This window comes from Streptomyces parvulus (genome assembly GCF_014648855.1).
GTDB classification, from domain to species: domain Bacteria; phylum Actinomycetota; class Actinomycetes; order Streptomycetales; family Streptomycetaceae; genus Streptomyces; species Streptomyces parvulus.
Genome location: NZ_BMRX01000008.1, coordinates 144,071 through 201,741, shown reverse-complemented (window position 1 = coordinate 201,741; position 57,671 = coordinate 144,071). Strand labels below are relative to the sequence as shown.

Annotated in this window: 49 protein-coding genes, 1 tRNA gene and 1 pseudogene (1 of these 51 cut by a window edge); 31 read left to right on the top strand and 20 right to left on the bottom strand. The window is 73.2% G+C overall.

From position 1 onward, the window contains the following. Positions 1–1,693: the 3' portion of a PTS fructose transporter subunit IIABC gene (locus tag IE108_RS17125; RefSeq protein ID WP_064728371.1), read on the top strand. It extends 413 nt beyond the left edge of the window; the window shows 1,693 of its 2,106 coding nt (coding positions 414–2,106); its start codon lies beyond the left edge, outside the window; it ends in the stop codon at positions 1,691–1,693. Between the two features lie 92 nt (positions 1,694–1,785). Here IE108_RS17125 and IE108_RS17120 read toward each other — a convergent pair whose 3' ends face one another. The 3 genes from IE108_RS17120 to IE108_RS17110 form a co-directional block, all read right to left on the bottom strand. Further along, positions 1,786–2,535, bottom strand: a complete 750-nt coding sequence (locus IE108_RS17120; protein WP_064728370.1) for a DUF6227 family protein — start codon at positions 2,533–2,535, stop codon at positions 1,786–1,788. Between the two features lie 216 nt (positions 2,536–2,751). Then, entirely contained in the window at positions 2,752–3,786 is a 1,035-nt protein-coding gene (locus tag IE108_RS17115) for a P1 family peptidase (protein ID WP_064728368.1), read from the bottom strand. A gap of 62 nt (positions 3,787–3,848) precedes the next feature. Beyond that, a complete protein-coding gene (locus IE108_RS17110; protein ID WP_064728366.1) occupies positions 3,849–5,081 on the bottom strand; it encodes a low temperature requirement protein A in 1,233 nt (410 codons plus the stop codon). Positions 5,082–5,143: 62 nt separating this feature from the next. On the opposite strand from IE108_RS17110, the gene IE108_RS17105 reads away from it, so the two are divergent. Continuing rightward, positions 5,144–5,320 (top strand): hypothetical protein, encoded by a 177-nt coding sequence (locus IE108_RS17105; RefSeq protein WP_107420187.1) that lies wholly within the window; start codon positions 5,144–5,146, stop codon positions 5,318–5,320. A 52-nt stretch (positions 5,321–5,372) separates the two neighbouring features. On the opposite strand, the gene mscL is transcribed toward IE108_RS17105, so the two are convergent. From mscL to IE108_RS17075, 6 genes are all read right to left on the bottom strand, one after another. Further along, positions 5,373–5,843: a large conductance mechanosensitive channel protein MscL gene (gene mscL, locus IE108_RS17100; RefSeq protein WP_064728365.1), complete on the bottom strand. Its 471-nt coding sequence runs from the start codon at positions 5,841–5,843 to the stop codon at positions 5,373–5,375. 111 nt (positions 5,844–5,954) lie between these two features. Continuing rightward, positions 5,955–6,440, bottom strand: a complete 486-nt coding sequence (locus IE108_RS17095) for a hypothetical protein (RefSeq protein WP_064731803.1) — start codon at positions 6,438–6,440, stop codon at positions 5,955–5,957. A 334-nt stretch (positions 6,441–6,774) separates the two neighbouring features. Beyond that, positions 6,775–7,617, bottom strand: coding sequence for an S-methyl-5'-thioadenosine phosphorylase (locus tag IE108_RS17090; protein ID WP_064728364.1), 843 nt, complete (start codon positions 7,615–7,617; stop codon positions 6,775–6,777). Between the two features lie 94 nt (positions 7,618–7,711). Continuing rightward, entirely contained in the window at positions 7,712–8,047 is a 336-nt protein-coding gene (locus IE108_RS17085; RefSeq protein ID WP_079163539.1) for an FmdB family zinc ribbon protein, read from the bottom strand. A 67-nt stretch (positions 8,048–8,114) separates the two neighbouring features. Then, positions 8,115–9,431: an MFS transporter gene (locus tag IE108_RS17080; RefSeq protein ID WP_064728363.1), complete on the bottom strand. Its 1,317-nt coding sequence runs from the start codon at positions 9,429–9,431 to the stop codon at positions 8,115–8,117. Positions 9,432–9,679: 248 nt separating this feature from the next. After that, on the bottom strand, positions 9,680–11,212 hold the full coding sequence (locus tag IE108_RS17075; RefSeq protein ID WP_064728362.1) for a potassium/proton antiporter: 1,533 nt from the start codon (positions 11,210–11,212) through the stop codon (positions 9,680–9,682). Positions 11,213–11,489: 277 nt separating this feature from the next. Between IE108_RS17075 and IE108_RS17070 the strand changes: the two genes are divergently transcribed. Continuing rightward, positions 11,490–14,306: a penicillin acylase family protein gene (locus tag IE108_RS17070; RefSeq protein ID WP_064728361.1), complete on the top strand. Its 2,817-nt coding sequence runs from the start codon at positions 11,490–11,492 to the stop codon at positions 14,304–14,306. Positions 14,307–14,371: 65 nt separating this feature from the next. Here the strand turns inward: IE108_RS17070 and IE108_RS17065 are convergent, their stop codons facing one another. After that, a complete protein-coding gene (locus IE108_RS17065; RefSeq protein WP_064728360.1) occupies positions 14,372–14,986 on the bottom strand; it encodes a 5-formyltetrahydrofolate cyclo-ligase in 615 nt (204 codons plus the stop codon). Positions 14,987–15,079: 93 nt separating this feature from the next. Between IE108_RS17065 and galU the strand changes: the two genes are divergently transcribed. The 7 genes from galU to IE108_RS17030 all read left to right on the top strand — a co-directional run bounded on the left by galU (position 15,080) and on the right by IE108_RS17030 (position 20,685). Beyond that, complete coding sequence (gene galU / locus IE108_RS17060) at positions 15,080–15,982, top strand: UTP--glucose-1-phosphate uridylyltransferase GalU (RefSeq protein ID WP_064728359.1); 903 nt, start codon at positions 15,080–15,082, stop codon at positions 15,980–15,982. A gap of 5 nt (positions 15,983–15,987) precedes the next feature. Next, positions 15,988–17,334: a molybdotransferase-like divisome protein Glp gene (glp, locus tag IE108_RS17055; RefSeq protein ID WP_064728358.1), complete on the top strand. Its 1,347-nt coding sequence runs from the start codon at positions 15,988–15,990 to the stop codon at positions 17,332–17,334. A gap of 86 nt (positions 17,335–17,420) precedes the next feature. Next, the gene (gene moaC / locus IE108_RS17050) at positions 17,421–17,933 is read left to right on the top strand and encodes a cyclic pyranopterin monophosphate synthase MoaC (protein ID WP_064728357.1); all 513 of its coding nucleotides are present in this window, start codon (positions 17,421–17,423) and stop codon (positions 17,931–17,933) included. Continuing rightward, positions 17,930–18,469: a MogA/MoaB family molybdenum cofactor biosynthesis protein gene (locus IE108_RS17045; protein ID WP_064728356.1), complete on the top strand. Its 540-nt coding sequence runs from the start codon at positions 17,930–17,932 to the stop codon at positions 18,467–18,469. The genes moaC and IE108_RS17045 overlap by 4 nt, the downstream gene beginning before the upstream one ends. Next, positions 18,466–19,101: a GNAT family N-acetyltransferase gene (locus IE108_RS17040; protein WP_189397697.1), complete on the top strand. Its 636-nt coding sequence runs from the start codon at positions 18,466–18,468 to the stop codon at positions 19,099–19,101. Before IE108_RS17045 ends, IE108_RS17040 begins: the two co-directional genes overlap by 4 nt. A gap of 205 nt (positions 19,102–19,306) precedes the next feature. Further along, a complete protein-coding gene (gene sepX, locus IE108_RS17035) occupies positions 19,307–20,527 on the top strand; it encodes a divisome protein SepX/GlpR (protein WP_064728354.1) in 1,221 nt (406 codons plus the stop codon). Between the two features lie 84 nt (positions 20,528–20,611). Beyond that, positions 20,612–20,685: transfer RNA gene (locus IE108_RS17030), tRNA-Ala, on the top strand. A gap of 63 nt (positions 20,686–20,748) precedes the next feature. On the opposite strand, the gene IE108_RS17025 is transcribed toward IE108_RS17030, so the two are convergent. Continuing rightward, a complete protein-coding gene (locus IE108_RS17025; RefSeq protein WP_064728353.1) occupies positions 20,749–21,234 on the bottom strand; it encodes a GNAT family N-acetyltransferase in 486 nt (161 codons plus the stop codon). Positions 21,235–21,303: 69 nt separating this feature from the next. Between IE108_RS17025 and IE108_RS17020 the strand changes: the two genes are divergently transcribed. After that, entirely contained in the window at positions 21,304–22,107 is an 804-nt protein-coding gene (locus IE108_RS17020; protein ID WP_064728352.1) for an exodeoxyribonuclease III, read from the top strand. 10 nt (positions 22,108–22,117) lie between these two features. On the opposite strand, the gene IE108_RS17015 is transcribed toward IE108_RS17020, so the two are convergent. Then, positions 22,118–22,765 (bottom strand): MerR family transcriptional regulator, encoded by a 648-nt coding sequence (locus IE108_RS17015; protein ID WP_064728351.1) that lies wholly within the window; start codon positions 22,763–22,765, stop codon positions 22,118–22,120. 142 nt (positions 22,766–22,907) lie between these two features. Between IE108_RS17015 and IE108_RS17010 the strand changes: the two genes are divergently transcribed. The 4 genes from IE108_RS17010 to IE108_RS16995 all read left to right on the top strand — a co-directional run bounded on the left by IE108_RS17010 (position 22,908) and on the right by IE108_RS16995 (position 26,548). Continuing rightward, positions 22,908–24,443, top strand: a complete 1,536-nt coding sequence (locus IE108_RS17010) for a flavin-containing monooxygenase (protein WP_064728350.1) — start codon at positions 22,908–22,910, stop codon at positions 24,441–24,443. Continuing rightward, complete coding sequence (locus IE108_RS17005; protein ID WP_064728349.1) at positions 24,440–25,384, top strand: alpha/beta fold hydrolase; 945 nt, start codon at positions 24,440–24,442, stop codon at positions 25,382–25,384. Before IE108_RS17010 ends, IE108_RS17005 begins: the two co-directional genes overlap by 4 nt. Further along, a complete protein-coding gene (locus tag IE108_RS17000; protein ID WP_064728348.1) occupies positions 25,381–26,274 on the top strand; it encodes an SDR family oxidoreductase in 894 nt (297 codons plus the stop codon). The genes IE108_RS17005 and IE108_RS17000 overlap by 4 nt, the downstream gene beginning before the upstream one ends. Positions 26,275–26,362: 88 nt before the next feature. Continuing rightward, entirely contained in the window at positions 26,363–26,548 is a 186-nt protein-coding gene (locus tag IE108_RS16995) for a hypothetical protein (protein WP_064728347.1), read from the top strand. Positions 26,549–26,639: 91 nt separating this feature from the next. Here the strand turns inward: IE108_RS16995 and IE108_RS16990 are convergent, their stop codons facing one another. Continuing rightward, the gene (locus IE108_RS16990) at positions 26,640–29,996 is read right to left on the bottom strand and encodes a S41 family peptidase (protein WP_064728346.1); all 3,357 of its coding nucleotides are present in this window, start codon (positions 29,994–29,996) and stop codon (positions 26,640–26,642) included. A 158-nt stretch (positions 29,997–30,154) separates the two neighbouring features. Between IE108_RS16990 and IE108_RS16985 the strand changes: the two genes are divergently transcribed. The 5 genes and pseudogenes from IE108_RS16985 to IE108_RS16965 all read left to right on the top strand — a co-directional run bounded on the left by IE108_RS16985 (position 30,155) and on the right by IE108_RS16965 (position 35,021). Further along, positions 30,155–30,766 (top strand): TetR/AcrR family transcriptional regulator, encoded by a 612-nt coding sequence (locus IE108_RS16985; RefSeq protein ID WP_064731802.1) that lies wholly within the window; start codon positions 30,155–30,157, stop codon positions 30,764–30,766. A gap of 109 nt (positions 30,767–30,875) precedes the next feature. Beyond that, positions 30,876–33,125 carry an MMPL family transporter gene (locus IE108_RS16980; RefSeq protein WP_064728345.1) on the top strand — a complete coding sequence of 750 codons (2,250 nt, stop codon included), beginning with the start codon at positions 30,876–30,878 and terminating at the stop codon, positions 33,123–33,125. Positions 33,126–33,311: 186 nt separating this feature from the next. After that, the gene (locus IE108_RS16975) at positions 33,312–33,815 is read left to right on the top strand and encodes a YbaK/EbsC family protein (RefSeq protein ID WP_064728344.1); all 504 of its coding nucleotides are present in this window, start codon (positions 33,312–33,314) and stop codon (positions 33,813–33,815) included. Then, positions 33,812–34,657 carry an EamA family transporter gene (locus IE108_RS16970; RefSeq protein ID WP_064728343.1) on the top strand — a complete coding sequence of 282 codons (846 nt, stop codon included), beginning with the start codon at positions 33,812–33,814 and terminating at the stop codon, positions 34,655–34,657. The genes IE108_RS16975 and IE108_RS16970 overlap by 4 nt, the downstream gene beginning before the upstream one ends. A gap of 89 nt (positions 34,658–34,746) precedes the next feature. After that, positions 34,747–35,021: pseudogene (locus IE108_RS16965) on the top strand (DUF1876 domain-containing protein). Here the strand turns inward: IE108_RS16965 and IE108_RS16960 are convergent. From IE108_RS16960 to IE108_RS16945, 4 genes are all read right to left on the bottom strand, one after another. Then, the gene (locus IE108_RS16960) at positions 35,001–36,236 is read right to left on the bottom strand and encodes a serine hydrolase domain-containing protein (RefSeq protein WP_064731801.1); all 1,236 of its coding nucleotides are present in this window, start codon (positions 36,234–36,236) and stop codon (positions 35,001–35,003) included. The pseudogene IE108_RS16965 and the gene IE108_RS16960 overlap by 21 nt on opposite strands. A gap of 82 nt (positions 36,237–36,318) precedes the next feature. Further along, on the bottom strand, positions 36,319–37,077 hold the full coding sequence (locus IE108_RS16955; RefSeq protein ID WP_064728342.1) for an energy-coupling factor ABC transporter ATP-binding protein: 759 nt from the start codon (positions 37,075–37,077) through the stop codon (positions 36,319–36,321). Continuing rightward, the gene (gene cbiQ, locus IE108_RS16950) at positions 37,065–37,826 is read right to left on the bottom strand and encodes a cobalt ECF transporter T component CbiQ (protein ID WP_064728341.1); all 762 of its coding nucleotides are present in this window, start codon (positions 37,824–37,826) and stop codon (positions 37,065–37,067) included. Before cbiQ ends, IE108_RS16955 begins: the two co-directional genes overlap by 13 nt. Position 37,827: 1 nt before the next feature. Then, on the bottom strand, positions 37,828–38,901 hold the full coding sequence (locus IE108_RS16945; RefSeq protein WP_064728340.1) for an energy-coupling factor ABC transporter permease: 1,074 nt from the start codon (positions 38,899–38,901) through the stop codon (positions 37,828–37,830). 164 nt (positions 38,902–39,065) lie between these two features. On the opposite strand from IE108_RS16945, the gene IE108_RS16940 reads away from it, so the two are divergent. After that, complete coding sequence (locus tag IE108_RS16940; protein ID WP_064728339.1) at positions 39,066–39,443, top strand: SsgA family sporulation/cell division regulator; 378 nt, start codon at positions 39,066–39,068, stop codon at positions 39,441–39,443. Positions 39,444–39,480: 37 nt separating this feature from the next. Here IE108_RS16940 and IE108_RS16935 read toward each other — a convergent pair whose 3' ends face one another. The 3 genes from IE108_RS16935 to IE108_RS16925 form a co-directional block, all read right to left on the bottom strand. Then, a complete protein-coding gene (locus IE108_RS16935; RefSeq protein ID WP_229851890.1) occupies positions 39,481–41,154 on the bottom strand; it encodes a penicillin-binding transpeptidase domain-containing protein in 1,674 nt (557 codons plus the stop codon). Between the two features lie 108 nt (positions 41,155–41,262). Continuing rightward, complete coding sequence (locus IE108_RS16930; RefSeq protein WP_064728337.1) at positions 41,263–42,894, bottom strand: penicillin-binding transpeptidase domain-containing protein; 1,632 nt, start codon at positions 42,892–42,894, stop codon at positions 41,263–41,265. A gap of 158 nt (positions 42,895–43,052) precedes the next feature. Next, entirely contained in the window at positions 43,053–44,798 is a 1,746-nt protein-coding gene (locus tag IE108_RS16925; protein ID WP_064728336.1) for a dolichyl-phosphate-mannose--protein mannosyltransferase, read from the bottom strand. A 104-nt stretch (positions 44,799–44,902) separates the two neighbouring features. On the opposite strand from IE108_RS16925, the gene rsmI reads away from it, so the two are divergent. The 10 genes from rsmI to IE108_RS16875 all read left to right on the top strand — a co-directional run bounded on the left by rsmI (position 44,903) and on the right by IE108_RS16875 (position 57,312). Next, positions 44,903–45,751 carry a 16S rRNA (cytidine(1402)-2'-O)-methyltransferase gene (gene rsmI / locus IE108_RS16920; protein WP_064728335.1) on the top strand — a complete coding sequence of 283 codons (849 nt, stop codon included), beginning with the start codon at positions 44,903–44,905 and terminating at the stop codon, positions 45,749–45,751. Between the two features lie 151 nt (positions 45,752–45,902). Next, on the top strand, positions 45,903–46,340 hold the full coding sequence (locus IE108_RS16915) for a hypothetical protein (protein WP_064728334.1): 438 nt from the start codon (positions 45,903–45,905) through the stop codon (positions 46,338–46,340). A gap of 41 nt (positions 46,341–46,381) precedes the next feature. Further along, a complete protein-coding gene (locus tag IE108_RS16910) occupies positions 46,382–47,320 on the top strand; it encodes a TatD family hydrolase (RefSeq protein ID WP_064728333.1) in 939 nt (312 codons plus the stop codon). A 101-nt stretch (positions 47,321–47,421) separates the two neighbouring features. Then, a complete protein-coding gene (locus tag IE108_RS16905; RefSeq protein ID WP_064728332.1) occupies positions 47,422–48,687 on the top strand; it encodes a resuscitation-promoting factor in 1,266 nt (421 codons plus the stop codon). A gap of 60 nt (positions 48,688–48,747) precedes the next feature. Beyond that, a complete protein-coding gene (gene rsmA / locus IE108_RS16900; RefSeq protein ID WP_064728331.1) occupies positions 48,748–49,608 on the top strand; it encodes a 16S rRNA (adenine(1518)-N(6)/adenine(1519)-N(6))-dimethyltransferase RsmA in 861 nt (286 codons plus the stop codon). Positions 49,609–49,615: 7 nt separating this feature from the next. Beyond that, positions 49,616–50,512 carry a 4-(cytidine 5'-diphospho)-2-C-methyl-D-erythritol kinase gene (locus tag IE108_RS16895; RefSeq protein WP_064728330.1) on the top strand — a complete coding sequence of 299 codons (897 nt, stop codon included), beginning with the start codon at positions 49,616–49,618 and terminating at the stop codon, positions 50,510–50,512. Positions 50,513–50,573: 61 nt separating this feature from the next. Then, entirely contained in the window at positions 50,574–52,391 is a 1,818-nt protein-coding gene (locus IE108_RS16890) for an ABC-F family ATP-binding cassette domain-containing protein (RefSeq protein ID WP_064728329.1), read from the top strand. A gap of 276 nt (positions 52,392–52,667) precedes the next feature. Beyond that, entirely contained in the window at positions 52,668–54,464 is a 1,797-nt protein-coding gene (locus IE108_RS16885; RefSeq protein WP_064728328.1) for an outer membrane protein assembly factor BamB family protein, read from the top strand. A 79-nt stretch (positions 54,465–54,543) separates the two neighbouring features. Beyond that, entirely contained in the window at positions 54,544–56,421 is a 1,878-nt protein-coding gene (locus tag IE108_RS16880) for an outer membrane protein assembly factor BamB family protein (protein ID WP_189397683.1), read from the top strand. Between the two features lie 216 nt (positions 56,422–56,637). Then, positions 56,638–57,312: a helix-turn-helix transcriptional regulator gene (locus tag IE108_RS16875; RefSeq protein ID WP_064728326.1), complete on the top strand. Its 675-nt coding sequence runs from the start codon at positions 56,638–56,640 to the stop codon at positions 57,310–57,312. Positions 57,313–57,671: the final 359 nt, after the last annotated feature.

The following is a 57,671-nucleotide window of genomic DNA, read 5'->3' as shown; positions in this document are numbered from 1 at the left end:
GGCGGCAGCGCTGATCCGCGGCGAGGAGCCGGCGGCGGGCGACGAGGACTCCGCGGAGCGGGCGTCCGCGGACGGCGAGGATTCCGTGGCGGCCCCGGCGGCGGCCTCCGCCGTGGCCGCCACGGCCCCCGCCACCGGCGAGCCGCAGCCGTCGGCGGCCCCCGAACCCCCCTTCCGGATCGTCGCCGTCACCTCCTGCCCCACCGGCATCGCGCACACCTACATGGCCGCCGAGTCACTGGAGAACGCGGCCCGGGAGGCAGGCGTCGAGATCGTCGTCGAGACCCAGGGCTCGGCCGGGTTCGAGCGGCTGGACCCAGAGGTGATCGCGGCCGCGGACGGCGTGATCCTCGCCCACGACGTGCCGGTGCGCGAGAAGGACCGCTTCGCCGGCAAGCCCACCGTCGACACCGGCGTGAAGGCGGCGGTCAACCGGCCCGGCGAGCTGATCGGCGAGGTCCGCGCCAAGGCGGCCCGCGGCGAGGCGACGGCGGGCGGTGCGGCCGGTTCCGCCGGCACGGCCGCCGCGACGCCCGTCGAGCGCGGTGGCGAGCCCGGCGAGGGATACGGGACCAAGCTCCGCAAGTGGCTGATGTCCGGCGTCAGTTACATGGTGCCGTTCGTCGCGGCAGGCGGTCTGCTGATCGCCCTGGGCTTCGCGATCGGCGGCTACGAGATCGACAAGGCGCCGTCCGTCACGGACCACTTCGCGTGGGCCCAGGCGGACAGCTGGGCGGCCCTGTTCTTCCAGATCGGCGGCGTGGCCTTCGCCTTCCTCGTCCCGGTGCTGGCCGGCTACATCGCCTACGGCATGGCCGACCGCCCGGGCCTGGTCCCCGGCTTCGTCGGCGGCTCGATCGCGCTGACCGTCAACGCCGGCTTCCTCGGCGGTCTGGCGGCCGGCCTGATCTCGGGCGCGGTGGTGCTCGCCGTCCAACGAGTGCGCATACCCAAGGCGTTGCGCGGCATCATGCCGGTGGTGGTGATCCCGCTGATCTCGGCGGCGGTCGTCGGATTCCTGATGTTCGTGGTGATCGGCAAACCCATCGCCTCGGCGCAGGAGGCGATGACGGACTGGCTCGACGGCCTCTCCGGCGCCAACGCGGTCCTGCTCGGCGCCCTCGTCGGCCTGATGATGTGCTTCGACCTCGGCGGCCCGGTCAACAAGGTCGCCTACACCTTCGCCACCGCCGGCATCGCGGTCTCGGACCCGAGCGACTCGGCGATGAAGATCATGGCGGCGGTGATGGCGGCCGGCATGGTCCCGCCGCTGGCGATGGCCCTGGCCACCACCGTGCGCGCCCGGCTCTTCAACGCCGCCGAGCGCGAGAACGGCAAGGCCGCCTGGGTGCTCGGCGCCTCCTTCATCTCCGAGGGCGCGATCCCGTTCGCCGCCGCCGACCCGCTGCGGGTGATCCCGTCCTCCATGGTGGGCGGCGCGGTCACCGGCGCCCTGTCGATGGCCTTCGACGCCACCCTGCGCGCCCCGCACGGCGGCATCTTCGTGGTCCCGCTGATCGGCAACCCGCTGCTCTACCTCGTCGCCGTCGCGGCCGGCGTCTGCGTCACCACCGCCCTGGTGATCGTCCTCAAGGGGCTGCGCAAGCAGGCGCGGGATTCGGTGACTCGGGATCCGGGCGACGCCGATCCGTCGACGCGGACACCGGGGGCGAAGCAACCGGTCTCCGCGTAGGACCCGTACGGCAGGAGAGCACACGGCGGGACGCTCCCGCCGCCGGCCGCGCGTGATCCGGCCTTACCGGGCCCGTGGCCCGTGGCCCGCGCTCAGGAGGAGACCTGTGCGGCCCGCCGTTCCATCGCGCGGCGGGCCGCGTCCTCAGCGTCGTACACCTCGCACATGTGCCGCCCGTCGGGCGTGGCCGTGTGCTCGACCTCCCAGACGGAGACCTCCGCCCCGTCCCGGAGCAGGAACGCGTGTTCGTAGAGCGAGAAACCGACCCGCGCGCGCCCGGTGCGGCCGGGGCCGCCGAAGGCCTGGATGATCTGGTGCGCGGTCGCCGTCGCCAGCAGCGCGGCCAGCTCGGCTCCCGGCCGGTCCGCGTTCTCCGCGCGGCGCAGCAGCCGGCGGGCGTGGTCCGCCGAGGCGTCGGAGACGTAGGTGTGGCGCGGGGCCGGGGCGGGGGAGAGGTGCACCTGCACCGGCAGCGCGAAGTCCGGCGTCTCCGGTGGCAGGGCCAGCCGGGAGGTCGAGGTCCGCAACTCCTCCTCGTCCAGGTACACCTCGTGCTGCGGCTCGCCGCCCGGGACGGTGTTGTGCACCAGCTCCCAGAGCGTGAGCGCCGAACCGTCGGCGAGCAGCCAGGTGTGCCGGTACGTCTCGCGGTGCAGGCCCGCACTGTGGTGCGCGGAGTGCAGCGAACCGTCGTGCGCCAGCGCGCAGTCCAGCCGGCGTATGGTGTCGTCGGGCAGTTCGAACGAGTTCAGGGCGCGACCCAGCAGCCGCATGAGGTGCTCCTCCGGAGACTCGGGCGACTCGGGTGGTTCGTACGGTGCCGTCTCGTACGGAACGCTCAAGGTTTCTCCCGGCGTTGCTGCATGTCACCTTGTGGGTGCATACCGTAGCCCCTCGGTCGGACATCATGTCCGGGAACCGAGAAAACGTACGCACGAAAAACCCCCGGGCGGCGCGAAAAGTTCCCGCCGCTCCCCACGTTCCGTCAAAATCCGCTGCTCAAGAGCCGGTCGAACGACATCCACCACAACTTCTCCTGTCTGTCCGGCCGTTTGCCGTCAACCGCCGTACAGCTCCTCGTACGACGGCCACGCCCCGCCCGGCCCCTCCGTGGACTCGGCCGCCCGCACCGCGCGGACGATGGCCCGCGTCACCACGTCCGCGCCCGCCGCCAGCACCTCGTTCAGCGCCAGCGGATCCCCCTCGGCGAGCGGACGCGCGCCCGTCGCCAGGGCGAACACCGTGTCCCCGTCGCTGAGCAGGTGCACGGGCCGGACGGCGCGCGCGATGCCGTCGTGCGAGGTGCCGGCCAGCTTCTGCGCCTGCGCCTTCGACAGGGCCGCGTCGGTGGCGACCACGGCGAGCGTCGTGTTCAACGGCGGCGGCGCGTTCCTCGCCGCGACCTCCGCCAGCCGCAGCCGCGCCGCCTCGTGGACCTCCGCCGCCGGATACGCCACCCGCCCGCCGCCGGACAACTCCCCGTACAGCGCCCCCGTCTCCGGGTCCGTCACCGAGCCCGCCGCGTTGGCCACCACCAGCGCCGCCACCGTGACGCCCGAGCCCAGCAGGGTGCTCGCGGTGCCGATCCCGCCCTTCAGCGTGCCGACCACCGCCCCCGTACCCGCCCCGACACATCCCTGCGCCACCCCGGCACCGGGGGAGTCCGCGCCCGCCCACGCCGCCTCCACGGCCGCCCGCCCGGTGCCGGCGTCCGGCCTGGCCCGGAAGTCACCGCCGCGCCCCAGGTCGAAGACGCAGGCCGCGGGCACCACCGGCACCACGTGGGAGGGGTCCGGCCCCACCCGCACCCCGCGCCCCCGCTCCTCCAGCCAGGCCATCACCCCCGACGCCGCGTCGAGCCCGTACGCGCTGCCGCCGGTCAGCACCACCGCCTGCACCCGCTGCACCAGGTTCCTCGGGTCGAGCGCGTCGGTCTCCTTGGTGCCGGGGCCCCCGCCGCGCACGTCCACGGCCGCCACCGCCCCGTCCTCCGGCGCGAGCACCACCGTCGTCCCCGTGAGCCATCCGCCGCCGCGCCGCGTCGCGTGCCCCACCAGCAGCCCGGCGACGTCCGTCAATGCGTCAACTGTCATGCCGCCAGTCTCGTCCACGCCTCCCCAGTCCGGCCCAGCCCAGCACGGCCCGGACCGGCCGGTCAGGCCGCGGTGGGTGCCGCGCCCCGCGGGTGCCCGGTGCGGCGGGCGGTCAGCGCCACCCCGGCCGCCACGGACAGCGCCAGAACGACTCCGGCGACCAGCACCGCCATGTCGCCGAGGAAGGTGCAGCAGATCACCAGCAGCGCCGCCGTCGGCAGCACCAGCTGCTCGGCGATGCCCACCTTGAAGTGCCGTGCGTGCAGCGCCCACACCGTGAGCAGGAACAGCGCCGTCGGCAGGGTCACCGCCGCGGACGCCGCGAGCGTCGAGATGTGCGCCGCGCCCACGGCCTGCTCCACCGCGACCTCCAGCCCCGCGCCGATCGCCGCCGCCGAGGCGAACACCAGGTAGTGGCCGTACCCCCAGACGAACGACTGCCTGCTGGTCCGCAGATGGCTGTGGACGGGCACCACGAAGTAGATCCACCACGCGGCGAAGACGATGAGCAGCCCGCCCGCCGCGATCGGCAGCACCTCGCCCAGCGCGTCGTTCTCCTCGATGCCGGACTTCACCGCCACCGTGGCCGCCGCGATGGTCTCGCCGAGGACGATGATCGTGAGCAGCCCGTACCGCTCGGAGATATGGTGCGGATGCCAGGACGACATGTGCCGGCGTTCGGCGAACAGCGGCACGCACAGCTCCAGCACCACCATCGCCAGATACAGCCATCCCCGGCCGCCCTCCGGCAGGACCAGCAGCCCCAGCCAGCCGATCTGGCAGACCAGCACGCCCCCGGCGTATCTCAGCGCCATGGCCCGCTCCGCCGCGCCGGACGTCCGCGCCGCCCTGAGCCACTGCACCGACATGGCCACCCGCATGATCACGTAGCCGATCACGACGGCCGCGTAGTCGTGGTCCTCGAACGCCCGGGAGATGCCCGCCGCCAGCACCAGCACGCCGGCCATCTGCACCAGGGTGACGATCCGGTAGAGCACGTCGTCGTTGTCGTAGGCCGAGGCGAACCACGTGAAGTTCATCCACGCCCACCAGATGGCGAAGAAGATCATCGCGTAGTCGAGCACGCCCTGGCCCGCATGGTCCTCGGCGACCGAGTGCACCAGCTGCACGCCCGCCTGGGCGATGGCGACGACGAAGCACAGGTCGAAGAGGAGCTCCAGCGGTGTGGCGGCGCGGTGCCGCTCGTGCCGGCCTCTGGCCTTCAGGGGGCGGACCGGCGGACGGGCGCCGGGCGGGCCCGAGGCCTCGCCCGCGGGATGGGGGCTTGACGTCATGGCTCCCAGCACAGCAGAGAGGACGCCGGTCTGCTTGCGGAGAGGGGCCGTACCCTGGACCCATGAGTACCGCCCCCGAACCCGAGCCGCGCGCGCCCAGGCCGGCGCTGGTCTTCGACGACCCGCTGGACCAGCAGACCTCGGACGACACGGACCACGGCTGGGGCGAGCGCCCCCAGGGCGACGGCGCGGCCGACCTGAAGCGCTTCCTCGACGAGAAGCCCCCGCACCACCTGTGATCCCCGAGGCCCCCGCGCCACGCGTGATCCCCGAGGCCCCCGGCAGCCTCGGCTAGGGCCTGTCGGGCCCGGCACCGCGCTGGGCGACCAGCTCGTCCCGGATCTCCTTGAGCACCTCCAGCTCGGTGACCTCGATGATCTCCACGGCGCTCTCCTTCGCCTTCCGGCGGGCCTCCATCCGGGCCAGGTACTTCGCCATGGGCAGGACCATGAGGAAGTAGACGACGGCAGCGGTGATCAGGAACGTGAGGGTGGCGCCCAGCACCGAGCCCCACAGGATGCGCACGCCCGTCGCGGTGTCGCCGGTCCCGGTGCACGGGCCTTTCAGGCAGGAGCTGTAGCTGTCCAGGCTCTGCGTGCCGAACGCCCCGATCAGCGGATTGATGACCCCCTTCACCACCGAGTTCACGATGTTGGTGAAGGCGGCGCCGATGACGACCGCCACCGCCAGGTCGATGACGTTCCCGCGCATCAGGAAGGCCTTGAAGCCCTGCCAGACGCTCGGCTCGCTCTTCTCGCTCACGGTGGACGTTCTCCTCGCTTGAACAGATGTAGGAATGGAGCGCTCCGCAACCTACGTCAGCGTTGGGCCGTCCTGTCCAATCAGGTCCCACGAACGAGCGACTTGACGGCCTCACCACAGGGTCACCGCCAACCGCCCCGTGGTACCCGCGCCGACCAGCCGGTGGGCGGTGCCGCGCGGCACCGAGACCACGACCAGCGCCCCGTCCGCCGCCCCCTCCCCGGGGTCCGGCACCTCCGTCACCCGCACCCCGCGCGCGACCACGGAGGCCCGCCCGGAGCCCCCGGTCGCGACCACGTCGACGCGGTCACCGGGGCCCAGCAGCCGTACCGACTCCGCGTCGGCGATCCGCACCGGCGCCGCCACGAGCCGCGGGCCGGCCCGCTCGCGGACGGGCTCGGCCGCCGGATGTCCGCGAGCGCGGCCGAAATCCGCAGGGCCGGTGTCCGCCCGGCCGTCCCCCTGTCGTGGTCCGGCGGCCACCAGCGCGGCCGCGGTGACGGCCAGCCCGGCGGCCACCGCGCGGCGCCGGTGGCGCACGAGACGGTGCGGCCGGAGCCGTCCGCCGCGGACCCGCACCGGTGCGAAGTGCGGCACCTCGCCGGTGGGCGGGGCGTCGGCGCCGAGCGGGAACGGGCCGGGGGAGGGAAGGACGGAACGGGACACGGTGACCACCACCTGCGACGAGGGACCGGCTTGCGCTCCCACGATGAGGCCTTCCGCCGGGCCGCGCCGAGGCCCGTGGACGACCGGCCGCTTGTGGACAACTCCGCCACCCGAACCGGGCGTTCCGCCCCCAGCGCAGGCCCGCTGAACACTCCTCCGCCGAGCACTCGTCCGCTGAAACTCGTCCGCCCGTCGGGAAACGCCCCGCTGCCCCCCGCACACGCGGCCCGTCCGGCGGGACCGCCTTCGCCCCCGGTCGCAGCCCCTACGGCAGCGCGATCCCCGGATCCATCCCGCCCAGCGCCGCCCCGCACGGGCAGTCCCGCCCCTCCGTCGCCGGCAGCGCGGCCACCGCGTCGAACAGCACGCCCCGCAGGCGGTCCACGTTGGCCGCGAACACCCGCAGCACCTCCTCGTGCGAGACGCCCTCGCCGCTCTCGGCGCCGGCGTCGAGGTCGGTGACCAGGGTCAGCGAGGTGTAGCAGAGCTCCAGTTCACGGGCGAGGGCCGCCTCCGGGTGGCCCGTCATGCCCACCACCGACCAGCCCTGCGCCCGGTGCCACAGGGACTCCGCCCGGGTGCCGAAGCGCGGCCCCTCGACCACGACCAGGGTGCCGCCGTCCACGGGCTCCCAGTCCCGCCCCCGCGCCGCCTTCAGCGCGGCGGTCCGCCCGGTGGGGCAGTACGGGTCGGCCAGCGACACGTGCACCACGTTGGGCACCGTGCCGTCGGCGAGCGGCAGTCCGTCGAAGTACGTCGACGGGCGCGAGTTGGTCCGGTCGACGAACTGGTCCGGCACCAGCAGCGTGCCCGGACCGTACTCGGGGCGCAGGCCGCCGACCGCGCACGGGCCGAGGACCTGGCGCACGCCGGCCGAGCGCAGCGCCCACAGGTTGGCCCGGTAGTTGATCCGGTGCGGCGGCAGATGGTGGCCGCGACCGTGCCGGGGGAGGAAGGCGACCCGCCGGCCGGCCACCTCGCCGACGAAGAGCGAGTCGCTGGGCGGCCCGTACGGGGTGTCCACCTCGACCTCGGTCACGTCGTCGAGGAACGAGTAGAAACCGGAGCCGCCGATCACGCCGATCTCGGCATTCACCTTGTTCGCCATGCCCGCACCCTAACCGGCCGGTGAAACGCCGAGGACCCCGTCGTCGGACGACGACAGGGTCTCGTAAGAACCTTGCGGAGGGCTCGCGGGAGTCCTAGGCGGCGGTGGTGCTGGAGGAGGAGCTGCCGGAGCCCGAGGACGAACCCGAGCCGGAGGACGACGACCCGGAGGACGACGAACCCGAGTCCGAGGACGACGAGGCGGAGGACGAGGCACCGGACTTCGACGACGCCGGCGAGCTGCTCGACGAGCTGCCGCGGCTGTCGTTGCGGTAGAAGCCGGAACCCTTGAAGACGATGCCGACCGCCGAGAACACCTTCTTCAGGCGGCCCTGGCAGTTCGGGCACTCGGTCAGGGCGTCGTCGGTGAACTTCTGCACCGCCTCGAGGCCCTCGCCGCACTCGGTGCACTGGTACTGGTACGTCGGCACTGTCTTCCTCCTGGCACTCTCACTCGATGAGTGCTAACGACGGTCCATAGTGACGTATTCCTCGGGATCAGTCCACTGCGACGGGCTCGCGGTGACCGACGCCACGTGCGACCGTACGCCCGCGGGGCCGCGCCGCCAGCCGGGAACGCAGCGCCACCAGCACCGCGAGGGCGAGCACCGTGCCGCCCATCGGCACCAGGAATCCGGCGCCGTCCCAGAACCGGTCCTCCAGCTGTCCGGCGACCGTCACCGCCAGGGCCTGGCCGAGCGCGACGGCGCCGGTCAGCCAGGTGAAGGCCTCGGTGCGGGCGCCGGCCGGGACCAGCCCCTCGACCAGGGTGTACCCGGTGACGATGGCGGGCGCGACGCACATGCCGACCAGCAGACCGAGACCGGCCAGCGTCGGCACCGACTGCGCCGCCCACAGTCCGGAGGCAGTCAGCGCGAGGGCGGCGTAGCCGATCAGGAGGCGGCGCTGCGGGGCGGCCTTCCAGGCGATGGCGCCGCAGGCGAGGCCGGCGAGCATGTTGCCGGCGGCGAAGACGCCGTAGAGGACGCCGTTCAGTCCGGGCTCGCCGATCGACTCGGTGAACGCGGCCAGCGACACCTGCATGCCGCCGAAGACGGACCCGATGCCCAGGAAGGCGACGATCAGGACGCGGACCCCGGGGACGCGCAGCGCGGAAACGTGCTCCCCGCGCGCGTGCGCCCCGTCGGCCCCGCCGACCTCGGGCTGCGTGCGCTTCTGCGCGGCGAACAGCAGACCGCCCACCAGGGTGAGCGCGGCCTCGGTGACCAGGCCCGCGGCCGGGTCGATGCCGGTGCACAGCGCGGTCGCCAGCAGCGGGCCGAGGACGAAGGTCAGCTCGTCGGTGACGGACTCGAAGGCGGCGGCCGTGCTCATCAGGGGGGAGCCCTTGAGCCGGACGCCCCAGCGGGCCCGCACCATGGGCCCGACCTGCGGCACCGAGGCGCCGGCGGGGACGGCCGCCGCGAACAGCGCCCACAGCGGGGCGTCCGCGAGGGCGAGGGCGGTCAGCGCCAGGCCGGACGCCGCGTGGACGATCACGCCGGGCAGCAGCACGGCGCGCTGCCCGTAGCGGTCGGCGAGCCGTCCGCCGTAGGGGGCGAACACGGCCATGGAGACGCCGGTGACGGCCGCCGCGGCGCCCGCGACGCCGTAGGAGCCGGTGGTGTGCTGCACGAGCAGCACGATGGAGATCGTCAGCATGGCGAACGGCTGACGCGCCGCGAAACCGGGGAGCAGGAACGTCCAGGCGCCGCGGGTGCGCAGCAGCTGTCCGTATCCGGGGCGGGCGGAGGAGGACGCGGTGTGCGGCGCCGCCTCCGGCGACTTCTTCGACGGGGTGACCGTGGATGCCACGGCCCGTGCCTTTCTGCCGCCTGGTAGCGCGGTCCGCCTCGCGGCTGTCGCCGTGCGGGAGCGCCGAGAGCTGTCCTCTTGCGCGGACTGCGGTAGATGCCGGGGCCCGTACGGATGAGGGGGCGTGCCGGCCGCCATACGGTCGCGCCAGCTCTGCTTCAGACAGAGTTGGTTCGATCAGGTGCCGCACTCATCGTACAGGGACCAAGAGGGGCGCAACCGTGTGAAAGCGAGCACCCCTCACCAGGTCACCCGTGACGTCCGTCCCCTTCCCCGGTGCCCAGCCAGCCGGCCAGCTTGCCGCCGTGCCCGACGGCGCGCAGCCGGGCCTCGGCCGCGTCGCGCACGGGATCCGTGGCGACCACGAGAAGCTCGTCCCCGCGCCGCAGCCCCGTCGTGGGCAGCGGCACGAACGACGTCCCGTCGCGCACCACCAGGGTGACCGCGGAGCCGGGCGGCAGCCGCAGCTCGCTGACCTCGACGCCGTGCATCTTCGAGCCCTCGGGGATCGTCACGGACAGCAGATGCCCGCGCAGCCGCTCCAGGGGCGCCGACTCGATGCCGAGGTCGGCGGCCTCGTCGCCCTTGCCCAGCCGCAGCTTGCGGGCGAGCCACGGCAGCGTCGGCCCCTGGACGAGGGTGTAGACGACGACCAGGACGAAGACGATGTTGAAGATCCGGCGGCTGCCGTCGACGCCCTCCACCATGGGGATCGTCGCCAGGATGATGGGCACCGCGCCGCGCAGCCCGGCCCAGGACATCAGGGCCTGCTCCTGCCAGGGCACCCGGAAGGGCACCAGGCACAGCACGACGCTCAGCGGACGCGCCACCATGGTGAGCACGAGCCCGATCACCAGGGCGGGCAGGATGTCGTCGCCCAGCTCGTGCGGGGTGACCAGCAGGCCGAGCAGCACGAACATGCCGATCTGGGCGAGCCAGCCGAGCCCGTCGGCGAAGCCCCGGGTGGCCGGCCAGTGCGGCAGCCGGGCGTTGCCCATCACCATCGAGGCGAGGTAGACGGCGAGGAATCCGCTGCCGTGCGCCATGGCGCCCGCGGCGTAGGCCGCGACGGCGATGGAGAGGACGGCGATGGGGTAGAGGCCCGAGGCGGGCAGCGCCACGTGCCGCAGTCCCCACGACCCGAGCCAGCCCACCGCGAGACCGATGGCGGCGCCGATGGCCAGCTCCAGGGCGATCTCGCCGAGCAGCACGTACCAGTGCTCGATCGGGCCGGCCGTGGAGAAGGCGACCACCAGGATGACCACCGGGGCGTCGTTGAAGCCCGACTCGGCCTCCAGGGTGCCCACTATGCGCGAGGGCAGCGGGATCCTGCGCAGCACGGAGAAGACGGCGGCCGCGTCCGTGGAGGACACCACCGCACCGACGATCAGCGCCTGCCGCCACTCCAGCCCGGTCAAGTAGTGCGCGCCCGCCGCCGTCACGCCGACGCTGACCGCGACCCCGCCCAGCGCCAGTGCGGAGGCGGCCGGAAGGGCCGGTTTCGCCTCCTTCCACTTCGTGCCGAGCCCGCCCTCGGCCAGGATCACGACCAGGGCGGCGTACCCGATGACCTGGACCAGTTCGGCGTTGTCGAACTGGATGTCGCCGATGCCGTCCTGGCCCATGGCGACGCCGATCGCCAGGTACACGAGCAGGCTGGGGAGCCCGCTGCGCGAGGAGATCCGGACCGCCGCCACGGCGATGAGCAGGACGAGCGAGCAGACGAGCAGGAGCTGGTTGAGGTGGTGGACAGTCAGCGGCCGTTCCCTTCCCTGGCGCACAGCACGGAATCACAACGCGGGCGTATGCGCCCGCTCGGCACGCGAGGCGCACTCCCCATGGCACACGAAGCCGCCGTGCTCTGCGGACAACTACTTCGTTACCTTACCTAACTCTTGACGCTTTCTTGACGCTCGGCTTGGCAAGATCGAACGCCCGTGCGCCGCGGTACCCGACTCCGCGTCAAGGGCGAGCCGGGCCTGCGCCTACAGTTGCTCCAGCGCTCAGTACGAAGCACAGCCCGCCCCTGCCGCTCGTGTTAGGACAGCAAGGACAGCGATGCCCCCCAACACCACCGCCTCCACGGGTCAGCAGCCCGGCACGTCCGGCAGGAAGAAGGGGCGCAAGGGCCGCCTGCTCGTCCTCGTGCTGGTCCTGGCCCTCATAGGCGGCCTCGCCTTCGGGGCGTACTGGTCCATCAGCACCGTCCGCGCGTCCTTTCCGCAGACCAAGGGCTCGCTCACGCTGGACGGCCTGTCGGGCCCGGTCGACGTCAAGCGCGACGGCTACGGCATTCCGCAGGTCTACGCGTCCAGCGACGAGGACCTGTTCATGGCGCAGGGCTACGTCCAGGCGCAGGACCGGTTCTACGAGATGGACGTGCGCCGGCACATGACCGGCGGGCGCCTGTCGGAGATGTTCGGCAAGAGCCAGGTCGACAACGACGAGTTCCTGCGCACCCTGGGCTGGCACCGGGTGGCGAAGAAGGAGTACGACGAGAAGCTGTCGGACTCCGCCAAGAAGTACCTCCAGGCCTACTCCAAGGGCGTCAACGCCTACCTGAAGGGCAAGGACGGCAAGGACATCTCCCTGGAGTACGCCGCCCTGGGCTTCACCAACGACTACAAGCCGCAGGAGTGGACCCCCGTCGACTCGGTGGCCTGGCTCAAGGCGATGGCCTGGGACCTGCGCGGCAACATGCAGGACGAGGTCGACCGCGCCCTGATGACCAGCCGCCTCGGCCCCAAGCAGATCGCCGACCTGTACCCGGCGTACCCCTACGACCGGAACAAGGCGATCGTCCAGGAGGGTCAGTACGACGAACTGACCAAGACGTTCGACGGGGGCGGCGCCTCGGACGGGGGCGACGGCTCGTCGTCCGGCTCGGGGACGGGTACGGGGACGGGGACCGGCACCGGGACAGGCACAGGGACGGGCACCGGTTCAGGCACCGGCACGGGTACGGGCACCGGAAGCGCCCTCGAAGGCCAGCTGTCCGGCCTCCAGGACGTCCTGGACGACGTCCCCACAGCCGTCGGCGTGAACGGCAACGGCATCGGCTCCAACTCGTGGGTGGTGTCCGGCAAGCACACCATCACCGGCCGGCCGCTGCTCGCCAACGACCCGCACCTCTCGCCGTCCCTGCCCTCCGTCTGGTACCAGATGGGCCTGCACTGCCGGACCGTCTCCGCGAAGTGCCAGTACGACGTGTCCGGCTACACCTTCGCGGGCATGCCCGGCGTCGTCATCGGCCACAACCAGCAGATCGCCTGGGGCCTGACCAACTCCGGCGTCGACGTCACCGACCTCTACCTGGAGAAGATCACCGGCGAGGGCTACCAGTACGACGGCAAGGTGGTCCCCTTCGAGACGCGGCGGGAGACCATCAAGGTCGCGGGCGGCGAGTCCAAGACCATCGTCGTGCGCGAGACCAACAACGGACCGCTCCTGTCCGACCGGGACAGCGAGCTGGTGCAGACCGGCAAGAGAGCCACCGTCGACACCGCCGCCCCCGACCGCGGCGACGGCTACGGCGTGGCACTGCGCTGGACCGCGCTCGACCCCGGCAACACCATGGACGCCGTCTTCGCGATCGACAGGGCGAAGGACTGGAGCGACTTCCGCGAGGCCGCCACCCTCTTCGACGTGCCCTCGCAGAACCTCGTCTACGCGGACAGCGAGCACATCGGCTACACGCTCCCCGGCAAGATCCCGGTGCGCGCCGAGGGCCACGACGGCTCCGTCCCGGCGCCGGGCTGGAACTCCAAGTACCGCTGGACCGGCGAGTACATCGACCAGGACGAGCTGCCGTACGAGTACGACCCGGAGCGCGGCTACATCGTGACCGCCAACCAGGCCGTCGTCGGCGAGGACTACCCGTACACGCTGACCACGGACTGGGGCTACGGCACCCGCAGCCAGCGCATCACCTCCCTGATCGAGCAGAAGATCAAGGACGGCGGCAAGATCTCCACCGACGACATGCGCCAGATGCAGCTGGACAACAGCAGCGAGATGGCCAAGCTGCTCGTGCCCCAGCTGCTGAAGATCGACGTGGAGGACAAGGACGTCCGCGAGGCGCAGAAGCTGCTGGAGGGCTGGGACTACACCCAGGACGCCGACTCGGCGGCCGCGGCCTACTTCAACGCCGTCTGGCGCAACGTCCTCAAGCTCGCCTTCGGCAACAAGCTGCCCAAGGAGCTGCGGGTCAAGGGCCAGTGCCTGTGGGTCGACCCGGTCAACACCACCGGGCCCGCCGACGAGGTGGACAAGGTCCGCGAGTGCGGCCGCCGGGACGCCGACCAGGCGCAGCCGGACGGCGGCGACCGCTGGTTCGAGGTGGTCCGCACCCAGATGCAGAACCCGAAGAGCGACTGGTGGACCACGCCGGACTCCGGCGCCCGCGACGGCGCCGAGAGGAACCGCGACGACCTCTTCAAGCGGGCCATGATCGACGCCCGCTGGGAGCTGACCGCCAAGCTCGGCAAGGACATCGACTCCTGGAACTGGGGCCGGCTGCACCGCCTGTTCCTGAACAACCAGACCCTGGGCACCGAGGGCCCCGGCTTCGTGAAGTACGCCCTCAACCGCGGCCCGTGGAAGCTCAGCGGCGGCGAGGCCGCGGTCAACGCCGCGGGCTGGAACGCGGCCGGCGGCTACGGGGTGGTGTGGGTGCCGTCCATGCGAATGGTGGTCAACCTCGGCGACCTCGACAAGTCCCGCTGGATCAACCTCACCGGCGCCTCCGGGCACGCCTACAGCGCCCATTACACCGACCAGACGGACAAGTGGGCCGACGGCGAACTGCTGCCGTGGGCCTTCACCAAGAAGGCGGTCGACGAGAGCACGAGCGACACCCTGGTGCTCAAGCCGTAGGCGGCACACAGGACATGGAGACGGCCCCCACGCACGCGTGGGGGCCGTCTCCATCTCGCGGTCGGTCAGCGGAACCTGCGCACCCCCGAGGGCGTCACCACCGCGTCCACCGGCCGGTCGTGCGGCTCGGCGGGGACGCGGGCGACGACCTCCCGGTCGTACAGCAGCACCAGCAGCGCGGGACGCGCGCCCGAACGCTCCAGGCGCGCGAGCACCCGGTCGTAGGAGCCGCCGCCGCGGCCCAGCCGCAGGCCCCGGCCGTCCACCGCGACCCCCGGCAGCAGCACCACGTCGGCCTCCGTGACCGCGTCCGGCCCGAGCCGGGTGCCGGCGGGCTCGAACAGGTCCATCCGCCCGCCGTGCCGCACGCGCGCGAGGGAGCCGGTTCCGGCGTACTCGCCCCAGTCCAGGTCGTTGTCCGCAAGCAGCGCGGGCAGGAGCACGCGGACACCCCGCGCGCGCAGCGCGTCGAGCAGCGCGAGGGTGCCGGGCTCGGCGCCCACGGAGACGTACGCCGCCACCGCGCGCGCCCGCGCGACCTCCGGCATCCCGAGCGCCCGGGCGGCCAGCGCCTCGCCGGATTCCCGCACGTCATCCGCCGTCAACCTGTTCCTCGCCGCCAGGTTCTCCCGCCGCAAGGTCCGCTTGTCAGGTTCGTCCGCAGGGCCGGTGTGTGGCATTGGTCGCTCCCGAAGCGCTCTAATGCGCTCATATGAGCGCCAACGTTCCCGAGTCACAGATTCTCCCTATAGGCACCGGATATGGTGGCGCGCATGACTCAGTCCCACCCCAGGATCAGCAAGGCTGTCATCCCCGCAGCCGGGCTCGGTACCCGGTTCCTGCCGGCCACCAAAGCCACTCCCAAGGAGATGCTGCCGGTCGTCGACAAGCCGGCGATCCAGTACGTGGTCGAAGAGGCCGTGGCCGCCGGCCTCGGTGACGTCCTCATGGTCACGGGCCGCAACAAGCGCCCCCTGGAGGACCACTTCGACCGCAACTACGAGCTGGAGTCCGCCCTCCAGAAGAAGGGCGACGCCGGCCGGCTGGCCAAGGTCCAGGAGTCCAGTGACCTCGCCATGATCCACTACGTCCGCCAGGGCGACCCCAAGGGCCTCGGTCACGCCGTCCTGTGCGCCGCCCCGCACGTCGGCAACGAGCCCTTCGCGGTCCTGCTCGGCGACGACCTGATCGACCCGCGCGACCCGCTCCTCCAGCGCATGATCGACGTCCAGGAGCAGTACGGCGGCAGCGTGATCGCCCTCATGGAGGTCGCGCCGGAGCAGATCCACCTCTACGGCTGCGCCTCCGTGGCCCCGACCGGCGACGGCGACGTGGTCGAGGTCACCGGGCTGGTCGAGAAGCCCGACGCGGCCGACGCCCCGTCCAACTACGCCATCATCGGCCGCTATGTGCTCGACCCGCGCATCTTCGACATACTCCGCAAGACCGAGCCGGGCCGCGGCGGCGAGATCCAGATCACCGACGCCCTCCAGCAGCTGGCGGCGGACGAGAAGGCCGGCGGCCCCGTGCACGGCGTCGTCTTCAAGGGCCGCCGCTACGACACCGGTGACCGGGGCGACTATCTGCGTGCCATTGTCAGACTCGCGTGCGAACGTGAGGACCTGGGCCCGGACTTCCGGACCTGGCTTCGCAGTTACGTAGCCGAGGAGATGTAACGACGTTGAGCAGCGCGCCCCGTGACACCGGACACGACCACGCCCTCGCGGACGCCGGTCCCGACCGGCTCTGGTCGGTACAGGACCACCTGGCCGACGTCCTCGCGACCGTCCGCCCCCTGGACCCCATCGAGCTGAACCTGCTCGACGCCCAGGGCTGCGTCCTGGTCGACGACGTCACGGTGCCGCTGTCCCTGCCGCCCTTCGACAACAGCTCCATGGACGGGTACGCGGTGCGGGTCACCGACGTCGCCGGCGCCAGCGAGGAGTTCCCCGCCGTCCTGGAGGTCGTCGGGGACGTCGCCGCCGGCCAGGCCGACCCGCTCACCGTGGGACCCGGCCAGGCCGCCCGCATCATGACCGGCGCCCCGCTCCCGCCCGGCGCCGAGACCGTCGTCCCCGTCGAGTGGACCGACGGCGGGCTCGGCGAGGGCCCGGTGACCGGCATGCGGGCCCGCAGTCTGGCCCCCGAGGGCGCCGAGGGCCAGGTGCACGTCTACCGCCCGGCCGAGTCCCGCGCCCACGTGCGCGCCAAGGGCAGCGACGTCCGCTCCGGCGACCGCGCCCTGGAGGCCGGCACCGTCCTGGGCCCGCCGCAGATCGGCCTGCTCGCCGCGATCGGCCGGGGCAAGGTGCGGGTCCGCCCGCGCCCGCGCGTGGTGGTGCTCTCCACCGGCAGCGAACTCGTCCAGCCCGACGAGCAGCTGGCGTCCGGTCAGATCTACGACTCCAACAGCTTCGCCCTCACCGCTGCCGCCCGCGACGCCGGCGCCATCGCCTACCGCGTGGGCGCCGTCGCCGACGACGCCGAGACCCTGCGGGCCACCATCGAGGACCAGCTCGTCCGCGCCGACCTGATGGTCACCACCGGCGGTGTGAGCGTCGGCGCCTACGACGTGGTCAAGGAGGCCCTCGCGCACGTCGGCGACGAGGACGAGCCGGGCAGCGGCGTGGACTTCCGCAAGCTCGCCATGCAGCCCGGCAAGCCCCAGGGCTTCGGCTCCATCGGCCCCGACCACACCCCGCTGCTCGCGCTGCCGGGCAACCCGGTGTCGTCGTACGTCTCCTTCGAGCTGTTCGTCCGCCCCGCGATCCGCACCCTCATGGGCCTGCCCGACGTCCACCGCCCGACGACCACCGCGTCGCTGGCCGCGGACAAGGCGCTGACCTCGCCGAAGGGCCGCCGGCAGTTCCTGCGCGCCACCTACGCCGACGGCTCGGTCACCCCCGTCGGCGGCTCCGGCTCCCACCTGATCGCCGCCCTCGCGCACGCGGACGCGCTGATCGTCGTCCCCGAGGACACCGAGTCCGTCGAGCCCGGCGCCCAGGTCGACGTGGTCCTGCTCGGCTGACCCCGCCCCGTTGCCGGTACCGTGTCGCGCACAGCAGGCCCACGCGCCGCACCGCGCCGGGCCAGGACCGGGAGCGCCACACGAGCATGAGTACCGAACCCCGAACCCCGCACGGCGGACGGGACCCGCAGGACCGGCTGACCCACATCGACGAGGCGGGCGCCGCCCGGATGGTCGACGTGTCCGCCAAGGACGTGACCGCCCGCACCGCGCGCGCCAGCGGGCGCGTCCTCGTCGCCCCCCGCGTGGTGGAACTGCTGCGCGGCGAAGGGGTCCCCAAGGGGGACGCCCTGGCCACCGCGCGGATCGCGGGCATCATGGGCGCCAAACGCACCCCGGACCTGATCCCGTTGTGCCACCCGTTGTCGGTCTCCGGTGTGAAACTGGACCTGTCGGTCGCGGACGACGCCGTGGAGATCACCGCCACGGTGAGGACGACGGATCGCACGGGCGTCGAGATGGAGGCGCTCACCGCGGTCTCCGTCGCCGCGCTCACCGTGGTCGACATGGTCAAGGCGGTCGACAAGGGAGCGGTCATCACGGACGTGCGGGTGGAGGAGAAGACGGGCGGCAAGTCGGGCGACTGGAGCCGGTCATGACGCGCGACGAGCGGACGGAGGGCGCCCTCGCCGCCCCGTACAGCGCCCTGGTGGTCACCGCCTCCAACCGGGCCGCCGCCGGGGTCTACGAGGACAAGGGCGGCCCCCTCGTCGCCGAGGGCCTGCGCCGCTTCGGCTTCGCCGTGGACGGCCCGCGGGTCGTCCCGGACGGCGACCCCGTCGAGGCGGCCCTGCGCGCGGGCGCCGAGGCGGGCTACGACGTGATCGTCACCACCGGCGGCACCGGCATCTCGCCCACCGACCGCACCCCCGAGGCGACGCGGGCCGTGATCGGCCACGAGGTCCCGGGCATCGCGGAGGCGATCCGGGCGTACGGCCGGGACAAGGTGCCCACCGCGGCCCTCTCCCGGGGCCTGGCCGGAGTGGCGGGCGGCACGCTGATCGTCAACCTGCCGGGCTCCTCCGGCGGGGTCAAGGACGGCCTGGCCGTGCTGGAGCCGCTGCTGACCCACGCCGTCGACCAGCTCCGCGGCGGCGACCACCCGAGACCCGCCAGCGGTGGGGGTGCGAGCTGAACAGCCCATCCTGGCCCGCCGAGCTGAGGGACGGCGACATCGTCCTGAGGCCGATAAGGCTGCGCGACCAGCGGGCCTGGCGCGAGGTCAACCGGCGCAACCGCGACTGGCTGCGCCCCTGGGAGGCCACCATTCCGCCGCCCGGCCCCGGCGGCCCGCTCGCCCACCGGCCGACGTACCGCCAGATGGTGCGGCACCTGCGGTCGGAGGCGAACGCGGGCCGGATGCTGCCCTTCGTCATCGACCACCAGGGCAGGCTGGCCGGGCAGTTGACGGTCGCCGGCATCACCTGGGGCTCGATGTGCTCCGGTCACGTCGGCTACTGGGTGGACGAGTCGGTGGCCGGCCGCGGGGTGATGCCGACCGCCGTAGCGATGGCCGTGGACCACTGTTTCCGCACCGTCGGACTGCACCGGGTCGAGGTCTGTATTCGCCCCGAGAACGCGCCCAGCCGCCGGGTGGTGGAGAAACTCGGATTCCGCGAGGAGGGGCTCCGGCCGCGTTATCTGCACATCGACGGCGCGTGGCGCGACCACCTCGTCTTCGCGCTCACCGCGGAGGAGGTGCCGGAGGGTCTGCTGCGGCGCTGGCACCGGTCACGGGACCGGAGCGCGCCCAACACCGGGAATTGAATAAACGTTCGAAATTGACCGGGCGGCGACCACTCGAAGCGAAGAATTTCGCGTCTCTGACGCGTCTTGGGTGCGTCTCTGATGCGCCTCTGGTGGTCTGCTGATCGCATCGATCACAAGAAAAGTTCGAAATATCAGCCAGATCGTGCGACACACCGGCCCAATTGGCGGATGGCCCCACGCAAACCCCTCTACCGTGTGAGGCGTGAGCAGCAGCGGCCTCATCTACGCAGTCATCGTCGGGGCCTGGGCCGCCTACTTGGTGCCGATGTGGCTCCGTAGGCAGGACGAGCTGAACGAGGCCCGTCCGACGGAACGCTTCAGCACCGCCATCCGGCTGCTGTCCGGACGGGCGGGCATGGAGCGCCGGTACGCCAAGGACCAGCGGTCGCGCCCCGCCGACGAGGCGGAGCCCGACACCGACGCCCCGGACGCCGTCACCGACTCGGTGGACGTCCGGGCCTTCGCCGTGTCCAGGACCCGGCAGCACCCCCGGCCCACCCCGCCGCAGCACGCCGAGGAGCGCCCCGAGAAGGCGCGCCCGGAGCCCGCGGCCCCCGCGCAGGGCGGCCCCAGACCCGGCACCTCACCGGCGCGGGCACGGGTCCCGCAGGCCCGCCGCGCCCCCGCCCCGTCGGCCTCGGCCGCCGCGGCGGCCCGCGCCCGGCGCACCAAGGTCCTCGCCCGCCGGCGCCGCACCACCGTGATGCTGTTCCTGGCCTTCACGCTCGGTGCGGTCGTCGCGGCCGTCGGCGGACTCGCCTTCCTCTGGGCGCCGGGCGTCCCCGCGCTGCTGCTCAGCGCCTACATCGCCTATCTGCGCGCGCAGGAACGCCGCCGGTTCGCCTTCCAGATGGACCGCCGCGAGGCGGAGGCCGCGGCCCAGCGGCTGCGCGACCGGGGGCCCCGGCCGCGCCGGCGTGCGCCCGCCGACCCCGTCGACGGCGTCGCCGACGCCGACGCCGAGGAGCCGGACGAAGGGCCCGGGGTGGAGTCCGACGCGGGGATCTCCGCGCTCGCCGCGGACCGGCGGGCCCTGGTCGAGCAGACCGACCACGCCGAGTGGGTCGATCAGCAGCGCGATCCCCGTGGACGCCCGCGGGGCGACAGCTGGGACCCGGTGCCCGTGCCCCTACCCACCTACGTGACCGCGCCGGTCGCCCCCCGCGCCACGCCCGACGTGGACCTCGGCGCGCCCGACGCCTGGAGCTCCGCCCGCTCCAGCGCCGTCACCCCGGACCAGCAGGAGGCGGCGCCCGCCCCCGCGCCGGACCGCCCGGCCGAACCGGCCGACGACCGCGCCGAGGCACCGGCCCGCAGCGACGCCCGCCGGGCCGCCTCCGCGCGCCGGGCCCGGGAGCGCGGCCGCACGCCCCTCTTCGACCAGTACGACGAGGGCGGCCGGCCCCGCGCCGCCAACGAGTAGGCCCGTCCCGGGACCGCCCCGTCGCGGCCCCGGAACGGATTTTTGAGCAGGCCGGTCGGGGTGCTAAAGTTTCACTCGTTGCAAGGGCCTGTGGCGCAGTCCGGTAGCGCACCTCGTTCGCATCGAGGGGGCCAGGGGTTCAAATCCCCTCAGGTCCACGCACATTGACGAAGGCCCCGTCCGATCCTCTCGATCGGACGGGGCCTTCGTCGTCTCCCGTTCTAGGAGCCCTGGAGGGCCTTCGCGTAGCAGAGGCTGTCCTCGTGGAAGCGGTAGTAGCCGAACTTCGTGCACGGCTCGTACCCGCTGGAGAGGTACAGGGCGACGGCCTCCGGCTGCTTGGTGCCGGTCTCCAGCACCATCCGGGTCCGGCCCGCCGCGCGGGCGTCCTCCTCCAGGGCGGCCAGGATGCGGCGGGCCAGGCCGCGGCCCCGCACCTGCGCTATGACGAACATCCGCTTCAGCTCGGCGTCCCCGTCGAGGTTCCCCTCGTCGTTGGCGTCCTGGGCGCGCCAGCCGCCCGAGGCGACCGGGACGTCGTTCTCGTCGTAGGCGACCAGGTACAGGCCGCTCGGCGGCGCGAAGTCCGACGGGTCCAGATGCGTGGCGTCGCCGCCGTCGCCGTAGCGGACGTCGTACTCGGCCTGCACCTCGTCGTTGAGCTTGACGGCGTCGGGGTGGTCGAAGGGGACCCGGCGAATGTTCATGCTACCTACCGTATATTAATGCGAGATCCGGGATCGGGGCACCGTCCAGTGTGCCGGTATCGTGCCCTGGTGCTCACCGTGACCTCCGTGAATGTGAACGGTCTGCGCGCCGCCGCGAAGAAGGGCTTCGTGGAGTGGCTCGCCGACACCTCCGCCGACGTGCTGTGCCTCCAGGAGGTGCGGGCCGAGCCCCAGCAGCTGCCCGAGCACGTCCGTACGCCCGAGGGCTGGCACGTGACGCACGCGCCGGCCGCCGCCAAGGGCCGGGCCGGCGTCTCCCTCTACACCCGCCGTGAGCCCGACGCCGTCCGCGTCGGCTTCGGCTCCACCGAGTTCGACGGCAGCGGCCGCTACGTCGAGGCCGACCTGCCCGGTGTGACGGTCGCCTCCCTCTACCTCCCCTCCGGCGAGGTCGGCACCGAGCGCCAGGACGAGAAGGTCCGCTTCATGGGCGAGTTCCTCGCTCACCTCAAGGACCTGCGCGAACGCGCCGCCGCCGACGGCCGCGAGGTCGTCGTCTGCGGCGACTGGAACATCGCCCACCGCGAGGCCGACCTCAAGAACTGGCGCGCCAACAAGAAGAACTCCGGCTTCCTCCCGGAGGAACGCGACTGGCTGAGCCGCGTCCTCGACCCGGCCGAGGGCGGCTACGTGGACGTCGTACGCGCACTGCACCCCGACGCCGAGGGGCCGTACTCGTGGTGGTCGTACCGGGGGCGGGCCTTCGACAATGATGCGGGATGGCGGATCGACTACCAGGTTTCCACCCCCGGGCTGGCGGCCAGGGCCGTCAAGGGGTACGTCGAGCGGGCCGCCACGCACGCCGAGCGCTGGTCGGACCACGCGCCGGTCACGGTGGTCTACGACCGCTGAGCGCCGGCGATCACTCCGTCCGCTTCCGTATCCGCCGGTCCAGTGCCAGGGACAGTTCCGCCTCCACCACGCTGCGGGCCAGGGGGCGCAGGCGGTGGAGTTCCTGTTCGGGGGTGTGGCGGAGGATCAGGGTGGTGAAGAGTTCGGCGAGGGCGTCGGCGTGTTCGCGGACGCGGGCGCCGGCCTGGAGGACCTCGCCGAGGGGTATGCCCTCGCGGACCAGGGCGGAGGAGACCTCCAGCAGGCGGTGGCTGATGTGGACGAGTTCGTCGCCGTCGGTGCCGAGGTAGCCGAGGTCCATCGCGGCGGCCAGGTTCTCGGGGGTGACCTCGCCCTCGAAGCGGGCGGCGAGTTCCTCCGGGGTGAGGCGGACCGGGGTCTCCTCGGTGGGTTCGCCGAGGCCGAGCAGGTCGCCGACGTCGCGGCCGTGGTCGAAGGCGTCGGCGAGTTCCGCGATGCCGCTGAGGGTGTGGCCGCGTTCCAGGAGGGCCGCGATGGTGCGCAGGCGGGCCAGGTGGTGGTCGTCGTACCAGGCGATGCGGCCCTCGCGGCGGGGCGGCGGGATCAGTTTGCGTTCGCGGTAGAAGCGCAGGGTGCGCACACTGATGCCGGCCAGCCGGGCCAGCTCCTCCATGCGGTACTCACGCTTCTCGGTCACGGGACCGACCTTAAGTCGTACCGCCGGTAACTTTCCTTCGCGTGCCCCCTACCCATGAGTACGGAGCTGTTCTACGCTCCCATTGCGCCAGTGTTCACTGGCAGGGTTCCAGACGGTTCAGGCTAAGCGTGGAGGCTCCGGGATGGCCGAGCACGAGCAGGTTCGGGAACACGTACGGGTGGCGGTGATCGGGTCCGGCTTCGGCGGGCTCGGGGCCGCCGTGCGGCTGCGGCGCGAAGGGATCACGGACTTCGTGGTGCTGGAGCGGGCGGGGAGCGTCGGGGGGACCTGGCGAGACAACAGCTATCCCGGGTGCGCCTGCGACGTACCGTCCCACCTCTACTCCTTCTCCTTCGCGCCCAACCCCGAGTGGCCGCGCACCTTCTCCGGGCAGGAGCACATCCGCGCCTACCTGGAGCACGTCGCCGACACCTTCGGGCTCCGTCCCCACCTCCGCTTCGACTCGGAGGTGAAGCGGATGGCGTGGGACGGCGAGGAGCTGCGGTGGGAGATCGAGACGGCGAGCGGGAACCTCACCGCCGACGTCGTCGTGTCCGCGACCGGGCCGCTGTCCGACCCCAAGGTCCCGGACATCCCGGGGCTCGACTCCTTCCCGGGCAAGGTCTTCCACTCCGCCCGCTGGGACCACGACCACGATCTGACCGGCAAGCGCGTCGCCATGATCGGCACCGGCGCCTCCGCCATCCAGATCGTGCCGGCCGTGCAGCCGAAGGCCGGCCACCTCACCCTCTTCCAGCGCACCCCGGCCTGGGTGATGCCCCGCATGGACCGGGCGATCAGCGGCGCCGAGCGCGCCCTGCACCGGGCGGTGCCCGCCACCACCAAGGTGCGGCGCGGGCTGCTGTGGGGCCTGCGGGAACTGCAGGTGCAGGCCTTCACCAAGCACCCCAATGAGCTGGGGTTCATCGAGCGCATCGCCAAGCGCAACATGGGCGCGGCCGTCAAGGACCCGGCGCTGCGCGCCAAGCTCACGCCCGACTACCGCATCGGCTGCAAGCGGATCCTGCTGTCGAGCACCTACTATCCGGCGCTCGCCCAGCCCAACGTCGACGTGGTCGCGAGCGGGCTCAGCGAGGTGCGCGGGTCCACGCTGGTGGCCGCGGACGGCACCGAGGCCGAGGCCGACGTGATCATCTTCGGCACCGGCTTCCACGTGACCGACATGCCCATCGCCGAGCGCGTGGTGGGCGCGGACGGGCGGACCCTCGCCGAGACCTGGAAGGGCGGGATGGAGGCGCTGCGCGGTGCGTCCGCCGCGGGCTTCCCGAACTTCATGACGGTCATCGGGCCCAACACCGGCCTCGGCAACTCGTCCATGATCCTGATGATCGAGTCCCAGCTGAACTACATGGCGGACTTCCTGCGCCAGATCGACGTCCTCGGCGGCCGCACCGCCCTCGACGCCCGCCCGGCCGCGGTGCGGAACTGGAACCACCGGGTGCAGGAGCGGATGAAGCGCACGGTGTGGAACACCGGCGGCTGCACCAGCTGGTACCTGGACGCGAGCGGCCGCAACACCACCGTCTGGCCCGGCACCACCGCCGAGTTCCGGCGGGCGACGCGGCGCGTGGACCTCGCGGAGTACGAGGTGCTGAGGGCGCCCGCCGGCCGCCCGGCCGCCCCCGCCGCGGAGCCGGTTCCGGAGGTGAGCGCGTGAGCCGCCTGCTGAGCGTGCCCGGCGGGCCGTACGCGCCGCCGGTCCCCGCCCGCGAACTGACCGTGACCGCCGCCGACGGCGCCCGGATACACGTGGAGGTGCACGGCCCCGAGCGGGCGCCCGCGGTCGTGCTGGCGCACGGCTGGTGCTGCTCGACCGCCTTCTGGGCCGCGCAGATACGCGAACTGGCCGCCGACCACCGGGTCATCGCCTACGACCAGCGCGGCCACGGCCGCAGTCCGGCGAACCCGGCGTACGGGACCGAGCCGCTCGCCGACGACCTGGAAGCCGTACTGGCGGCGAGTCTCGCGCCGGGTGAGCGGGCGGTGCTCGCCGGGCACTCGATGGGCGGGATGACGGTGATGGCCGCGGCGACCCGGCCGGCGGTGCGCGAGCACGTGGCCGCCGTTCTGCTGTGCAGCACGGGCAGTTCGCGGTTGGTGGCGTCCGCCACGGTGGTGCCGCTCGGGGAGGGCCGGGTGCGCACCTGGCTGACCCGGCGGATCCTCGGCTCCCGGGCGCCGCTCGGGCCGGTCACGCCCCTGGCCCGGCGGATCCTGAAGTACGGGACCATGGGCCCCGGTTCGGGCCCGCACATGGTGGAGGCGTGCGCGCGGATCGTGCACGCCTGCCCGCGCCGGGTGCGGCACGGCTGGTCGCAGGTGCTCGATCTGCTCGACCTGGACCACGGCGTACGGGAGTTGCGCATGCCGGTCGAGATCGTGGTCGGCGCCGCGGACCGGCTGACCCCGCCCTCGCAGGCCCGGGCGCTGGCCGCCGCGCTGCCCGACTGCGTGGGCCTGACGGAGCTGGAGGGGCTCGGTCACATGACGCCGGTGGAGGCGCCGGAGCTGGTCACCGGGAAGATACGGGCGCTCGCCGCCGCCCACATACCCAGCGCACGCGCCGAGCGTGCCGTACACGCCGAGGAGAGCGCATGAGCAGGGTGAGTCTGGAAGGGCGGGTCGCCGTCGTCACCGGGGCCGCGCGGGGCGTCGGGGAACTGCTGGCCCGCAAACTGTCCGCGCGCGGGGTGAAGGTGGCGCTGGTGGGGCTGGAGCCCGACGCGCTGAAGCAGGTCTCCGCCCGGCTGCACAGCGAGAGCGAGCACTGGCACGCCGACGTCACCGACCACGAGGCGATGGCCCGGGTCGCGGCCGAGGTCAAGGAGCGCTTCGGGCGGATCGACATCGTCGTCGCCAACGCGGGCGTGGCCAGCGGCGGGCCCTTCGTCGACTCCGACCCGGAGTCGTGGCGGCGGGTGATCGAGGTCAACCTGGTCGGCTCGGCGGTGACCGCCCGCGCCTTCCTGCCGGCGCTGCTGGAGAGCCGGGGCTACCTGCTCCAGATAGCCTCGCTGGCCGCGATCACGCCCGCGCCGATGATGTCGGCGTACTGCGCGTCCAAGTCCGGCGTGGAGGCGTACGCGCACAGTCTGCGCGGGGAGGTCGGGCACCGCGGCGTGAAGGTCGGTGTGGGCTACCTCTCGTGGACCGACACCGACATGGTGCGCGGTGCCGACCAGGACGACGTGATGCGCGAGCTGCGGCAGCGGCTGCCCTGGCCGTCGAACAAGACCTATCCGCTGGGCCCGGCGGTCGACCGGCTCGTGGAGGGCATCGAGCGCCGCGCCGCCCATGTCTACGGGCAGTGGTGGCTGCGCGGCATGCAGGGGGTGCGCGGGTATCTGCCGGCCCTCATCGGCACCGTGGGGCAGCGCGAGATGCGGCGGTTCGGGGACCGGCTGAACGGCGTGCGGATGGGCCTCGTGGGCGCGGGCGGAGCGGCCGACGAGCAGGGCCGGTCAGGGGTGACTACGGTCCGTAAGTGATCGACATGCGCACGGTCACGGCTCGTGTGAATCTGATCGAGCGCCCGGCCGATCCGGTCGGGCCCGATCACCACAGGAGTGAACCCACATGGGTATGAAGGACCAGTTCCAGGACAAGGCCGAGCGCATGCAGCAGCAGGGCAAGCAGCGCGCCGAGCAGGCGAAGGACCAGATCCAGAACCGCGACCGCCGTCGCGAGGAGGACGAGATGGACCCGTCCTCGCGCCGCCGTGAAGCGGAGGACCGCTTCGAGCAGCACCGCGACAACGCCTGATCCGTCGCCGCTCAGGTGAAGGGGCGCCACCCGTCGTACGGGAGGCGCCCTTTCTCCTGTGCCGGGTCTCGCTTGCCGTCTCGTCCCGGGCTCACGTGCGCGGCGGCAGCGGCGGGCGGGAGCGGTCCGGGACGCCCGTGTAACCGGGCGGTGTCGCGGGCGGGTTGGTCTCCAGCAGCTCCAACGCCAGCCGCACCGCCTCGTCCAGCACCGGGTAGCGGCCCTCGGCCCAGTCCAGCGGGGTGCGCAGCGCCTCGACGTCGGGGGCGACGCCGTAGTTCTCCACGGACCAGCCGTACGCGTCGAACCAGGCCGCGTTCATCGGCACCGTGATCACCGTGCCGTCGCCGAGGCGGTGCCGGCCGGTCATGCCGACCACGCCGCCCCAGGTGCGCTGCCCGACGACCGGGCCGATGCGCAGCAGCTTGAACGCGGCGGTGATCATGTCGCCGTCGGACGAGGTGGCCTCGTCGGCGACCGCGACGACCGGGCCGCGCGGCGCGTTGGAGGCGTACGACACCGGCTGGGCGTCGCGGGTGAGGTCCCAGCCGAGGATGGTGCGGGTGAGCTTCTCGACGACGAGTTCGCTGATGTGCCCGCCGGCGTTGCCCCGCACGTCCACGATCAGCGCGGGCCGGGACACCTCCATGCGCAGGTCGCGGTTGAACTGGGCCCAGCCGGAGCCGCCCATGTCGGGGATGTGCAGGTAGCCGCACCGTCCGCCGCTCAGCTCGCGTACGACCTCCCGGCGTTTGGCCACCCAGTCCTGGTAGCGCAGGGGGCGTTCGTCGATCAGCGGCACGACGGCGACCCGGCGGGAGGGCCCTTCGGTGTCCCCGGCGGGCGCGAAGGTCAGCTCCACGGTCGTACCGCCCGCCCCGGCCAGCAGCGGATACGGTCCCGTCGCGGGGTCCACCGGGCGGCCGTCCACGTGGGTGAGGGCGGCGCCCTCGCGGATGCCGGTGCCGGCCAGCGGGGAGCGGGCCCTGGAGTCGGAGGAGTCGCCGGGCAGGATGCGCTTGACCACCCAGTGGCCGTCCCGGCAGACGAGGTTGGCGCCGAGCAGGCCCTGCCGGCGCTGGTAGTGGGCCGGGCCCTCGTTGCGGCGGGCGGCGGCGACGTAGGCGTGGGAGGTGCCGAGTTCGCCGAGCACCTCGCGCAGCAGGTCGGCGAACTCGTCCGGGGAGGCGACCCGTTCGACCAGGGGGCGGTACTGGTCGAGGACGGCGTCCCAGTCGATGCCGCACATGCCGGGGTCCCAGAAGTAGGCGCGGGTCAGGCGGCCCGCCTCGTCGTAGGCCTGGCGCCACTCGGCGCACGGGTCGGCGACGTGCAGGATGCGGCGGAGGTCGATCCAGGTGGTCGTGTCGCCGTCGCCCGGCTCGGTGGCGGGCACCGCGCGCAGGTCGCCCTCGTCCAGCACGACCAGGCGGGTGCCGTCGCCGCTGACCCGGAACCAGTCCAGGTGGTCGACCAGTTCGGACTTCTTCGCCCTGGCCAGGCCGAAGTGCTCCAGGGTGGGCCGCTCGCTGGGGTCGGCCGGGTTGGCGAAGGTCTCGCCGAGCGCGCCCGAGATGGGCCAGCGCAGCCAGACCAGGCCGCCCCCGGCGACCGGCTGCAGCGCCGAGTACTTGGAGGCGGCGACCGGGAAGGGGGTCACCCGGCTCGCCAGGCCCTCGGTCTCGACGGTGACCGCGCCGCCCTCGCCGGGTTCGTCCTCCAGGGGGTCGAGACCGCCGGCGGCGGGGCGGCCCTCGGGGCTGAGCGCGAAGGGGGAGGGGGTGGCCGAGGAGAGCGGGACCAGGTAGGGGCGGCAGCCCAGCGGGAAGGACAGGTCGCCGGTGTGCACGTCGTACACCGGGTCGAAGCCGCGCCAGGAGAGGAAGGCGAGGTAGCGGCCGTCCCGGGTGAAGACGGGGTTCTCGTCCTCGAAGCGTCCGTCGGTGACGTCGACGACGAGCGGCCCGTCGCCGTTCTGCCCGCCGATCCGGGCCATCTTGATCTGCCGCAGGGAGCGCCCGATGCCCGGGTGGGACCAGGTGAGCCAGGTCCCGTCCGGGGAGAAGGCGAGGTCGCACACCGGCCCGTTGACCGAGCGGATCAGCTCGGTGACGGTCCCGGCGCCCTCGGCGGCACCGGCGTCCTCCGCGGTGCCGGTATCCCCGGCGGCCCCGGTGTCTTCCGCGGCGAGGGCGTCCCCGGCGGCCCCGGTGTCCTCGGCGACGTCGAGCAGCAGCAGCCGCCCGTCGTGGGAGGCCACGGCGAGACGGTCGCCCGCGGGGTCGGAGGCGAGTTCGAGGACCCGCCCGAGCCCTCCGGTGGCCGCCCGCCGCGCCGCGCGGCCGCCGCTCGCCCGGGGCAGGTGGGCGATCTCGACGGCGTCCTCGCCCGCCGCGTCGGTCACGTAGGCGATCCGGCCGCTCCCGCCCAGCATCTCCGGCAGCCGCACCCGCACCCCGGGGGTGTCGGCGAGGGTGCGGGCCGGGCCGTCGCGGTGGGTCAGCCAGTACAGGCTGCCCCGTACGACCACGGCGCTCGCCCGGCCCGTCTCGTCGACGGAGACGCCGTCCACGTGCTGGGCGGCCGGCACCTGATACGTACGCCGTCCCGCGCGCGGCCCGCTCAGCCGCACGTCGAGCCGGCGCGGCACCGAGCCGGACGCGAGGTCGTCCACGGTCCACAGGTCGCCCGCGCACTGGTACACCACCCGGGTGCCGTCGCTCGACGCGTTGCGGGCGTAGAAGGCGTCGTGGTCGGTGTGGCGGCGCAGATCCGAGCCGTCGTGGGCGCAGGAGTAGAGGTTGCCGACGCCCTCGTGGTCGGAGAGGAAGGCGACACGCCCGCCGACGAACATGGGGGCGGCGAGGTGTCCGCCGAGGTCGGGCAGCAGCCGCTCGCCGTGCAGCCAGAGCCGGCCGGTGGCACCGCCCCGGTAGCGCTTCCAGGCGGCGGGTTCGTGCGGCGGGGTCCCGGTGAGCAGGAGGGTCCGGCGTTCCCCGTCGAGGTCGGCGGCCTGGATGTCGGTGACCGGGCCCCAGGGCAGCTTGCGGCCGGGGTCGCCGTCGGGGCCGACCTTGTAGGCCCAGGTGAGGTGCGAGAAGGGCTCGCCGTGCGAGGCGACGGCGAGGACGGCGGTGGTGCCGTCGGGGTCGGGCGGGGACCAGCCGCAGACCCGGGTGTCCAGGCCGCCCCAGTGGGTGAGCTGCCGTCCGGGGCCGCCGTCGGCCGGCACCAGATGGACCTCCGGCACCAGGCTGCGCCAGCTGGTGTACGCGATGTGCCGGCCGTCGGGCGAGAAGCGCGGGTGGCCGGCCTTGGTCCGGTCGACGGTGAGCCGCCGGGCGCGGCCCGGACCGTCGAGGGGGGCGAGCCAGAGGTCGTCCTCTGCCACGAAGCAGATCCGGTCGCCACTGAGGTGCGGAAGGCGCAGATAGCTCACCCACCCCATGCTTTTCCGGGCTCCGGGTACCGGCAACTTATGGCGGGCTGACAACCGTGACCCAGAACACGAACGAAACCGTTTCGTTTCGCTGGAGGCGGGGGTACATTCGTCATGTACGAAACGGTGTCGTTCTGACAGAGTGGAGGGGAAGGGGAGTGAGCGAGATGACCGGGACAGCCACCGCGCGCCGCAGCCGGATCACTCCCGAGCGCGAGGCCGAGCTGTACGAGGCCGTGCTCGACCTGCTCCGTGAAGTCGGGTACGACGCCCTGACCATGGACGCCGTGGCCTCCCGCACCCGGTCCAGCAAGGCCACCCTCTACCGCCAGTGGGGCGGCAAGGCCGAGCTGGTCGTCAAGGCCATCCGGCACAACAAGCCCGGCGAGATCGCCGACATCGACACCGGCTCGCTCCGCGGCGACCTGCACGCCCTGATGGCCCGCGAGGACGACTGCACCATGGAGCAGAACTCCGCGCTGATGCGCGGCGTCGCCATGGCGCTCCATCAGAACCCGGACCTGCGCCAGGCGTTCCGGGACCAGCTCATCGACCCCGAGATGGGCGAGTTCCGTCGCGTGCTGCAACGCGCGGTCGACCGCGGCGAGATCAGACCGGACTGCCCGGCCCTGGACTTCCTCGTCCACATGATGGTGGGCGGCTTCGCCACCCGCACCCTGCTGGACGACCAGCCGCCGACCCGGGCCTTCCTCACCTCCTACATCGACGCCGTGATCCTCCCCGCACTCGGCGTCTCCACCCCAGACACGTCCCTGTAGCCGAATCCGGCTGAGCCCCACCCCGAGCCCCACCTGACGTCACCGCTCACGTCGTCGGGCCGATGCCCCCTGCCCTGAAGATCCACGACCTGACCGGGAGTACGCCCCCGTGGCCACGTTCCTCTACAAACTCGGCCGGCTCGCCTTTCGCCGACGGCACTTCGTCGCCCTGATATGGGTGGCCCTGCTGACGCTCGCCGGCGTCGGCGCGGCCAGTGCCCCGCCCGCCGGCACCACGTCCTTCTCCATCCCCGGAACCGAAGCCCAGAAGGCCTTCGACCTGCTCGAACAGCGCTTCCCGGGACAGAGCGCCGACGGAGCGACGGCCCGCGTCGTCTTCAAGGCCCCGTCCGGCGAGAAGATGACGGACGCCGGGAACAAGGCGACCGTCGAGAAGACCGTTGACGAACTGGCGGACGGCTCCGAGGTCGCCTCGGTCGCCGACCCGTACACCGGCAAGGCCGTCAGCAAGGACGGCACGATCGCCTACGCCTCGGTGCGCTACGACGTCTCCGGCATGGAGCTGGAGGAGTCCACCAAGCACGCCCTGGAGGACGCCGCCGAGCAGGCGCGCGACGCCGGGCTGACCGTCGAGGTCGGCGGCGACGCGCTCCAGGCGGTGCCCGAGACCGGCGCCACCGAGATCATCGGCATCGCGGTCGCCGCGGTCGTCCTGGTCATCACCTTCGGCTCCCTGGTCGCGGCCGGACTGCCCCTGCTCACCGCCCTCATCGGCGTGGGCATCGGCGTCTCCTCGATCACCGCGCTCGCCAGTGCGCTGGAACTGGGCTCGACCACCTCCATCCTGGCGATGATGATCGGCCTCGCGGTCGGCATCGACTACGCCCTGTTCATCGTCTCCCGCTACCGCGCCGAACTCGCCGAGGGGCGGGAGCGCGAGGACGCGGCGGGCCGGGCGGTCGGCACCGCGGGCTCCGCGGTCGTCTTCGCCGGCCTCACCGTCGTCATCGCCCTGGTGGGTCTCGCGGTCGTCAACATCCCGATGCTCACCAAGATGGGCATCGCGGCGGCCGGCACCGTCGCCATCGCGGTCCTGATCGCCCTGACGATGATCCCCGCGCTGCTCGGCTACGCCGGACGCCGCGTCAAGCCGGCCGGTGCGAAGGGCGGGCTGCTGAGCCGCCGCCGGCGGGACGACAAGGACGGGAGGACCGAGCCGCGGAAGGAGACCGGGCCGGCCAAGGCCAACCTGGGCACCCGCTGGGCGAGCTTCGTCGTCCGCCGGCCCCTGGCCGTCCTCCTCCTCGGCGTGATCGGCCTCGGCGCCGCCGCGATCCCCGCCTCCGACCTGGAACTCGGCCTGCCCGACGACGGCTCCCAACCGACGTCCACCACCCAGCGCCGCGCCTACGACCTGCTCTCCGAGGGCTTCGGGCCCGGCTTCAACGGCCCCCTGCTGGTCGTGGTCGACGCCAAGGGCAGCGACGCCCCGAAGGACGCCTTCACCCAGGTCTCCGACGAGATCAAGGGCCTCGACGGCGTCGTCGCGGTGACCCCGCCCGCCCCGAACAAGGGCGGCGACACGGCGACGATCAGCGTGATCCCGGACTCCAAGCCGTCCTCCGTGCAGACCGAGGACCTGGTGCACGCCATCCGCGACGCGGGCGGCGACATCAAGGCCGGCACCGGCGCCGAGACCCTGGTCACCGGCTCCACCGCGATGAACATCGACGTCAGCGAGAAGCTGAACGACGCGCTGCTGCCGTACCTGGTCCTCGTCGTCGGGCTGGCCTTCCTCCTGCTGATCGTGGTCTTCCGCTCGATCCTGGTCCCGCTCAAGGCGGCACTCGGCTTCCTGCTCTCCGTCATGGCGGCGCTCGGCGCGGTCGTCGCGGTCTTCCAGTGGGGCTGGCTGTCCGGGCTGATGGGCGTCGAGGAGACCGGCCCGGTCATGTCGATGATGCCGATCTTCATGGTCGGCGTGGTCTTCGGACTGGCCATGGACTACGAGGTCTTCCTGGTCACCCGCATGCGTGAGGCGTACGTCCACGGGGAGAAGCCCAGCCAGGCGGTCGTCACCGGCTTCAAGCACGGCGCCCGGGTCGTCACCGCCGCCGCGGTCATCATGATGGCGGTCTTCGCCGGCTTCATCGGCTCCAGCGAGGCCATGGTCAAGATGATCGGCTTCGGGCTGGCGATCGCCGTCTTCTTCGACGCCTTCGTCGTCCGCATGGCCATCGTCCCTGCGGTGCTCGCGCTGCTCGGCAAGAAGGCCTGGTGGCTGCCGAAGTGGCTGGACCGCGCCCTGCCCAACGTGGACGTCGAGGGCGAGGGCCTGCGCACGGCCGACGAGCGGGGCTCCGGCCCCGACGAGGACCGGGAGCTGGTGCGCACCTGACGCACCGCCCCTGACGGGCCGTCCGAGACGGGCCCGCGCGGGAGGACGGCAGACCAGCCGGTGAGGGTTCCGTGGGGACGGGGCTGCCCTCACCGGCTTCCTCCGTTCCGGGGCCGGACGGCGTCCGCCGCCCGAGCCCCGGAACCGGGTCGCATGCCGGCTGCACGTACCGCTACCGTGCCGTCCATGACCACCACCGACGACGCCTCCGCCGCCCACCCCCGCTTCGCCGAGGCCCTGCACGGACTCGGCCTCGGTGATCTGGCCGCCAAGGCCCGGCGCTTCCCCGAGGCCACCCGGACCGCCACCGAGGCCGCCGCCGCGATCGGGTGCGAGCTGAGCCAGATCTGCAAGTCCCTCATCTTCGCCGCCGACGGCGTCCCCGTCCTGGTCCTCATGGACGGCGCCTCCCGCGTCGACCTGGAGCGGGTCCGCGAGGAACTCGGCGCCCGGAAGGTCACCCGGGCCAAGGCCGACGTCGTACGGGAGACGACCGGCTACGCGATCGGCGGCGTCCCGCCCTTCGGGCACCGCAACCCCACCCGCGTCCTCGCCGACCGCTCCCTCCTCGCCCACGAGGTCGTCTGGGCCGCCGCCGGCACGCCCCACGCCGTGTTCCCGATCGCGCCCGAAGACCTCGTCGCCACCGCCGGCGCGACCCTCGTGGACGTGCGTGAGCCCTCCGCGTGACCCCTCTGGTCACCGCCGCCGTCCTGCTCGCCGCGGTCACCCACGCCGGCTGGAACGCGATCGCCCACCGGATCACGGACAAGCTCACCGGCTTCACGCTGATCGCGGGCGGCGGGATGCTCATCGGCCTCGCGCTGCTGCCGTTCACGGCGGTCCCCAAGGCCGCGGCCTGGCCGTACCTGCTGGTCTCGGCCGCTCTCCACATCGCCTACTACGCCCTGCTGATGCGGTCCTTCCGGCTCGGCGACTTCGGCCAGGCCTACCCGATCGCCCGCGGCACCGCGCCCCTGCTGGTCACCGTCCTCGCCGCCGTCTTCGCCCACGAGGTGCCGGACCGCTGGGCGAGTGCCGGGGTCCTGCTGGCCTGCGCCGGGCTGACCGGCGTCGCGGCGTGGGGGCTGCGCGGAAGCCGGCCCGACTGGGCGGCGGTCGGCGCGGCCCTCGCCACCGGCGTGAGCATCGCGGCGTACACGGTCGTCGACGGGCTCGGCGTCCGCGCCTCCGGCTCCTCCCTCGGGTACGTCGCCTGGTTGATGGCGGTGCAGGGGACGGTCCTGCCCGCGTGGTTCCTGTACCGCCACCGCTCCCGTGCCTGGGCGCTGCTGCGGCCCCGGGCCGGCCTCGGACTGGTGGGCGCGGCCATGTCCGTCGCCGCGTACGCGCTGGTCCTGTGGGCGCAGACCCGCGCCGAACTCGCGCCGATCGCCGCCCTGCGCGAGTCCTCGATCCTGGTCGGCGCGGCCATCGGCGCCCTCTTCTTCAAGGAGCGGTTCGGGGCACCCCGCATCGCGGCCGCGGGCCTGCTGGTGGTCGGGATCGGGCTGATGCTGCACACGGGGTGAGCCGTCCGCGAGCGGGCGGGCCGGCCGGGATGGTGCGGGCGGCGGCCGCGAGGAGCACCCTGGAAGCAGGTCTTGTGGAGGTGATCCTCATGATGCACACCGCAGTGGGATGGCACATAGAGATGGAGTTCATGGAGGACGGCCGGCACACGCGGGCGGTCGCCATGGTGCGGCTCCCCGACGGCTCCGAGGTCCGCGGCCACGGTCACCCAGCAGGCACCGGGTCGACTCCGAACAGCCACGGGTCGGCGAGGAGGTGGCGGGCGCCCGGGCCTTGAACGAGCTGGCGATGCAACTGCTCACCAAGGCGCACGACGAGATCGACCAGGCCTCGGGGCGGACGTCACACCCGATCCACGTCTGAGCCGGTCCGCCGCAGCGACTCCCGCACCGCCCGCACCAGCGCCTGGGCCCGCGGGTCGGCCGTCACGGTCTTGCGGAAGCCGTTGGTGACGTAGCCGAAGGCGACGCCGGCCTCCGGGTCCGCGAAGCCGAGGGCGCCGCCGCGCCCGGGGTGGCCGAAGGAGCCGGGGGACAGGAACGGCGAGGCGCTGCCGTGCAGCATGTAGCCGAGGCCGAAGCGGGTGCCGACGACCAGCACCCGGTCCGGCCCGGCGGACTCTTCGGCCCGGGCCCGCTCCATGGTCGCCCGGTCGAACAGGCGCACGCGCCGCGTCACGCCGTCGACGTCGCCGATCAGCGCGGCGTAGAAGCGCGCCAGCCCGTCGGCGGTGGCGACGCCGTTGGTCGCGGGGAGGGCCGCGGCCCGGTAGGCGGGGTCGTTCTGGTCCGGGAACGGCGTGATCGCGGCGAACGCGCGGCGGGTGAGGGAGGCGGGGTCGCCGTAGGCCTCGGTGACGGCGCGCTTGGGACGCAGCCGCGGGCCGCCGCCCGTCGGTTCGGCCTCCGGCAGCCGCCCGACCCGTCCGGCCCGGCCCGCCGCCTCCTCTTCGGCCGGCAGCCCGATCCACAGGTCCAGGTCGAGCGGCCGGGCGATCTCGTCCGCGATCCACTCGCCCGCGCCCCGGCCGCCGGTCACCCGGCGGACCAGTTCGTCCAGCATCCAGCCGTAGGTCAGCGCGTGGTAGCCGTGGTCGGTCCCCGGCTCCCAGACGGGCGCCTGCGCGGCGACGGCCCGCGGGCCCCGCATTGGGTCGAGGGCGTCCTCGGGGGAGAGCGGGCGGTCCAGGACCGGCAGCCCGGCCCGGTGGTTCAGCACGTGCCGGACCAGCACCCGCTCCTTGCCGTGCGCCTTGAACTCGGGCCAGTACTCGCCCACCGGCGCGTCCAGGTCCAGCTCCCCGCGCTGGTGCAGCAGCAGCGGTACGGCGGCGGCGACGCCCTTGGTCGCCGAGCGCACGACCTGGGCGGTGCCCCGGCGCCACGGCTCGGTGCCGGGCGGGCCGGCCGCGCCGTCGGTGGCATCGACGTCCCTGGCACCGCCCCACAGGTCGACGACCTTGCGCCCGTCCCGGTAGACGGCGACCGCCGCACCCCGGTCGCCGAGCGCCGCGAAGTTGCCCGCGAACGCGTCCCTCACCGGCTCGAAGCCCTCGGCCACTGTGCCGTGCACGTCCACGCCCACCTCTGTACGTCCCTTCCGGTCGCCCGCGACAGTCGGTGCAACCGCCACCGACCGTCCGTGATTCCTCAGCCGCCCGTCAGCCGCCCGTCGACACGGAGCGCGGGTCGAAGCCGAAGGGCAGTTCCAGCCGGTGGGCGGACATCAGCGCCTCGTCGGAGAGCAGTTCCGCGCTCGGGCCGTCCGCCGCGATCACGCCGTCGCTGAGGATCAGGGCGCGGGGGCACAGCTCCAGGGCGTAGGGGAGGTCGTGGGTGACCATCAGGACCGTGACGTCCAGGGAGCGCAGGATGTCGGCGAGTTCGCGGCGCGAGGCCGGGTCGAGGTTGGAGGACGGCTCGTCCAGGACCAGGATCTCCGGCTCCATGGCGAGCACCGTCGCCACCGCCACCCGGCGTCGCTGCCCGAAGGACAGGTGGTGCGGGGGCCGGTCCTTGAACTCGGCCATGCCGACCAGGTCGAGGGCCCGGTCCACGCAGGCCTCCAGCTCCGGTCCCTTCACCCCGGCCGCCGCCGGGCCGAAGGCCACGTCCTCGCGCACGGTCGGCATGAAGAGCTGGTCGTCGGGGTCCTGGAAGACGATGCCGACCCGGCGCCGGATCTCAGCCATGTTGCGCTTGTCCACCGGCATCCCGGCGACGGCGACCGACCCGGCGCCCGCGGTCAGGATGCCGTTGAGGTGCAGGACCAGGGTGGTCTTTCCCGCGCCGTTCGGCCCGAGCAGCGCGACCCGCTCGCCGCGGGCGACCGAGAAGTCGACGCCGAACAGGGCCTGGTGCCCGTCGGGGTAGGCGTAGGCGAGGCCGGAGACGTCCAGGGAAGCGGTCACAGGGTCCATCCCAGCAGACAGACGACGAGCGCCGCACCCGGGAGGGCCAGCGCGGACGACCACTGCGCCCGGGACGCGGTCACCTCGTCGATGACCGGCATGGCGCCGGCGTAGCCGCGGCTGACCATGGCCAGGTGGACGCGTTCGCCGCGTTCGTAGGAGCGGATGAACAGGGCGCCGGCCGACTTGGCGAGGACGCCCCAGTGGCGTACGCCGCTCGCCTCGAAGCCGCGCGACTGCCGGGCGATCCGCATCCGCCGCATCTCGTCCGCGATCACGTCCCCGTAGCGCAGCATGAAGGTCGCGATCTGCACCAGCAGCGGGGGCAGCCGCAGCCGCTGGAGGCCGAGCAGCAGGGAGCGCAGCTCGGTGGTGGCGGCGAGCAGCACCGAGGCGGCGACGCCCAGGGTGCCCTTGGCCAGTACGTTCCAGGCGCCCCACAGGCCGCCGACGCTCAGCGACATGCCGAGGACCTCGACCCGCTCGCCCTCCGCCACGAACGGCATCAGCACGGCGAACGCGACGAACGGCACCTCGATCAGCAGCCGGCGCAGCAGGAAGCCGGCCGGGACGCGGGCCGCGTACGCCACCGCCGCGAGCAGCAGCGCGTACAGGCCGAAGGCCCACATCGCCTCGCGGGGCGTCGACACCACGACGACGACGAAGGCGAAGACGGCGGCCAGTTTGGTGTGCGGGGGCAGGCCGTGCACGGGGGAGTCCCCGGGCCGGTGGAGCCGGTGCGCGTGCCCTGCGCCCATGTCAGACCTTGGTGCCGGTGCTCGTGTCCGTGCTGGTCGGCGAGGCGTCGTCGCCGCGCCGCCGGCGCACGGCCCAGAACACGGCGCTGCCCGCGACGACGGTGACACCGACGCCGATGACGCCCGCGAGGCCGCCGGAGACGCGGGCGTTCGCGATGTCCTCGACGCCGTAGTCGGCGAGCGGGGAGTCGGCGTTCGCGTGCTCCTCGGCCTTCCTGTCGATGCCCTTGTCGGCGGCGACCTTCTCCAGGCCGTCCGGGTTGGCGGAGGCGTAGAAGCTGACGAAGCCGGCGAGGACGAGGGAGGTGACGAGGCCCGTGATCCACAGCTTGCGGTGGGAGCGGGCGGCGGGGGCCGGGGCGGGTGCGGTGTCCGGGGTGCCGGGGGCGTCCACCAGCTCGCCGTTCACCCGCAGCTTGAGCCGCTGTCCGAGTCCGCGCGCCCCGTACACCAGGTCCGGGCGTACGGCGATGACGGCGCCGACGGTCAGCGCGGTGATCGCGGCCTCGCCGATGCCGATCAGCACGTGCACGCCGATCATCGCGGTGGCGACCTTGCCGATGGCGATGTCGGTGGTGCCGCCGATCCAGTACAGGAGGGTGAAGGCGAGGGCGGCGGCCGGCACCGAGACGAGCGCGGCGACGAAGGAGGCGACGGTGACCGAGCGGCGGGTGCGCGGGAGGACCTTCACCAGGCCGCGGAAGAGGGCGTAGGCGACGACGGTGGTGACGATCGCCATGTCCGTGATGTTGACGCCGAGCGCGGTCAGCCCGCCGTCCGCGAAGAGGATGCCCTGCATGAGCAGCACGACGGAGACGCACAGCACACCCGTGTAGGGGCCCACGAGGATCGCGGCGAGGGCGCCGCCGAGCAGATGTCCGCTGGTCCCCGCGGCGACGGGGAAGTTCAGCATCTGCACCGCGAAGATGAACGCCGCCACCAGCCCGGCGAGCGGTGCCGTCCGCTCGTCCAGTTCGCGGCGCGCGCCGCGCAGGCTGACCGCGACGGCGCCGGCGGCGACCACTCCGGTGACCGCGGAGGTCGGGGCGTTGATGAATCCGTCAGGTACATGCACGGTTCGATGATAGAGACCAGTTGCAAGTGCTTCGCAAGAGCGAGGTAAAGGCTGATCTCACATGTGATATTCGGCCCGGAGGGCGTGAACCGGGAAATATGGGACATTGGAGTGGGGGTGGACACAGGGCTTTCGCACCGGCCGCAGAGCGTGAGGGGCATCCGATGTCCGTAGTCGAGCAGTACGCACGAGCCCACATCCTGACGGACGCGGACCTCCCCGGCCAGGACGACGGCGGCGCGATACCCGTCGTGCTGCGCTACGACCCCGACCGCGACCCGAGGTCGGTGTGCGTGGCGCTGCCCGCCCGGGGCCGCGCCCCCGGCTCCCGCGAGTGGACCTTCCCCCGCGACCTGCTGGAGCAGGGCCTGCGGGCGCCGGCCGGGACCGGCGAGGTGCGGGTGTGGCCGTGCGGCCGGGTGCAGGCCGTCGTCGAGTTCCACTCCGCGCAGGGCTGCTCGGTGGTCCAGTTCGAGACCAAGCCGCTCATCCGCTTCCTGCGCCGCACCTACACCGCCGCGGCGCAGCCGGTCGCCCACTGAGCCGCCCGGCCGCGCCCCGCCGTCCCGTTCCGGGCGGTCAGCCGCCCGCCTTCAGCAGCGCCGCCACCAGCGGACCGGCGGTCTCCCCGCCGTGGCCGCCCTGCTGGACCACACCGGCCGCCGCCAGGTCGCCCCGGTACGCCGTGAACCAGCCGTTGGGCTGCTTCTGGCCGTCGACCTCCGCCGAGCCGGTCTTCGCGCCGACGTCACCGCTAACCCCGGCCATCGCCTCCGCCGCGGTGCCGTACGCCGCCGTGTAGGACATCAGCTCGCGCAACTGCGCCAGCGTCCCGGCCGACATGGTGCGCGAGGCGGTGGCGAGCGCCCGCCCGTCGACCGACGGGGCGACCAGGTAGGGCTGGTGGAAGCTGCCCGCCTTCACGGTCGCGGAGACCGACGCCATGTTCAGCGGGTTCATCCGCACCCCGCCCTGGCCGATCAGCGAGGCGCCCATCTGGGCCTTGCTCTGGACCGGGACCGAGCCGTCGAAGGTGGACACGCCGACGGACCAGTTGTTCATCGACAGGCCGAACACCTCCTTCGCCTGCCGGGTCAGGTCGTCGTCCTTCAGCTTCGGGGCCTGGCTGATGAAGGCGGTGTTGCAGGAGCGGGCGAAGCTCGCCTTGAACGTGCCGTCCTTGATCTCGAACTTGTCGTCGTTCTGGAACTTCCAGCCGCCGTAGCTGAAGTACTTCGGGCACGGGTGCTTCTCGTCCATCGACGCCAGGTTCTTCTCGATGAGCATCGAGGCCGTGACGACCTTCATCGTGGAGCCGGGCGCGAGGGAGCCCTGGAAGGCGGTGTTGAAGCCGTGGCCGCCGTTGGCGAGCGCGAGGACCTCGCCGGTCGAGGCACGCAGCGCGACCACCGACGCGCGCTCCTTGCCCTCCACCTGCTTCTCGGCGGCGGCCTGGAGGGCGGGGTCCAGGGTGGTCTTGACGGTGCCCGGGGTGCCCTTGCTCAGCTCCAGCAGGGTCTTGTCGGAGGCCTTGGCCGCCTTCGACTCCTTGCCCCGCACGACGCGCAGCTCGATGCCGGGGGTGCCGCCGGCCTTGTCGCCGTACTTCTCCCGCAGGCTGTCCAGGACGCTGCCGAGCGAGGGGTACTTCGCGGTGGTGATCTCCGCGCCCTCCCGGTCCAGGGCCTTGACGGGCGGGTCCCCGGCCTCGCCGGTGACGAGCTTGTCGCCGTCCTTCAACTCGGGGTGGACGACGGCCGCGTGCCAGTCGACGCGGGGTTCGCCGTCGCCGGCCCGGCGCACGACGGTCAGCGCGCTGTCGTACGCCAGCGGCGCCGCCGTCTTCCCGTGCGCGACCGTCGCCTTCACGGAGAAGGGGACCTTCCCCCCGGCCGGGGTGCCCGCGGTGAGCGTGACGTCCTTGATCCGGGCGTCCTTCGCGTAGCCGGTGAGCAGGGCCCGCGCGGCCTCCTCGTCGTCGGTCGCGGCGGCGGCGCCGGCGGTGTCGCCCTTCTGCCACGCGGTCAGGAAGCCCTGTGCCGTCGAGGTGACCTCGGCCGCCGTCAGAGGGCCCGACTTGGCCTTCTCCTCGGCCGCCGCGGACTTCGTCCTGGCGTCGTCCTCGGTGCCGGACTCGCCGCCGTACATCGCCCAGGCGCCGAACCCGGCGCCGGCCACGACCACCGCGGCCACCCCGCCGACCACGGCGGGTGTCGTCCTGCGCCGCTCGCCGGCGCCCCTTCTGCTGCTCACTGCGTCCCGTCCTCTTCGGCGCCCGGAACCCGGGGCGCGCGGTGCCCTCGTTGCCTCATGCTTCCAACGACCCGACCACAGTAGGGGCATTCACCGCGGCCGTTGCCCTCAGCCGCCCGCCCGTAGCACGTCCGCGACAATCGGGCCGGCCGCGTCGCCGCCGTGGCCGCCCTCCTCGGTCATCGCCGCCGCCGCGACGTCGTTGCGGAAGCCGGTGAACCAACTGTTGGACGTGGTCTGCCCGTCGACCTCGGCCGAACCGGTCTTGGCGCCGATGTCCCCGCCGAGACCGGCCATCGCCGGCCGGCCGGTGCCCTGGGTGGCGGTGAGCCGCATCATCTGCTTGAGCTGCGCCGCCGTGCCCGACGGCAGCCCCTTGGCAGTGGCGAACTCGCGGTCGTCCAGGTCGCGGGGGACCAGGTAGGGCTGGCGGAACTCGCCGGTCATCGCGGTCGCCGTCACCGAGGCCATGTTCAGCGGGTTCATCTGGACCTGGCCCTGGCCGATGGCGTTGGCAGCGCGGTCCGGACCGCCGGAGGCGGGGACGCGGCCGTCGAAGGAGACGATGCCGGTCTGCCAGTCGTCCCGGCCGAGCCCGAAGCGCTCCTCGGCCTCCCGGGTCAGCGAGGAGTCCGAGAGCGGGTCCTCGTCGACGAGCTTGATGAAGCCCGTGTTGCAGGACCGCATGAAGGTGTTGGCGAGGGTCGCGCCCTCGTTCGCCTCCAGGCCGGTCAGGTTCTTGAAGGTCTGGCTCTGCCAGGTCGCCGTGTTCGGGCAGGGGGCGGGGCCGTTCATCGAGGAGACACCGTTGTCGATGAGCATCGCCGCGGTGATGATCTTCATGGTGGAGCCGGGGGCGACGCGTCCCTGGAAGGCCGCGTTGAAGCCGTCCGCGCGGTTGTTGGCCACGGCCAGCACCTCTCCGGTGCTCGGCCTGACCGCGACCACGGACGACTCGCCGTACCGCCGGACGGCCTTCTCGGCCGCCGCCTGCACGCCCGCGCTGAGCGTCGTGCGGAGCTTGCCGGGCTCGCCCTTGCTCAGGGTCAGCAACGGGGTGTCGGGGGTCTCCTCGGCGGAGTGCCTGACCACCAGCTCGACGCCGGGTGTGCCGCCCGCGTCGGCGCCGTAGCGCTCCCGCAGGGTGGCGAGGACCGGTCCGAGGGAGGGGTACTTCTCCCGCGTCAGCACCTCGCCGTCCCGCCCGACGGCCTCGATCTGCGGCGTCGCCGACTCCTCGGTGACCAGCGTGTCCCCCGCCTTCAGGGCCGGGTGCACGACGGAGGGCTGCCAGTCGACCAGCGCCCGCCCGCTGGTCTCGCCGCGCACGACGTTCAGCGTGCTCTTGTACGTCAGCGGCTTCGCGGTGCCCTCGTACGACACCTTCGCCTTCACGGTGAACGGCACGGAGGCGCCGGTCGCGGTGCCGGGCGTGATCTCGACGCCCGAGATGTGCGCCTCGTCGCCGTAGGCCGCCAGCAGCGCCGTGGCGACCGAGGCGTTGTTCGTGTACGACGCCGCCGTCGCCGCGTCACCGTTCTCCCAGGCCGTGAAGAACTTCCCGCTCGCCTCCCGGACCTCGTCCCCGTCCGGCGGTCCGCTCTTGACCGAGGCCCCGGCCGGTCCCGTTCCACCGCCGCCGTCCAGCGCCGAGACAACGTTGTAGGCGCCGTAACCGGCCCCGCCCACCATCACGGCGAACACGCCGCCTATGACGGCGACCTTGACCCCCCTGCCCATGGGCAGACCCCTCCCCGTATCCCCGTCCAGCCTCCGCGCACGCCGACTTGAACGTGTTCAGAAGCGCTTGTGGGTCGCACTCTATGCGCAGGGCGTGACCGGCGGTACGGATGTTTCCGGATGGTGGCCGAACGGAGACCACGGTCCGGACCCCGGCGTCAGACCCAGGTGTCCAGCCACATCCGCGCCCGCCAGTCGTCCATCGGGATCGCGGTGCCCGTGTACAGGGGCCAGAAGTAGACGAAGTTCCACGCGATCAGCAGCACCACCACGCCCGCCCCGGTGGCGCCCGCGACGCGGCGGGCGTCGGAGCAGCCCGGGCGGCCGATGACCGCCCCCAGCAGCATCGCCACCGCCAGACACAGGAACGGCAGGAAGACGACGGCGTAGAAGAGGAAGATCGTGCGCTCCTGGTAAAGGAACCAGGGCAGGTAGCCGGCGGCGATGCCGCAGGCGATGGCGCCCGCGCGCCAGTCCCGGCGGAAGGCCCACCGCCACAGGACGTACAGCAGCGCGAAGCAGCCCACCCACCACAGCAGCGGTGTGCCGAGGGCCAGCACCTCGCGGGCGCACTTCTCGCCCGCGTCGACCGGGCAGCCGTCGGAACCCGGGGAGGGCGACTCGTAGAAGTAGGAGACGGGGCGGCCCAGGACGATCCAGCTCCAGGGGTTCGACTGGTACGTGTGCGGCGAGGTCAGGTTGGTGTGGAACTCCAGCACCTGCGTCTCGTAGTGCCACAGGCTGCGCCACCAGTCGGGCAGCAGCCAGGACCAGGAGCTGTTCGCGCCGTCGTTCGCAGCCCAGTCCCGGTAGTAGCCGCCGGAGCCGTCGGAGGGGGACAGGATCCAGCCCAGCCAGGACAGCACGTACGTGCCCAGCGCCACCGGCACCGTCGACAGGAACGCCCAGCCCAGATCGCGCCGCAGCACCGCGAGGTGGGGCCGCTCGGCGCCGGCCACCCGGCGGGTGCCCACGTCCCAGAGCACGGCCATCACGCAGAACGCGGCCATGATGTACAGGCCGTTCCACTTGGTGGCCGCGGCCAGCCCCAGCATCAGACCCGCCGCCAGCCGCCACGGCCGCCACCCGAAGCGGAACGTCTCGGCGATCCCCGCGTCCGGCCGGACCAGGCCGTCGGCGTCCACCGGCAGCGCGGCGGCGAGCCTCCCGCGCGCCCGGTCGCGGTCCACGACCAGGCAGCCGAAGGCCGCCAGCACGAAGAACATCAGCACGCTGTCGAGGAGCGCGGTGCGGCTCATCACGAAGTGCAGGCCGTCCACCGCCATCAGCGCGCCCGCCAGACAGCCGAGGAAGGTCGAGCGGAACAGCCGCCGCCCGATCCGGCACAGCAGCAGCACCGACAGCGTGCCGAGCAGCGCCGTCATGAACCGCCAGCCGAACGGGTCGAACCCGAACAGCAGCTCTCCGAGCCCGATGACGTACTTGCCGACCGGCGGGTGCACGACGTACGCCGCGTCGGACGGGATCGGGAGGTCGCCGCCCGAGTTCAGGATCAGGTCGTTGGCGTTCTTCTCCCAGTTGACCTCGAAGCCGCGGTGGATCAGCGACCAGGCGTCCTTCGCGTAGTACGTCTCGTCGAATATCACCGCCTTCGGGCTGCCCAGGTTCCAGAACCGCAGCACGCCCGCGAAGAGCGCCACCAGCAGCGGCCCGCCCCACGCCGACCAGCGCAGGATCCGGCCGGTGAGCGGCTTCGACAGGCCGAGGAAGGCCCACAGGCGCGGACCCGGGCTCGTGTACGGCGGCACCAGCCGGTCGCCGACGTCGCCGGCCGCGGGCCCCGCCGGGTAACCGAAGCGGCGCAGCCGCTGCTGCCAGGTGGTCCGCTCGTCGTGCGGGGCCTGGTCCTGCCGGGTGTCCGTGGAGGACGCGGTACTGGTCACCGCGCCATCGTAGGGAACCGCGCTGTGCGCGTCCCGCGCATGGGCCCCACCGGTCCGATGCGTCCCGGAGAACCGCGCCCGTCACGCCCTGGGAGGATGGGAGCGTGACTGGAACCCTTGTACTGGCGGGCACCCCCATCGGCGACGTCCGGGACGCCCCGCCGCGGCTCGCCGAGGAACTGGCCGGCGCCGACGTGGTCGCCGCCGAGGACACCCGGCGGCTGCGCCGGCTGACCCAGGCGCTCGGCGTCACCCCGCGCGGGCGTGTCGTGTCGTACTTCGAGGGCAACGAGTCCGCCCGCACCCCCGAGCTGGTCGAGGAGCTGGCGGGCGGCGCGCGCGTGCTGCTGGTCACCGACGCCGGGATGCCGTCGGTGTCCGACCCCGGCTACCGGCTGGTCGCCGCCGCCGTCGAGCGGGACGTCCGGGTCACCGCCGTGCCCGGCCCGTCGGCCGTGCTCACCGCGCTGGCGCTGTCCGGGCTGCCCGTCGACCGGTTCTGCTTCGAGGGCTTCCTGCCCCGCAAGGCGGGCGAGCGGCTGACCCGGCTGCGCGAGGTCGCCGGGGAGCGCCGGACCCTCGTCTACTTCGAGGCGCCGCACCGCCTGGACGACACCCTCGCCGCGATGGCCGAGGCCTTCGGCGCCGACCGCAGGGCCGCCGTCTGCCGCGAGCTGACCAAGACCTACGAGGAGGTCAGGCGCGGCGGGCTCGGCGAGCTGGCCGCGTGGGCCGCCGAGGGGGTGCGCGGCGAGATCACCGTCGTCGTCGAGGGCGCCCCGGACCGGGGCCCCGGGGAGCTGGACGCGGAGGAGCTGGTGCGCCGGGTGCGGGTGCGCGAGGAGGCGGGGGAGCGGCGCAAGGAGGCGATCGCCGCGGTGGCCGCGCAGGCCGGGCTGCCGAAGCGGGAGGTGTTCGACGCGGTGGTGGCGGCGAAGAACGCGGGGGCCTGAATCCGGCCGTGTTTGACCCGTTCCTGACCTTGCGGGCCCTTCCGCCAAGGACAGCCCAAATCGGCTCAAACACTCGGCACTGCCTGGTGCTTTCCGACCGGTGGAGGAGTCCACTGAAGGAAGGAAAGGCGAACGAACCGAAGGAGCCGGGATGAGCATGAGTGAGAGCGCGGCGCGGACCGGGACACCCTCCGGGGCGATGTCCGTCGTCCACGAGTCGTACTCCTTCGCCTGCATGCGCTGCGGGCACGGCTGGGAGCAGTCCTTCGAGATAGAGCACCGCAAGGACGCCGACGGCCACGAGTACGTGCGCTACGTCTGCGACGGCCGCGTCGTGCCCTCCCCGCTGACCCGGCCCGCCTGCGCCAACTGCGACAGCCACGTCGTGCGGATCATGCGGGCGGGGCGGGTCGCCTCGGTGCGCGGCACCGACCACGGCCCGCACCGGGTCCCGGCCGCCGGCCCCCTGGAGGTGCCGCCCGTGCCCGAGACGCCCGGACCGCGGGCGGCGGGCCTCTCCGCCGGACGCCGGCACTGGCACCTCGGCGACCTGCTGCACGCCCTGCACCTCCACCGCCGGGCGAGCTGACGCCCTCGGGGAGCGGGCCGGGGCTTTCGTAGGATCGGGGCATGCCTTCGAACACCTCGGGCCGCACCACACCCTCGGGCCGCTCCGACAAGAGCGACGCGCCCCCGCTCCCCGCGCCCCTCGGAGTGCCGGTCGCGGACTCGCACACCCACCTCGACATGCAGTCCGGCACGGTGGCGGAGGCGCTCGCCAAGGCCGCGTCCGTCGGCGTCACCACGGTCGTCCAGGTCGGCTGCGACCTCGCCGGCTCACGCTGGGCGGCCGAGACGGCGGCGGCGCACGACGCCGTCCACGCCACCGTCGCCCTGCACCCCAACGAGGCGCCGCGCATCGTCCACGGGGATCCTGGGGGCACCTCCCAGCCCCCTGGGGCCGGGGGAGGCTGGTCCCGGCAGGGGGCTCGGTCAGGCGGCGGGGACGCCGCGCTCGACGACGCCCTCGCGGAGATCGACCGGCTGGCCGCGCTGGAGCAGGTCAAGGGGGTCGGCGAGACCGGCCTGGACTACTTCCGCACCGGCCCCGAGGGCAAGGAGGCGCAGGAGCGCTCCTTCCGCGCCCACATCGAGATCGCCAAGCGGCACGGCAAGGCCCTCGTCATCCACGACCGCGACGCCCACGACGACGTCCTGCGCGTCCTCAAGGAGGAGGGCGCCCCCGAGCGCACCGTCTTCCACTGCTACTCCGGCGACGCCCGGATGGCCGCGGTCTGCGCCCGCGCCGGGTACTTCATGTCCTTCGCCGGCAACGTCACCTTCAAGAACGCCCAGAACCTTCGCGACGCCCTCGCGGTCGCGCCCGCCGAGCTGGTCCTGGTGGAGACCGACGCGCCGTTCCTGACCCCCGTGCCCTACCGGGGCCGCCCGAACGCCCCCTACCTCGTGCCGGTCACCGTGCGGGCGATGGCCGCGGTGCGGGGCGTCGACGAGGACACCCTGGCGACCGCCCTGGCCGCCAACACCGCCCGCGCCTTCGGCTACTGACCGGCGGCGCGCGCCACGCTGCGTAGTCGCGTCGCTTTGGAGAGTGACGGGTGCTCCGCTAGGTTCTGGGGGCCCGATCCGGACCCCTGGAGCGTGTCGGCGTGAGCAGAACGCAGTTCGAGACCACCGAGGTGTACCGGGCACGGGACGACCTCGCACCGTACGACGTGCACAGCGCGCCGACCCTGCCCTACGGCGCCGTCCTGCCGTCCGCGCGCACACCCGGCGACGGGCGGGCCGACCGGCGGCGCCGGGCGCGCGAGGCCACCCGCGGCGACGGCCCGCTGCGCCGGCTGCTGCCGCGCGCCCTGGTCGTGGCCTTCCTCGCGGGCGGCACCACCGCCTTCGTCGCCAAGGACAAGGCCGTCGAGCTGACCGTCGACGGGACGCCGCGCACGCTGCACACCTTCGCCGACGACGTGACCGAACTGCTCGCCCAGGAAGGCGTCGAGGTCGGCGCCCACGACGTGATCGTGCCCGCCCCCGGCACCCCGCTGACCAGCGGCGAGGACGTCGCCGTGCGCTACGGGCGGCCCGTCCTGCTCACCCTGGACGGCCACCGCCGCCAGGTGTGGACGACCGCGGAGACGGTGGACGGCGCGCTGCGCCAGCTCGGCGTCCGGGCCGAGGGCGCCCACGTGTCCGCCGAGGGCTCCCGGCGCATCGGCCGCGAGGGCCTCGCCCTGACCGTGCGCACCGAGCGGGTCGTGACGGTCATGGCCGACGGCCGCGCCCGCACCGTCCGCACCAACGCCGCGACCGTGCGGGAGGCGGTCGAGGCGGCCGGGATCACCCTGCACGGCGAGGACACCACCTCGGTACCCGCCTCCGGCTTCCCCCGCGACGGCCAGACCGTCACCGTGCTGCGGATCACCGGCTCGCGGGAGGTCCGCGAGGACCCCGTCCCCTTCGACGTGCGGCGGGCGGAGGACTCCTCGCTGTACCGGGGCACGGAGGTCGTCCGCCAGGCCGGGCAGCCCGGGCTGCGCCGCACGACCTATGCCCTGCGCACCGTCAACGGCGTCCGGCAGAAGCCGCGCCGCCTCGGCACCGAGCTGGTGCGCGAACCCCGCGCCCAGATCGTCCTGGTCGGCACCCGCCCCCGCCCCACCTCCGTGGACGGCGCCGACCACCTGAACTGGCCGGGCCTCGCCGCCTGCGAGTCCGGCGGCCGCCCGGACGCCGTCGACCCCTCGGGGACGTACGGGGGCCTCTACCAGTTCGACGCCCACACCTGGCGGAGCGTCGGCGGCGAGGGCCGCCCCCAGGACGCGACCGCCGCCGAGCAGACCTACCGCGCCAAGCGGCTCTACGTCCGCACGGGCACCGGCTCCTGGCCCCACTGCGGGGCCCGGCTGCGGGGGTGAGGGACGGCTGCCGCCCACGACCCCGGCGGAGCCGCTCCCGGCCCCGGATACCCTTGCCGGGTGAGCAGCCCCACCCCCGACGCCCTCCTGGGCCCCGCCGACGTCCGCGAACTCGCGGCGGCCCTCGGTGTGCGCCCCACCAAGCAGCGCGGCCAGAACTTCGTCATCGACGCGAACACGGTCCGCCGGATCGTCCGCACCGCCGAGGTACGCCCCGACGACGTGGTGGTCGAGGTGGGACCGGGTCTCGGCTCGCTCACCCTGGCCCTGCTGGAGGCCGCCGACCGGGTCACCGCCGTCGAGATCGACGACGTCCTCGCCGGCGCCCTGCCCGCCACCGTCGCCGCCCGGATGCCCGAGCGCGCCGACCGGTTCGCGCTCGTCCACTCCGACGCCATGCACGTGACCGCGCTGCCGGGCCCCGCCCCGACCGCGCTGGTCGCCAACCTGCCGTACAACGTCGCCGTACCCGTGCTGCTGCACATGCTGGAGACGTTCCCGAGCATCGAGCGCACCCTCGTCATGGTCCAGGCCGAGGTCGCCGACCGCCTCGCCGCCGGACCCGGCTCGAAGGTGTACGGCGTCCCCTCCGTGAAGGCGAACTGGTACGCCGAGGTCCGCCGGGCCGGCGCCATCGGCCGCAACGTCTTCTGGCCCGCGCCCAACGTGGACAGCGGCCTGGTGTCACTCGTGCGGCGGACCGAGCCGCTGAAGACCACCGCCTCCCGGCGCGAGGTCTTCGCCGTCGTCGACGCCGCGTTCGCCCAGCGCCGCAAGACCCTGCGCGCCGCCCTCGCCGGCTGGGCGGGGTCGGCGGCCGCCGCCGAGGCCGCGCTCGTCGCCGCGGGCGTGTCGCCGCAGGCGCGCGGGGAGGCGCTGAGCGTGGAAGAGTTCGCGCGTATCGCCGAACACAAGGAGTGACGAGCAAGTGAGCGTGACGGTCCGCGTCCCCGCCAAGGTCAACGTCCAGCTCGCGGTCGGCGCCGCCCGCCCCGACGGCTTCCACGACCTCGCCAACGTCTTCCTCGCCGTCTCCCTGTACGACGAGGTCACCGCGGCCCCGGCCGCCGACGGGCTCCGCGTCACCTGCGAGGGCCCCGACGCCGCCGAGGTGCCCCTGGACCGCACCAACCTCGCCGCCCGCGCCGCGCTGGCCCTCGCCGAGCGGTACGGCCGCCCACCCGACGTGCACCTGCACATCGCCAAGGACATCCCGGTCGCCGGCGGCATGGCCGGCGGCAGCGCGGACGGCGCGGGCGCGCTCCTCGCCTGCGACGCGCTGTGGGGCACCGGCGCCTCCCGCGACGAACTGCTCGCGATCTGCGCCGAGCTGGGCAGCGACGTGCCCTTCAGCCTGGTCGGCGGCGCGGCGCTGGGCACCGGGCGGGGCGAGCGGCTGACCGCGCTGGAGGTCGGCGGCGAGTTCCACTGGGTGTTCGCGCTGGCCGCACGCGGGCTGTCGACGCCGGCCGTCTTCCGGGAGTTCGACCGCCTGGCCGAGGGCCGGGCGATCCCGGAGCCGGCCGCCGACCAGGCCGTGCTCGACGCCCTCGCCAAGGGCGACCCCACCGCCCTCGCCGTGGCCCTCACCAACGACCTCCAGCCCGCCGCGCTCTCCCTCTTCCCCGAGCTGGGCGACACCCTCGCCGCGGGCCGGGCGGCGGGCGCGCTGGCGGCGCTGGTCTCGGGGTCGGGCCCCACGACCGCCTTCCTCGCCACCGACGCCGGGGCGGCCTCCGACATCGCCGGGGTGCTGCGGGCCTCGGGCACCTGCCGCGACGTGCGCACCGCGGTGGGGGCGGCGGCCGGGGCGACGGTGCTCTGACCCGGGCACCCGGCGGCCGGGACTACCCTGGAGGGTCGATCGACCCCCAGGCAGGAGAGAAATGGCCGTCAATCTGGTCAATGTCGAGAACGTGAGCAAGGTGTACGGCACCCGTGCCCTGCTCGACGGCGTGTCCCTCGGCGTCTCCGAAGGGGACCGCATCGGCGTCGTCGGCCGCAACGGCGACGGCAAGACGACCATGATCCGGTTGCTGGCCCGGCTGGAGGAGCCCGACACCGGCCGCGTCACCCACTCCGGCGGACTGCGGCTCGGCGTGCTCACCCAGCACGACTCCCTGGACCCCGAGGCCACCGTCCGGCACGAGGTCATCGGCGACATGGCCGACCACGAGTGGGCCGGCAACGCCAAGGTCAGGGACGTGCTGACCGGTCTGTTCGGCGGGCTGGACATGCCGGGCTTCCCGCAGGGGCTCGACACCGTCATCGGCCCGCTCTCCGGCGGCGAGCGGCGCCGGATCGCGCTCGCCAAGCTGCTCATCGAGGAACAGGACCTGATCGTCCTCGACGAGCCCACCAACCACCTCGACGTCGAGGGCATCGCCTGGCTCGCCCGCCACCTGCGCGAGCGCCGTTCCGCGCTCGTCTGCGTGACGCACGACCGGTGGTTCCTCGACCAGGTCTGCACCCGCATGTGGGACGTCCAGCGCGGCGACGTCTTCGAGTACGAGGGCGGCTACTCCGACTACGTCTTCGCCCGCGCCGAGCGCGAGCGCATCGCCGCCACCGAGGAGACCAAGCGGCAGAACCTGGTCCGCAAGGAGCTGGCCTGGCTCCGCCGCGGCGCACCCGCCCGCACCTCCAAGCCCCGCTTCCGCGTCGAGGCCGCCAACGAGCTGATCGCCGACGTTCCGCCGCCCCGGGACAGCAGCGAGCTGATGAAGTTCGCCTCCTCCCGGCTCGGCAAGACCGTCTTCGACCTGGAGGACGTCACCGTCCAGGCCGGCCCCAAGGTGCTGCTCAAGCACGTCACCTGGCAGCTCGGCCCCGGCGACCGCATCGGCCTGGTCGGCGTCAACGGCGCCGGCAAGACCTCCCTGCTGCGGGCCCTGAGGGACGCCGCCCGCAGCGACGGCGAGGAGCAGCCGGTGAGCGGACGGGTCCGCGTGGGCCGGACGGTCAAGCTGGCCTACCTCTCCCAGGAGGTCGCCGAACTCGACCCCACCTGGCGGGTGCTGGAGGCGGTGCAGCGCGTCCGCGAGCGCGTCGACCTCGGCAAGGGCCGCGAGATGACCGCCGGGCAGCTGTGCGAGACCTTCGGCTTCGGCAAGGAGAAGCAGTGGACGCCGGTCGGCGACCTCTCCGGCGGTGAGCGGCGGCGGCTCCAGCTGCTGCGCCTGCTCATGGACGAGCCCAACGTCCTCTTCCTCGACGAGCCCACCAACGACCTCGACATCGAGACGCTGACCCAGCTGGAGGACGTCCTCGACGGCTGGCCCGGCTCGATGATCGTCATCTCCCACGACCGCTTCTTCGTCGAGCGGACCACCGACCGGGTCTTCGCCCTGCTCGGCGACGGCGCGCTGCGGATGCTGCCGCGCGGCATCGACGAGTACCTGGAGCGCAGGCAGCGCATGGAGGAGGCGGCCGCGGCGGCCGTTCCCGCCCCGGCGCGCGGGCCGGCCCCCGCCGGCCCGTCCGAGAAGAGCGCCGCGGACGTGCGCGCCGCCAAGAAGGAGCTGCAGAAGATCGAGCGGCAGCTCGACAAGGTCTCCGAGTCCGAGACCAAGCTGCACGCACGGATCGCCGAGAACGCCACGGACTTCGCGAAAGTGGCCGAACTGGACGCCGAGCTGCGCGAACTGACCGCCCGGCGCGAGGACCTCGAGTCGCGATGGCTGGAACTGGCCGAGGACGCCTAGCCCTTGGCCGACCGCCGTCCCGCGTGCGGGGGGCGCGGGTGGTGTGAAGGGGGCGTGCAGGCGCGTAACAGAGCCATCACGGGCCGGTTCTCCCTTGGGAACAGGGGAGGACGCGGCCCGGTGGCCTGTCGGCCGCGGGTGATAGAAAGGCCGTCCGAGGAGTGTCTCGGAGGACGGTCCGCGGACCGTCCGGACGAACGCCTGATACGACCCCGGGGGCAGCGCGTACCCCTGGTCGTGGCTAAAAATCAGTGAGTCATAAGGGGGAACGCGCTGATGAGCCAGCCGCCCAACCAGCCGCCGCAGCCGGGTGGCTTCGGAGCACCGCAGGATCCACCGCCGGGAGGCTTCGGGGCACCGACTCCGCCGCCCCCGCAGGGCCCGCCCCAGACGCCGCCGCCCCCGCAGGGCCCGCCGTCCGGGCCGCCGCCGCAGCCGGGCTACGGCTATCCGCAGCAGCAGCAGCAGCCCGGCGGGCCGGGGCCCTACGGGCAGCCCGGGCCGTACAACTCCGGCCCCTACGGCCAGCCGCAGCAGCCGGGTCCCTACGGTCAGCAGCCCGGCTACGGCTACCCGCAGCCGCAGTACCCGGGCGGCCCCGGCACCCCGCCGCCCGGCGGTCCCGGCTCCCGCAACCCCTTCAAGGGCAAGCCCGCCCTCGTGGTCGGCGCCGCGGTCGCGGCCCTGCTGGTCATCGGTGGCAGCGTGTGGGCGGTCACCGCGAACGGCGGCGACGACAAGGACAAGAAGCCGGTGGCCGGCAAGAGCGACGACCCGAAGCCCTCCGGCTCCGGCGGCGAGGCCCCGGTCAACCCGGGCGACGGCAGCGGTGACGGCGGCGAGGACCCCGAGAACCTCAACGAAGGCCGCCAGGCGGGCGAGTCCAAGGTGCTCTGGTACAAGGAGGCGCCCGACGCCCCCGGTTCCGGCGCCGACGCCAACGGCATGTGGATCACCGACAAGGCCGCGGTGAAGGCGGCGTACAAGCAGGTCTTCGCCTACGACGTCGCCGACGGCAAGCCCAGCTGGGACCCGATCGCCTTCCCCGAGAAGATCTGCGCGGTCACCCCGGAGAAGACGGCCGACGACAAGATCGTCGTCGCCTACATGAGCGGCTCCAGCGACCGCGCCAAGTGCAACAAGCTCCAGGAGATCGACCTCGCCACCGGCGCGAAGGGCTGGACGGAGGAGGTGGCCGACGGCGAGCTGTTCGACTCCACGCTCTCCGTCGAACTCTCCGTCAGCGGCACCACCCTGATGGTCGGCCGCTCCCAGTCCGGCACCGCCTACGACGTCACCAGCGGCAAGAAGCTGTACGACAAGAAGCGGTACGGGGACGCCTGCTTCCCCGCCGGGTTCGCCGGCAGCGCGAAGAAGCTCGTCCAGGTCGCCTCCTGCGGCGCCGGCGGCAACAACGCGCACGACGAGATCCAGGGCCTCGACCCGAAGACCGGCAAGGTCCTGTGGACCTACAAGTACGACAAGGACTGGCGCGTCGCCCGCGCCTACTCCGTCGACCCGCTGGTCGTCTACGCCACCAACGAGGACAAGAAGGTCTGGAACATCTCCACCTTCACCTCCGGCGGCAAGGTCCTCGAACAGGTCGGCGTCGACGAGGACTTCGCCCCCGAGTGCGGCTGGGCCATCCTCGAACGCGACCTCCAGGGCTGCTCCGGCGTCGCGGTCGCCGACAACACCCTCTACCTGCCGACCGAGGCGACCAGCGGCGCCAACGAGATCGTCGCCATCAACCTCGCCACCGGCAAGGAGAAGTGGCGTACCAAGTCCCCCGCGGACGAGTCGATGATGCCGCTGAAGGCCGAGGGCGGTCAGCTCATCGCGTACGTCAAGCCGTCCTACGACGCGGGCGGCCAGGTCGTCTCCATCCCGACCGGCGGCAGCGCCCACCAGCCGGCCAAGCTGCTGCAGAACCCGCAGGGTGTCGCGGACATCGAGAACAGCTTCTACTCCAAGGACATCGACTGGGTCGACGGGCGGTTCTACATCTCCAGCACCCGCCTGACCGGGAACGACGAGTCGAAGGAGAAGTTGATGCTCGCCTTCGGCAAGTGACCTTCTTCTCCCGCCCGCCGCGTTCCCGCCCGCCCCGTCCCCCGTCGTCCCCGCTCCCGCTCTCCGAGGTACACACGCCATGACCCAGCCGCCGCCCCCGCCCAACCAGCCCCCGCAGGGCGGAGGGTTCGGCCCGCCGCCGGACCAGCCGCCGTCGAACCAGCCGCCGCAGCCGCCCACCCCGCCCGCGGGCGGCCCGCCGAACCTCGGGAAGGGCCCCCAGCCCGGGTACGGCTACCCGCAGACGGCCCCGCAGGCGCCCGCGGCCCCGCCCACCCCGCCGGCCGGTCCGCCGCAGCCGCAGCCGGGCTACGGATACCCGCAGACTCCGCCGCAGCCCCAGCCCGGGTACGGCTATCCGGGCCAGCAGCCTGGCCAGCCTGGCCCCTATGGGCAGCCGACGCCGGCTTACGGGCAGCCCGGGCAGCCGCCCGGGTACGGCTATCCGCAGGCGACCGTGCCGATGCAGCCCCAGCCCGGCGGGCCCGGCGGCGGACGGAAGATCAACGCGCAGCTGGCGATCATCGTCGCGGCCGTCGTCGCGATCGCGCTGATCATCGGCGGCGGCGTCTGGTACTCCAAGTCCTCCGACGACGGGGGCAAGGACGACACCGCCAGTTCCAGCGGAGGCACCGGCGGCAAGGGCGGCACGGACGAGAAGGGCGGCGACGGCGGCGGATCCGGCGCCGGCACGGAGAAGGTCCCCTCCGACCCCGCCGCCAAGGTCCTCTTCCAGGTCCCCGCGCCCCCGGTGAGCAAGGACGACAGCAGCGTCGTCGTCTCCGGCTCCTGGCTCACCGACACGGTGTACGCCAAGAGCGGCGTCGCCGAGGTCGCCGGGTACGACCCGGACAAGGGCAGCAAGAAGTGGGCGATCAAGCTCGCCGGTCCGGTCTGCGCGGCCAGCCGGCACGTCACCGACGACAACAAGACGGTGATCATCCACCAGCCCGCCATGCCGACCAAGGCCGAGCCCTCGCACGGCTGCACCCAGGTCGCCGTCCTCGACCTGGACGCCGGCAAGACCGTGTGGACGAAGACCGCGGGTGACCAGCCGATCAACTTCAGCAACGTCACCATCAGCGGCGACACCGTCGCGGCCGGCAGCACCGAGGGCGGCGTCGGCTTCGGCATCGCCAAGGGCGACATCCTGTGGTCCCCGAAGGCGACCGACTCCTGCTACGACGCCGGGTACGGCGGCGGCGAGAAGCTGGTCGCGGTGCGCAAGTGCGGGTCGTACGACGCCCGGCAGCTGAACATCCAGACCATCGACCCGAAGAGCGGGAAGGTGATCTCCGAGTACAAGATGGCGCAGGGCATCGAGTACGCGGGCGTCGTCTCCACGAACCCGCTGGTCGTGGCCGCCGACGTCGGCGACTCCGCCGGTGACGGCAGCGGCATCTCCGACTTCTTCTCCATCGACAACAAGACCGGCAAGCTGCTCACCCGCATCTCGGCCCCCGGCGAGCAGTTCGCGGCCCGCTGCGACACGATCACCAAGATCGAGAACTGCACGGGACTCGCGGTCGGCGCGAACCGGCTCTACATCCCGACCGAGGAGCACGAGGGCAGCGGCGAGTCCTACAGCCGGACCAACGAGGTCGTCGCCTTCGACCTGGCCACCGGCAAGCAGACCGGCCAGCGGGCGGACGCCGGCGAGGACTACACGATCACGCCGCTGCGCATGGACGGCGGCAACGTGATCGCCTACAAGCGGCCGCCGTACGACAAGGGCGGGCAGATCGTCAGCATCGACGGCGGGACGTTCAAGCAGACGACGCTGCTGGAGAACCCGGCGACCGAGGCGGTGCGGGACGTGGAGGCGAGCATGTCCCCGGACTACTCCGAGATCCTCTACTCGCAGGGGCACCTGTACATGTCGCAGGTGTTCGCCAGCGAGCCGACCAGTGCGGACGAGAAGGAGTACCTGGCGATCGGGTTCGGCACCAGCGGCTGAGTCCGTCCGCGCGCGCGGCCCCGTTCCCCGTCCCGGGGGCGGGGCCGTCTCGCGTCTCACGTCTCGGGGGGCGGGGCCGTCTCGCGTCCCGCGCCCCGCGTGCGCGCGGTGCGCGGACTTCTGTCGATCGGGGCGGTTCTTGCCGGTAGGGGCAGCGCGAGGTGGCACCAGCGTGTAGCTTCCGGGGGACTGGGAGGGTGACTGGGGGGTTGCTCCATGGGAGTACGGCTCATGGTGGTCGACGATCACCGACTGCTCGCCGAGGCGCTGGCCTCGGCGCTGAAGCTGCGGGGGCACCGGGTGCTGGCCGCGGCGGCGCCCGCCGCGGGGGCGGCGGAGCTGGTGATCAGCCGGGCGCCGGAGGTGTGCCTGCTCGGGACGGCGGCGCCGGCGGAGCCGGGCATCTTCGATCCGGTGGTGCGGATCAAGCGGGAGCGGCCGCAGGTGGCGGTGCTGGTGCTGGGGCCGGTGCCGAGCCCCCGCGGTATCGCGGCGGCGTTCGCGGCGGGGGCGTCGGGGTACGTGCGGCACGACGAGCGCATAGAGGGCGTGGAGCGGGCGATCATGAAGGCGCGGGCCGGGGAGGCGGCGGTGGCGCCGGGGCTGCTCCAGGGGGCCTTCGGGGAGCTGCTGAATCCCGCGGCGCAGCCGGACGACGAGGGGGCCCGGCTGCTGCAGATGCTCACGCCGAGGGAGGTAGAGGTCCTGGTGCGGGTGGCCGACGGCGAGGACACGCGGCTGATCGCGGCGGGGATGGGGATAGCGCCGTCGACGGCGCGGACGCATGTGCAGCGGGTGCTGATGAAGCTCGGGGTGGGGTCGAGACTGGAGGCGGCGGCGCTGGCGGCCCGGACGGGGTTGCTGGACCGGGCGGGGCCCGCCGGGGGTTGAGCGGGGTGCCTGCGGCGGCCTGTGGCTGCTTCGGTGGGGGTGCGTGTAGCGCGGTGCGTGGTGTTTCGGGTCGGGGGTGCGCCGGGGGGTGTCCGTCCTCGGAACGGCGCGGAATCGGTGGCTCAAGATGGGCGGGGCGTTGACGCGCCAACCGCTGCGGGCGGACACCCCCCGGCACACCCCCTTCTCGCCGTACGCGGCCAACCCGCCCTCGCTACCGCGGGCAGTCGTGCCGCTGGGGCGGCACGGGTGGGCGCGGGCGGCACCCCGCTACGCCGGGCTGCGTCACCCACCCCGGCGCCCGCACCCACGCCGGGCGTCATACGAACTCCGGGTCGCGTCCCCCCCCCCCCCCCCCC

Excerpts from the sequence above, each read along its gene's own strand:
- IE108_RS16875 (WP_064728326.1), top strand. The coding sequence starts at position 56,638 with ATGGGAGTACGGCTCATGGTGGTCGACGATCACCGACTGCTCGCCGAG.
- IE108_RS17045 (WP_064728356.1), top strand. The coding sequence starts at position 17,930 with ATGACGCGCGACGAGCGGACGGAGGGCGCCCTCGCCGCCCCGTACAGC.
- IE108_RS17025 (WP_064728353.1), bottom strand. The coding sequence starts at position 21,234 with ATGAACATTCGCCGGGTCCCCTTCGACCACCCCGACGCCGTCAAGCTC.
- IE108_RS16880 (WP_189397683.1), top strand. The coding sequence starts at position 54,544 with ATGACCCAGCCGCCGCCCCCGCCCAACCAGCCCCCGCAGGGCGGAGGG.
- IE108_RS16955 (WP_064728342.1), bottom strand. The coding sequence starts at position 37,077 with ATGGACCCTGTGACCGCTTCCCTGGACGTCTCCGGCCTCGCCTACGCC.
- IE108_RS17105 (WP_107420187.1), top strand. The coding sequence starts at position 5,144 with ATGAGTACCGCCCCCGAACCCGAGCCGCGCGCGCCCAGGCCGGCGCTG.
- cbiQ (WP_064728341.1), bottom strand. The coding sequence starts at position 37,826 with ATGGGCGCAGGGCACGCGCACCGGCTCCACCGGCCCGGGGACTCCCCC.
- IE108_RS16930 (WP_064728337.1), bottom strand. The coding sequence starts at position 42,894 with ATGGGCAGGGGGGTCAAGGTCGCCGTCATAGGCGGCGTGTTCGCCGTG.
- IE108_RS16995 (WP_064728347.1), top strand. The coding sequence starts at position 26,363 with ATGGGTATGAAGGACCAGTTCCAGGACAAGGCCGAGCGCATGCAGCAG.
- IE108_RS16890 (WP_064728329.1), top strand. The coding sequence starts at position 50,574 with ATGGCCGTCAATCTGGTCAATGTCGAGAACGTGAGCAAGGTGTACGGC.
- IE108_RS17065 (WP_064728360.1), bottom strand. The coding sequence starts at position 14,986 with ATGCCACACACCGGCCCTGCGGACGAACCTGACAAGCGGACCTTGCGG.
- IE108_RS16990 (WP_064728346.1), bottom strand. The coding sequence starts at position 29,996 with ATGGGGTGGGTGAGCTATCTGCGCCTTCCGCACCTCAGTGGCGACCGG.
- IE108_RS17090 (WP_064728364.1), bottom strand. The coding sequence starts at position 7,617 with ATGGCGAACAAGGTGAATGCCGAGATCGGCGTGATCGGCGGCTCCGGT.
- IE108_RS17000 (WP_064728348.1), top strand. The coding sequence starts at position 25,381 with ATGAGCAGGGTGAGTCTGGAAGGGCGGGTCGCCGTCGTCACCGGGGCC.
- IE108_RS16975 (WP_064728344.1), top strand. The coding sequence starts at position 33,312 with ATGACCACCACCGACGACGCCTCCGCCGCCCACCCCCGCTTCGCCGAG.
- IE108_RS17010 (WP_064728350.1), top strand. The coding sequence starts at position 22,908 with ATGGCCGAGCACGAGCAGGTTCGGGAACACGTACGGGTGGCGGTGATC.
- IE108_RS17115 (WP_064728368.1), bottom strand. The coding sequence starts at position 3,786 with ATGACAGTTGACGCATTGACGGACGTCGCCGGGCTGCTGGTGGGGCAC.
- IE108_RS16885 (WP_064728328.1), top strand. The coding sequence starts at position 52,668 with ATGAGCCAGCCGCCCAACCAGCCGCCGCAGCCGGGTGGCTTCGGAGCA.
- IE108_RS16910 (WP_064728333.1), top strand. The coding sequence starts at position 46,382 with ATGCCTTCGAACACCTCGGGCCGCACCACACCCTCGGGCCGCTCCGAC.
- galU (WP_064728359.1), top strand. The coding sequence starts at position 15,080 with ATGACTCAGTCCCACCCCAGGATCAGCAAGGCTGTCATCCCCGCAGCC.
- IE108_RS16915 (WP_064728334.1), top strand. The coding sequence starts at position 45,903 with ATGAGCATGAGTGAGAGCGCGGCGCGGACCGGGACACCCTCCGGGGCG.
- IE108_RS17070 (WP_064728361.1), top strand. The coding sequence starts at position 11,490 with ATGCCCCCCAACACCACCGCCTCCACGGGTCAGCAGCCCGGCACGTCC.
- moaC (WP_064728357.1), top strand. The coding sequence starts at position 17,421 with ATGAGTACCGAACCCCGAACCCCGCACGGCGGACGGGACCCGCAGGAC.
- IE108_RS17110 (WP_064728366.1), bottom strand. The coding sequence starts at position 5,081 with ATGACGTCAAGCCCCCATCCCGCGGGCGAGGCCTCGGGCCCGCCCGGC.
- IE108_RS16940 (WP_064728339.1), top strand. The coding sequence starts at position 39,066 with ATGTCCGTAGTCGAGCAGTACGCACGAGCCCACATCCTGACGGACGCG.
- IE108_RS16985 (WP_064731802.1), top strand. The coding sequence starts at position 30,155 with ATGACCGGGACAGCCACCGCGCGCCGCAGCCGGATCACTCCCGAGCGC.